Genomic DNA, 52121 nt, shown 5'->3' with positions numbered 1-52121 from the left:
GGGGAGAGGCGGTCGAGGGTCCGGCCGGAGTCCGGAGGAGTGCGGGTGGCGGTGACGGGGTGGGGATACTTGGTAGAGGGCGTCACGCCGCGTACGCCGGCCTCCACGAGCGTCACCCCGTCGCGCCCGGCCACGGCCAGCGTGGTGCCCGACGGGCTGAACGCCACGGCCGGCGCGGAGACGTCGGCGCCCGTGAGCGGCTCGACCTTCACGACCCCGACCCGCGCCCGCCGCGGCGCGACCTCCCACAGCTCCACCCGGCCGTCCAGCCCCGACAACGCCACCCTGGACCCGTCGGGCGAGATCGCCGCCTTCCGGTCGGCCACGTCGAACAGCACGCGCGTGCCCCGATACACCTTGGTCCGGTTGCCCCGCCCGATCGCGAAGACCGTCGTCCCGGCGGGCGCCCGCCCGGTGGCCACCTCGAACGGCCGCCCGTCCGCGTCCTCGGCGTACCGGCCGTCGCCACTCAGCGCCGCGCTGCCCGCCGGCAGCCGGTACGACGCCGGCCCCCGTCCGCCGACGACGTCCCAGACGGTGACCCCGCCGGTGTCCCATCTGACGAGCTCGTCACCGCGGAGCACGTGGCGGGCTCCCGGCTCGGCCCCGGGAGCGGTGAAGACGGCCAGCTCCGGCTGCACGAGCGAGGCCTGCAGCGCCGCTCGCGCCTCCGGCACCGGCGACAGCCGCCACGCGGCCACGCTCAGCCGCATCGCGGTCCGCGGGTCGGACGTCCGCAGCGACTCCGCCCTGGCGGCCACGGCCCGGGCGTCGGCCTCGATGACGCGTACGCGCAGGTCGTTCTGCCCCTGCACCGACACCACGGACATCGTCACCGCCGCCGCCAGCAGCGCACCCAGCGTCGCCATCGACGGCGCCAGCAGCTTCCTGCGCTGCTTGGACTGCGCCACGCTGTCGGCGATGAAGTCGCGTTCGAGCTGGTTGAGCCGCAGGTGGCGGCGCTTGGTGGCGGCCCAGCCGAGCGCCGTGTCGAGCTCGGCGCCGCGCAGCAGGTGGCCGCGCCCGCGGCGGTGCTCCGACCAGTGACGGGCGGCCTCGCGGATGCGGCGGTGCACCGGCAGGCCGTCGCGCTCGTCGGCGACCCAGCCGCGCAGCCGTGGCCAGGCGCGGTAGAGCGCGGCGCTGGCGGGCGCCACCCGGTCGTCGCTGACGGCCACCAGCTTGCCGACGGCGGTCTCGGCGGGCGGCACGCGCACGCTGCGGCGTACGACGAGGCCGGCCTCCATGAGCGGGGCCAGCACGTCACCCTCGTCGTGGGGGCTGTCGCCGTCGAGCAGGCGCAGCAGCAGCCCCGGCACCTCCTGCTGCTGGGCGGGCGTGAGCGACAGGTAGACCCGCTCGGCCGTCTCGCCCAGCGACGGCGGGCGTACGTGGCCTTCGGGCGGGCCCAGCTCGACGGCGCTCTCGACCAGCAGCTCGGACGCCGCCGGCCGCTCGGCCGGATCCTTGGCCAGCGCCCGCCCGACCAGCTCGCCCAGCGGCGCCGGCAGGCAGCTCAGATCGGGGTCGGCGGTGAGCAGCCGTCTCATCACGCCGCCCAGGCTTTCGCCGCGGAACGGGTCGCGCCCGGTGGCCGCGAACAGCACCACCGCGCCCCACGCGAACACGTCAGCCGCCGCCTCGGCCTCCTGCCCGGTCACCACCTCGGGCGCCAGGTACGTGTACGCCCCGCCGACCGTCTCCCCGGCCGGGAGCCCCAGCTCGATCACCTTGGGCCCGCCGGGGGCCAGCAGCACGTTGCCCGGGTTCAGCCCGCGATGCGCCAGCCCGGCCGCGTGCAACGCGTCCAGGGCGGACGCGAGCGCCCCGGCCAGCGCCACCAGCTCGTCACCGGTGTACGGGCCGTGCAGCTCGACGGCACGCCGCAGATCGGGGCCGTCGACGAACTCGCTGACGACGTACGGGACGCCGCCGTCGACGCCGACGGCGACCACCTCCGCCAGGTGCCGGCAGGGCACTCCGGAGAACTCCTGAGCGCTCGCCTCACCCCGAGGGACGGTGACGGCGAACCTGCGGCCCTCGTCGTCGTAGGCGTCGTAGACCACGCCGCTCCCGCCCGCGCCCAGCCTGGCGGCCAGCCAGAGGCCGCCAAGCCTTTCCGGGTCACCAGGCACCAAGCGCATCGTCACTGCAGCTTAGATGCACGACACCACCCAATGGTTGGCAAAAACGACGCCACAGGTCCCCCGCGCGCCTCGGGGGACCCCGGCGCCATGATCATTATGCCAGCCTTCCGGATCTTGCCTGCCAATCCGGCCGCAGGACGGCCATGAGCACGCAGTCGTGCCAGGCGCCGTCCCACAGCAGGGCGTCGCGTTCGACGCCCTCGGCGACGAATCCGGCCTTCTCGTAGACGTGCCGGGCGCGGTCGTTGAAGGCGTAGACGCTGAGCCTGATCCGGTGCAGCGGCGTGGTGCGGAAGGCGTGGGCGAGGACCAGCTCGATGGCCTCGCTGCCGTAGCCCTTGCCGAAGACCCGTGGGCCGATCAGGGCGATGCGCAGGTTGCACGACAGGTTGGCGGTGTCGACCTCGTTGAGCACGACCTCGCCGACGTACGCGCCGCCGGCCGTGATCGCGAGGTCTAGGCGGTTGGGCTGGCCGGCGCGGGTGGCGTACCACTGGCGGGCCAGGCCGGCGTCGACCCCGGCGTGCGAGCCGCTCAGCCTGCGCACCTCGGGGTCGGAGATCAGCTCGACCAGGCCCTCGGCGTGCTCGGGGCCGACCGGGACCAGGGTGACGCGCTCTCCCGTGAGCGTGGGCTTGTCGGCGAACATCCCCCGTGGTCTATCACGCCTGATCGGCGGCGGGCGAACCGAGGTCCCGCAGCACCGCGTCGCGCACCTGCTCGGGGCGGAGCTCGCCGACGTCGTAGACCGCGTCCGCCACCTCACGGAAGTACGGCTCGCGCCGGGCCCGCATCGCCGCCGGGCCGAAGTCGGGCCGGTGGTCGCTGGATCGCATCCGCTCGGCCAGCACCTCGTCGGCGGCGTCCAGCCAGACCACGAACGCCTGCTTCAGCGCCGTGCGCACCCGCGGATCCTCCACCGTGCTGGCCGCCGCCGCGATCACCTTCGGCTCGCCCCCAAGCTCGTGCAGCACGTGCTCGGCCTCGTACCGGTGCAATGCCTCGGCGCCCTCCCCGGCGGCGATCTGCGCGGCCGTCCCTCCGTGCCTGGCCTTCAGGTACGGGTCGCTGTCGCTCAACGGCAGGCCGAGCGCCTCGCCGATCAGCCGGCCCGCGGTCGTCTTGCCGGAGCCCATCAGTCCGATCACCACGACGGGTTTGTTTTTCGACATGTGGATAGGGGTGTCCTTCGTGTCAAGGAGGTAAATCTGATGACCATCGCCGGAAGCATCATCCTCATCATGCTCGGGGCGATCCTCACCTGGGCCGTCGAGTTCGACCTCGCCGGCCTCGACATCAACGTAGTCGGCGTGATCCTCATGCTCGGTGGCCTGGTCGGACTCGGGTTCGGCATCTACCGGATCAGCGTGACGCGCAGGGCGGTCGGCCCCATCGACGAGCCGGTGCACCGCCACGAGATCTACGAGGAGCCCGAGGCTCGCCGCACCACCGTGTACGAGGAGCGGAGGCACTACGACGAACCGCCGCTGTAGGAGGTGAAACGGAATGCCAGCAGTCGAAGAACTGCCTTCGACCATCAAGCGCTCGCCGAAGAAGGCGCAGAACACGTGGATCAAGGCGCACGACTCCGCGGTCAAGGAGTACGGAGAGGGGCGGCGCGCCCACATGACGGCCTTCGCGGCGCTCAAGCACTCCTTCGAGAAGGTGGGAGACCACTGGGAGCCGAAGTCCAAGAAGGGCCCCTCGGACAAGGGCGCGACGGACCGGTCGGGCCGGACCGCCGAGGGGGTCGACGCCAACGCCAGCAAGGAGCACCTGCAGGACGTGGCCGCCAAGCTGGGCGTCAAGGGCCGTTCGAAGATGAAGAAGCAGGAGCTGGTCGACGCCATCAAGAAGGCGAACCGCAAGGCCACGGCCAAGTCCCGCTGACCGGAGCCCCGGCCGTCAGGAGCCGGCGAGGGGGCGGCGGTGAACCACCGCCCGCCCCGCTCGCCGGCTCCTTCTTCGTGGGCGCACCACCGCTCGCCCCGCTCGCCGGCTCCTTCGTGGACGCGCCGCCCGGCCGGCCGGGTCGCCGGCTTCTTCGTGCTCGTCACAGCAGCCGCTTGACGGCCCCGGCGATGGCGTTGCGGTCGATGCCGGCGTCGGCGAGCTGCTCCCGCGGGGTCGCCGAGCCGGGCAGGTCGGTCACCGCCAGCTTCACCACCCGCGGACCGAGCTCGCTCACCGCGTCCATGACGGCGTCGCCCAGCCCGCCCTCGATCCGGTGGTCCTCGACCGTGATCAGGTTGCCGGTGGTGGTGGCCGCCTCAGCCAGCGCCGCCGTGTCCACGGGCTTGACCGAGTACAGGTCGATGACCCCGACCGGCACCCCGGACGCGCGCAGCTCGTCGGCCGCCGCCAGCGCCTCGTGCACGGTGACCCCGGCGGCCACGATCGTGGCCCGGTCAGCGGGGGACTGGCGCAGCACCCGTGAGCCGCCCACCGGGAACCGCTCGCCCGGCGGGTAGATGACCGGCGTGTCGCCGCGCGTGGTCCGCAGGTAGGAGATCCCCTCCAGGTCCGCCATCTCGGCCGTCAGCGCCGCCGTCTGGTTGGCGTCGCACGGGTAGAGCACGGTGCTGCCGTGCACGGCCCGCAGCATGGCCAGGTCCTCCAGCCCCATCTGGGACGGCCCGTCCTCGCCGATCGCGACGCCCGCGTGCGAGCCGACCAGCTTCACGGACGCCCGGCTCACCGCGGCCATCCGGATGAAGTCGTACGCCCGGGTGAGGAACGCCGCGAACGTCGCCGCGTACGGCTTCCACCCGCGCACCTGCAGCCCGACGGCGGCCGCCACGAGCTGCTGCTCGGCGATGAACATCTCGAAGAACCGCTCGGGGAACGCCTTGGCGAACGCCTCGGCCTTGGTGGAGTCGGCCACCTCGCCGTCCAGCGCCACGACGTCGCCACGGGCCGCGCCGAGCGCCTCCAGCGCCTGACCGTACGCCGTCCGGGTGGCGACCTCGTCGCCCATGTCGTACGCGGGCAGCTCCAGCTTCCCGTCCTCGAACCGGAACGGCGAGCCGTTCGCCTCCGGCGCCCGCACCTGGACGCGGACGTCGCGAACGCCGCCGAGCTCCTCGATGGCCTGGGCGGCGTCCTTGAGCGGCTTGCCGTGGGCGCCCTCGCGGTTGGCGACGTCCTGCACGCCCTCGCCCTTGCGGGTCTTGGCCAGGACGACGGTGGGCCGGCGGCGGGTGCCGCAAGCATCCTCCAGGGCGTAGTCGATCTGCGCGGGGTCGTGTCCGTCGACCTCGATCGTGTGCCACCCGAACGCGGCGAACCTGCGCGCGTAGGCGCCGGTGTCCCAGCCGTGGCGGGTGGGGCCGCGCTGGCCGAGCCGGTTGACGTCCACGATCGCCGTCAGGTTGTCCAGCCCCTCGGTGCCCGCGTGCTCGGCGGCCTCCCAGATGGAGCCCTCCGCCAGCTCGCTGTCGCCGCACAACACCCAGACCCGGTACGGCATGCGTTCCAGCCGTCCGGCCATGGCGAGGCCCACTCCCACGGGCAGGCCCTGGCCGAGCGAGCCGGTGGCGACGTCCACCCAGGGCAGCCGGGGCGTGGGGTGCCCCTCCAGCCGGCTGCCCCTGCGCCGGAACGACAGCAGCTCTTCGTCGGAGATCGCTCCCGCCGCCTTGTAGAGCGCGTACAGCAGGGGAGAGGCGTGTCCCTTGGAGAAGATCAGGTGGTCGTTGGCCGGGTTGCCCGGCTCGGTGAAGTCGTAGCGCAGGTGCCGGGCGAACAGCACGGCCATCAGGTCGGCCGCCGACATGGACGAGGTCGGATGGCCGGAGCCCGCCTCGTCCGCGGCCCGTACGGAGTCGACGCGCAGTTGCGCCGCCAGGTCGGCCAGGTACTGCAGATCGCGTTCGGGCATCATGGACCTCCTCGATACGGATTCCAGCCACGCCTACCCGCGCCCGGCGGGCTTAACGCGGCCGTCCCGATGCCCGAGGAGGCCCGAGGAGGCCGGAGGAGGCCCGAGGAGGCCCGAGCCGGTTTCAGGCGCGCCTGGCGCGCAGCGCGGCCAGAGCGGCCGCCGCCGCGCCCCCCGCCAGCGTCACGAGCACCGGGCGGCGGTTCTTGGACAGCCAGAACTGCACGCTGCGCCCGTGCGAGCGGTCGTCGAACGCGCCGTGGGCGCCGTAGTCGGCGGACTCGTCGGCCGGCTGCCACAGGTTGGCCACGCCGGTCGGCTCCTTCTCGTCGGTCTGCTGCGACTTCGTGCCGGTTCTCGCCAAGTACCGGTCCACCAGAGCGGGGGCCACGCGCTGGGCCAGGAGGGTGGCGGCCGTGCTGGCGCCCACCCAGTACTCCTTGCGCTCGGGGTGCTCGGCCGCGTGCACGATCGCGCGGGCCGCGACCTCCGGCTGGTAGATCGGGGGAACAGGCTGGGGGTGGCGGCGCAGCTTGGACAGCACCCACTCGAACTGGGGCGTGTTCACCGCGGGCAGTTGCACGAGGGTGATGTCGATGCCGCTGCGGTCGGCCAGCAGCTCCGTGCGGACCGACTCGGTGAAGCCCTTGATGGCGTGCTTGGCGCCGCAGTACGCCGACTGCAGGGGGATGCCCCGGTACGACAGGGCGGAGCCGGTCTGGACGATCGTGCCGGCGTTGCGCGGACGCATCAGGTCCAGGGCCACCTTGGTGCCCCAGACGTAGCCCAGGTAGGTCACCGCGGTCGTACGTTCATACTCATCGGCGGATATGTCGGAGAATTTCGCGAAAACTGATGAAAAAGCAGTGTTGATCCATACGGAAATCGGCCCCATCTCCGCCTCGATGCGCTCGGCCGCGCTCCGTACCTGGTCGTAGTCGGCCATGTCGGCCTCGTAGCTGAGGCCCGTGCCGCCCTCGGCCCCGACGTCCACCGCCGCGGCTCCGAGCCCGGCCGTGCCCCGGGCGATCAGGGCCACCTTGGCCCCGCGCGCGCCCAGCTCCCTGGCGACGGCACGCCCGACACCGCCGCTCGCGCCCGTCACCACCGCCACCCGCCCTCGAAGTGGTGCCATGCCGGGTCAGCCCGCCTCTCCGTCGCTCCGCCGTTTCTGCCGTCGTACCGCCAGGGTGATGTCGATCACCGTCAGGACGGCCAGCACGACCGCGATGCCGCTCAACACCACAGCCCCGGTGATCACACCGAGCACCGCGAACGCGAACAGGAACACCAGCAGGAAGGAGCCCACCCTGATGTGCACCACGTCGCGCGGGGTGGCGGGCACCATGGCGTGCCCTCGGGAATCCCGCTCCTCGTGCCACTTTCCGTTGTCATGCATGCCGCATCACCTGCCCGTGCCGTTTGCGGCCTAACGTCGTGGGTAGCCGCGCAACGTGCCCGAGCAAGCTGTCCGGAACGACGTCGACCTGCACCTCAGCGACCAGAGTGAGCCGGGCATCATCCGGCGTCGGCGGGGGCGCGGGTTCGGTTACGTCGGCCCCGACGGCCGGCCCGTGCGCGACCGCGAGACGCTGGAGCGCATCAGGTCCCTGGCCATCCCCCCGGCCTGGGCGGACGTCTGGATCTGCGCCTCGCCCCACGGCCATCTGCAGGCCGTCGGCACCGACTCCGCCGGGCGGCGCCAGTACCGCTACCACGACACCTGGCGTGAACAGCAGGACCGGGCGAAGTTCGACCGGGTGCTGGAGGTCGCCGAGCGGCTGCCCGCGTTCAGGAAGACCGTGGACGACCAGCTCAAGGGGCGCGGGCTGACCCGGCAGCGAGTCCTGGCCGCCGCCGCCCGGCTGCTCGACATCGGCTTCTTCCGCATCGGCGGTGAGAGCTACGACACCTACGGGCTGGCCACACTCAGGATGGATCACGTCACCTGCGCGAACGGCATCGTCGTCTGCTCCTACCAGGCCAAGGGCGACATCCCGCGCGAGGTCGAGGTGGCCGACCCGGGCGCGTGCAAGGTGCTGCGCTCGCTCAAGGCGCTGGGCGTGGACGGCGAGCTGCTGCGCTACCGGCACGCCGGCGGCTGGAACGACGTGCGCAGCGAGGACATCAACGAGTACCTGCGCGAGATCATCGGCTACGAGGTCACCGCGAAGGACTTCCGCACCTGGCACGCCACGGTGCTCGCGGCGGTCGGCCTCGCGGTGTCCCGGCCGGCGGGCCGGACGGGGCCGGGCGGCAGGAAACGGGCGATCACCCGGGTGATGCGGGAGGTCTCCGAATACCTGGGCAACACGCCGACCGTGGCGAGGGCGTCGTACGTGGATCCGCGCGTGGTGGAGGCGTACGACCGGGACCGGACGATCGCGGCGGCGCTGACCGAGCTGGGGGCGGACGCGGACTTCGGGCAGCTCGCCACGGCGGGTCCCGTCGAACGGGCGGTCATAGAACTGATACGCGGTATTTGAAGTCGTTTGAGCTGTTCGTCCCCGGGCATGCGGCGACTTGAGGAAGGAGGCGAGCCGATGGAAGCTCCGCAGTACGTCGCGGCCCGTGTCCAGCAGGCGCTGGCCGAGGACGGACGCACGCACGAGCTCGGAATTCGCGTCGACATCAGAGGCGACCAGCTGTTCCTGCGCGGCCAGGTCAGCGGGTCCGAGCAGCGCGAAAGGCTCGGCCAGGTCGCGCACGAGACCGCGCCCGAGCTCCACGTGCACAACGAGATCAACGTCGTCGAGGCCACCGAGCCGGGGGAGGATGAGCACCTTGACTGACCTGCGCATAGCGGCCGTGGGCGACATCCACCTGGGAGAGGACGTCAGAGGCCAGTACCGCAAGAAGCTCGTCGGCATCGAGGAGCGCGCGGACGTGTTCATGCTCGCGGGCGACCTGACCCGGCACGGCACTCTCGAGGAGGGCAAACTCGTGGCCGACGAGCTGCGCGGCCTGCCCATCCCCGTCGTCACGGTGCTCGGCAACCACGACTACCACTCCGACCTGGAGCACGAGATCGCCGACGAGCTGCGTGACGCGGGCGTCATCGTGCTCAACGACGACGGCGTGGTGATCCAGTGCGGCGAGCACAAGCTGGGCGTGGTCGGCGGCAAGGGCTTCGGCGGCGGCTTCGCGGGCAAGTGCGCCAGCGAGTTCGGCGAGCGCGAGATCAAGAACTTCGTCTCCCACACGCGCGGCATCGCCGAGTCCTGGAAGATGGCGCTCAAGGAGATGGAGGCCGACCAGCGCGTGGTGCTCTCCCACTACTCCCCGATCAAGGAGACGCTGGAGGGCGAGCCCCACGAGATCTACCCCTTCCTCGGCAGCTACCTGCTGGCCGAGGCGGTCGACACGGCGGGCGCCGACCTCATCCTGCACGGCCACGCGCACAAGGGCAGCGAGAAGGGCATGACGCCGGGCGGCATCAGGGTCCGCAACGTGGCCCTGCCGGTGCTCGGCAGGGCGTACGCGGTCTACTGCCTGACCTGCGCCGAGAGCCCCTCACACGACGAGCACCAGCACTAGAACACGCGCAGGGCGAGGACGCAGATGTCTGGTGCGCCACGGCCAGGGCGCGCTCCCTGCGCCGGCTGTCTGCAGAACACGATCCTGCCGATGCGGCGCGGCATCGTGCACCTGCCCGGGGTGACCGCCGCGGTGCGCTACCTGCCCGGCGAGGACCTCTGGCGGCTGGGCGGCGACTGGTTCAAGGTTGGCCAGATCCCCGACGGCAGGGTGCTCGTCGCCATCGGCGACGCCATGGGGCACGGGCTGACCGCGGCGAGCGTCATGCTCCAGACGCGCGCCGGCCTGGCCGGGCTGGCGTACACGGGCGCGCCGCCCAGCCGATGAGGTCGTTCAGCCAGGTGGCCAGGCGGCCTGGACGGTGATTTGATGCTCCTCCTCGGCCCGCTGGCGCTGCTTGTGCGCCTGGTCGTCCTCGGCCGTCTCGACCCCCAGCTCCCGCAGCAGGCAGTCGATCAGCGGGTCACGTCCTTGGCCAGGCAGCGCACCTTGACCGGCACGCCGTTCGCGTCGAGGATCGGCTCGCTGAACATGCTGAGATGCCGCACCCCGTGCCGGTGCAGGACGCGGTACTCCGTCTCGACCGCCTCACGGAACTCCAGCAGCGAGCGCAGCTGCTCCTCCACGACGGGCACGTCGTCCGGGATCACCGCCGTGGGCAGGTCCTCCAGCGCCATCGGGCCCTCGGAACGGTCGCGCCCGAACATCTCGTACATCTGGGGCGTCCACAGCGTGTGGTCCGAGGCCAGGTTCCACTCGGCCCAGCCGAACTCGGCCAGGCGCTGGGCGCGTTCCCAGCCCGAGACGAGTAGCTCCTCCTCGTCCAGCAGGCGCCAGGTGGCCAGGATGCCGTCCCCGATCTTGGCCACGCGCACGCTCAACGTGGCCGGCCAGAGCACGGAGTCCATGACCTCGACGTACTCCAGCGGCTCCCGGAAGAAGGGCTCGCCGGTCTCGTAGACGCGGACGCAGGCGTCCAGCAGGCCCGCGGCGCTTCCTGGGCTGATGGAGAGCAGGCGCCGCCCGGCCACGTCCGGCCCCTTCATGCCGGCGACGGTGGTGGCGCTCTCGTTGGCGGCGAGGATCCGGAAATCGACGATGCGGGCGGTGGCGTCGCGGACGGGGGTGAGATAGGCGACCGAGGCGTGGCCGGTGTCCAGGACGCCCTGCAGCCACCCGGGCGGCTCGGGTGGCTTCTCGGTCTTCTCCTGCGGGGGCTCCACGCCCCTGGCGACGTCGACCAGGTCGAGCCCGCTGTGCTGCGCCGTCCTGGCGAGCTCCTGCGCCGCCTCGCCGGGACGGATGTTCAGCCTGATCGCCAGCCTGGCGGTGGCCTCCGCGACGATGGCCTCGCCGCGCATGTGCTGCCGCAACCGTGCGAGCTGCTCGCGGATCCTCGCCGAGGCGGCGCCCGATTCGTAACGGCTGAGCGGCGCGTATTCGGTCACACGCCACTCATGCCCTTGATGGGGGAAATAAGAAGGTTAGACGCTGATATTTCAGCAAAAGTAGCAATGCCGCTGGGCCGTTCTCGGAGATCGGCCCAGCGACGGTGCCTGTCGTGTCGGACGATGAACCGGTGCCGCGACGCCTTTAGACATTGAAGATGCTGACACCACCGGGCCCCACCAGGAACCCGAGGACGATCAGCACGATCCCCCAGAGGATGTCGCGCCTGGCCAGGATGACGTAGATCCCGGCGATGACGAGAATGACGGCGATGATCCAGAGCAAAGTAGCCATGCGTCAACTACTGCCCGAGGCAACCGGTGCTTAACATGTTTTCCCCGGTACTAACGGGCAGTGGGGTTTTATGACGACATTCGGTTATTTCCTGTCGTGCGAGGAACATGGCCCGCAAGAACTGGTACGGCAGGCGAAAGCCGCCGAACGCGCCGGGTTCGAGGCCCTGTGGATCTCCGACCACTTCCACCCGTGGCTCGACGAGCAGGGACAGTCGCCATTCGTCTGGTCCGTGATCGGCGCCCTGGCCGAGGCCACGTCGCTGCCCATCGCCACGGCCGTGACGTGCCCGCTCGTCCGCACCCACCCCGCCGTCATCGCCCACGCCACCGCCACCACGGCCGCGCTCACCGGCGGCCGCTTCCGGCTCGGCGTCGGCACCGGCGAGGCGCTGAACGAGCACATCGTCGAGTCCCGCTGGCCGCCGCTCAGCGAACGGCTGGAGATGCTCGAAGAGGCCGTCGAGATCATGCGCAAGCTCTTCACGGGCAAGCTGGTGACGCACAGGGGCCGTCACTACTCCGTGGACACCGCCCGCCTCTACACGCTGCCGGACGAGCCCGCGCCCATCCTCATGTCGGGCCTGGGACAGAAGTCGACCGAGCTGGCCGGGCGCATCGCCGACGGCTACATCTCCACGGCCCCGAACGCCGACTCCGTACGCTCCTTCCGCGAGTCCGGCGGGGCGGGCAAGCCCACCCTCGGCGGGCTCAAGGCCTGCTACGCCGCCGACGAGGCGACGGCCCGCAAGACCGTGCACCGCCTGTGGCCCACGCAGGGCATCAAGGGGGAGGCCTCGCAAATCCTGCCGCTGCCGCGCCACTTCGCCCAGCTCGCGGAGTCGGTCACCGAGGAGGAGGCGGTGGCGGGCAGCCCGATCGGCCCCGACCCCGAGGTCCACGCCCAGGCCATCCGCCAGTACGTGGACGCCGGGTTCGACGAGGTATACGTCAACCAGATCGGGCCCGAGCAGGACGCGTTCTTCGACTTCTACGCCCGGGAGGTGCTGCCGCGGGTCCGCTAGCTCACTCGGCGGACTTCATCATCTTCGCGTAGGCGAGCTGCAACCAGTCGGAGACCGCCACCGCCGTCATCGTCGCGCCCACCAGCCGGGTCACGCGGGGGGCCAGCACGAGACCGGCGGCGTACCCGGTGGCCACCCACTGCGCCAGGCAGAACGGGCAGGCCAGCAGCTCGCCCAGCGCGCCGCGCGGCTCCTCCCGCACCTCGGAGGGGCCGCCCTGTCCCTCGTACCGGGTGAACGGGGCGCGCAGCGGGCTGGTGACGGGGTCCTTCGCCATCCGCCGCGAGACCTTGTGCGTGCAGGCGGCCATGAGCAGCAGGTCCATCACGCCGACGTGATCGGGCGCCCGCCGGCCCGCGACCAGCGCCGCGGCGGTGGCCACGGCGACCGTACCGCCGTACGCGGTGAGGATTCCGGTGTAGCTCTTGAGCGGCCGATCATGGCCGTTGGAGTACTCCTGTTCTGTCTTATCTAGAATTTCGGTCATAACTTGGGGCGCTACCCGGAAGCACCTGTTTCCAACGTCTACTTGACCATCGTTTGGGTAGCCCGTCCACATGAGCAGCCATGGGCACGCTGTCACGGACGCGATCCTGGACACCCTCAAGCGCGCCAGCTCCGGGCTGAAGGACGCCGGGGTGAAGTTCGCGCTGGCCGGTGGCTGCGCAGCCTATGCCCGGGGGGCCGCTCCCTCGCTGCACGACGTGGATTTCGTGGTCACCGAGCACGACGTGCCGGCCGCCTTGGAGGCGCTGCGCGCGCTCGGCTTCCAGACGGCCAAGCCGCCCGAGGACTGGCTGGTCAAGGCGTACGACGAGGGCCGGCTGGTGGACCTGATCTTCCGGGTGTCCGACCTGCCCATCACCGACGAGCTGCTCGACCGGGCCGAGCCGCTGAAGGCGTCGGCGGTGATCGTCCCCGTGCTGCAGGCCACCGACCTGGTGATCTCGTGGCTGCTGCCCCTGTCGGAGCACGCCTGCGACTACGGCGCGTTGCTGGCGCAGGTGCGCGCGCTGCGCGAGCAGGTCGACTGGCCGCGGGTGGCCGCGGTGACGGCCGACTCGCCGTACGCGACCACCTTCATCACGCTGCTGGAGCGGCTCGGCGTGCTCACCGGGCCCGTCGTGCCGTCCGGCGACCCCAAGTGGCCGTGACTCGTCAGCTGGGTCAGCCTCGCCGGGTGGCCGAGGACACCCGCTTGAGGATGCGGTCCCACTCTGTGCCGAACGGGTTGTCCTGCACGAGGTAGGTCCACGTCGCCGCCGGCCGCCGCAGATCGGGCTCCGGGGCCTCGAACGCCTCCAGCGAGCGCCGCTCCACCTCGGCCAGCAGCGATTTGTACTCCGCCACCGCCTCCCGCTGGAACTCGTCGACCGGGCTCATCCGGCCCAGCGCGCGCAGGTGGATGCCCTCGCGCAGGTCGGTCAGGAACGCCAGGTGCTCGGTCCAGCAGCGGTCGATCGCGTGCAGCACGATCTGGCGGGCCGTCTCGTCGCGTGTCTCCTCCGGCATCGCCGCCCACCGCTCGGGGTCGGCCGCCTCCAGCGCACGCGCGGCGGCGTCGCCGCGCAGCACCTTGTCGCGCCACTCGAGGATGAGCTCGCGCTGCTGCTCCAGCAGCCGGGTGTAGCGCCAGGTGTTGCGGTGGATCTCCAGGTTGACGCCCTCGGCCACGCGCTGGGCATGGCCGACGAGGTAGGCGCCGCGCCGGTGGCGTACGACGCCGTCGGGGTCGGCGGCGGGCGGCCGCTCGTCGGGGACGAACTGGGTGATCAGCGCGTCTTCCACGCTGACGAAGAACACCGAGCCGCCGGGGTCGCCCTGGCGGCCGGCCCGCCCGCGCAGCTGGTCGTCGAGGCGGCTGCTGGGGTGGCGGCCGGAGCCGATCACGTAGAGGCCGCCGAGCTCGGCCACGCCGTCGCCGAGGCGGATGTCGGTGCCGCGGCCGGCCATCTGGGTGGAGACCGTGATGGCGCCGCGCTCGCCGGCCCGGGAGATGATCGCGGCCTCTTCTGCGTCGTTCTTCGCGTTGAGCACGACCGGCTCCATGCCGCGCCGCTGCAGCAGCTTCGCGAGGTTCTCCGACTCGGCGACGTCGAGCGTGCCGATGAGGATCGGCCGGCCCGTCTCGTGGACCGCCTGGATCTCCTCCACCAGCGCCGCGTCCTTGTCGGGCACGGTCGGGTAGATGCGGTCGGGCTCGTCGGTCCGCACGCACGGCCGGTTGGGCGGGATCACCGCGACCTTGAGCCCGTAGAACTCGCCGAGCTGCTCGCTCACCGCCACCGCCGTGCCGGTCATGCCGCAGATCTGCGGATAGCGGCGGATCAGGCCCTGGATGGTGATGGAGTCGAGGATCTCGCCCTTCTCGCTCGGCGGCAGCGCCTCCTTCGCCTCCACCGCCGCCTGCAGGCCGTCGGGCCAGCGCTGCAGCAGGGCCACCCGGCCGCGCGAGGGGTTGATCAGCTGCACCTTGCCGTCGCGCACGATGTAGTCGACGTCGCGGGCCAGCAGGGCGTGGGCGTGCAGGGCGAGGTTGAGCTCGATCAGGGTGCCGGGCTCGTGCTCGTCGTAGAGCTCGACGCCGAGGAGGTTCTCGACGCTGTCGGCGCCCTTGGGGGTGAGGTAGACGTTGCGGGACTGCTCGTCGATCTCGTAGTGGTAGCCGCGGACGAGCTGCCTGACCAGCGCCGCCATCTCCGGAACCGCGTTGCCCGGGTCGGTCGAGCCGGCCATCACCAGCGGCACGCGGGCCTCGTCGACGAGCACCGAGTCGGCCTCGTCCACGAGCGCGACCTCGGGCGCCGGGACGATGATCTCCTCCGGGTCGGTGCGCAGCCGGTCGCGCAGCACGTCGAACCCGATCTCGCTGACCGGCCCGTACGTCACGCTCTTCGCGTACGCCTCGCGGCGCTCCTCGGGCGTGGAGTTCTGGTCGATCCAGCCCACGCTGACGCCGAGCGCCTCGTAGAACGGGGCCATCCACTCGGCGTCGCGCCGGGCCAGGTAGTCGTTGACCGAGATCACGTGGACCCGCTTGCCCTGCAGCGCGTAGCCGGCCGCCGCCATGGCCCCGGAGAGGGTCTTGCCCTCACCGGTGGCCATCTCGGCGACCTTGCCGTCGAGCAGGGCGAGCGTGCCCAGCAGCTGCACGTCGTAGGGGCGCAGCCCCAGGGTCCGGTCGGCGGCCTCGCGCGCGACCGCGCAGAACTCCGCCAGATCCGTCATGTCGGGCGCCGGCAGCTTGTCGAGCCCGCGCACGCGCTCGGCCCGGCCACCCGCCGCCTTGACGATCTTCTGGTACGGCGCCAGGGGGACGCCTCCCGGCCGGTCCAGGAGGTTCCGCACTATTCCCTTGATTGAGGCCACAGTCCCTCCAACGCACCTTTCGCTGCCACCGTTCCCTGCGATGCCTCGGCCGAGGCCCCCGTGTCGAGGGAACGAAGCGACGATACGGCGGGCGCCGCCGTACCGGACCTTAACTCATTCCGTCGTCCGCGCCGTCACATCATCCCGCGTCGGAGCGGGCGGCGAGCACCGCCACGGCGGCCAGCAGCAGCACGCAGCCGCCCCAGGCCACAGGCGTGAGCCGCTCGCCGAACAGCGCGACGCCGAGCACCGCCGCGCCCACCGCCTCCCCGAGCGAGATCACCGACGCCGTGGTGGCGCGCAGGGCGGTCAGCGCGCGGAAGAACAGCGCGTACGCCAGCGCGGTCGGCACCGCGCCCAGATAGGCCAGCAGCGCCAGCGACGTCCAGCTGACCTCGGGCAGAGCCCCTTCGGCGAGCGCGAACGGCGCCAGGCAGGCCGCCCCGACGACGAACCCGCCGACGGCCGCCGCGCCCGGGTCGTCGTCCTTGTGGCGGCGCGAGTACAGCGTCACCCCGGCGTACCCGGCGGCGGAGGCCAGGGCGTATCCCAGGCCGGCGAGCGAGGCCGTACGGGACTGCAGGGCCTGCTCACCGGTGAGGAGGAGCAGCCCCGCCAGGGCGACGGCCAGCGCGCCGAGCGCCACCCCGCCGAGCCGTTCGCGCAGCAGGTACCGGCTGCCGAGCGCGGTGAGGACCGGGGTGGCGCCCATCGTCACCACGGTGGCCAGCGCCACCCCGGAGTGGGCGATGGCCGCGAAGTAGGCCGTCTGGTAGACGGCCATCCCCAGCCCGACCAGCAGCGTACGGCCGCCGAACCGGCGCGGGAACGGAACGCAGACGAGCAGGAACGCGGCGGCGAGGAGGTAACGCCAGAGGGAGACGGCGATCGGGCCGAGGCCGGCGGTCTCGAAGAGCAGTGAGCCGGCGGCGCCGCCGGTGCCCCAGGCGGCGGCGGACACGGACATGTAGACGGCGCCCCGCCGGGCGGAGACATGGGTCATGACAGGGGTTCTCCGGAAGGAGTGGTCGGAATGGGCCCGGTGTGCGGGCAGCAACCACCCCCGGATCTGTCAGACCCGGAAATATCAGGAAAGGCCGCCCGCTAGTGGGCGGGCGGCGGGGAGCAGATCAGACGTCGCGGCACGGGAGACACCCTAGCGGCCGCACGCCGGCGGCCGCCTCGGGATTTCTCAGCCGACCGGAGCGGCGACTTTCCGCTTGTGGGCGGGCTGCCGTCCGGACAGCAGGCTTCTGAGCCGGGGCGCGAGCGGCCGCTCCACGAACCGGTGCACCAGATAGGCCGCGCCCAGCATGACCGCGATCACCGCGACCAGCAGCACGTACTTGGGGACCGTCTCGCCCAGCCGGACGAACAGGATGAACCCGATGTGCGCGTGCAGCAGGTACAGCGGGTACGTCAGCGCACCCGCCGTCACCAGCCACGGCCTGGCCAGCACGCGCGTCACCCGCAGCGCGATGAAGGTCATGACGAGGAAGATGATGACGACCACGGCGGTGATCACGACCGGCGAGTACGTCACGGAGTAACGCTCGCCGACCGCCTCCGCGTACCCGATGGCCCGGTAGACGGCGTTGCCCAGGCAGATCGGCACCAGGAGGGCGATCTGCGGGTTCAGTCCGAACCGGTAGAGCATGTACAGCGCCATCCCGGCGATGAAGTAGTGCGAGAACTCCGACTGCACCACCAGGTCCGCGATCGGCGGCAGCAGGCCAGCCTCGACCAGGAACGTCAGTCCGAGCCAGCACCACAGCGCGGCCATGATCCGGCCCCGCGTCATCCCGATGCAGGCGAGCGCGAAGACGATCAGGTAGAAGCGCATCTCGGCCCAGAGCGTCCAGTAGACGACGTCCACGTCCGCGATGTTGGGCACCGCCTGGAACATCGTCAGGTTCGCCAGTACCTGCGGTAACGACACCTCGAACAGGCCGTGCCCGAGCGCCACGGTGACGAGGGCGGTGAGCGCGATGCCCAGCCAGTAGGCGGGGTAGAGCCGCACGATCCGTGAGACCACGAACTGCCGCGGGGTCCTGCCCCACGCGCTCATCAGCACCACGAAGCCACTGATCAAGAAGAACAGGTCGACGCCGAGGTAGCCGTACTTGGCCCACGCGCTCTCGGCGGGGAAGGCCACGGTGGTCTTGCCACCCGACCATCCCGAGAACAGGTAGTGGAAGAGGACGACGGCCAGTGCCGCAAGCAGACGCAGCCCGTCGATTTCGTAGAGACGCTCAGTCCGGTTTCGCATGCTCTTTCCGGGTCCGCCGAGCGGACTGCATCAAGGTGACGGTGACCAGGTGTCCCGGTTTACAACGATTGACCAGGGTAGCGGAGTCTTTGCCCGAGCAAGACGGAACAGAGAGGAAGAGCCCAAATGGAGCTCTGGGATTACCGTCCTGACGTCTATGACCGCGGGCAGGCACTGGACCTCGTGGGCTACCACGTCCAGGCCACCGACGGGAAGATCGGATCCGTCGACGAGGCGACGTACGAGGTCGGCGAGAGCTACGTGATCGTCGACACCGGTCCGTGGATCTTCGGGAAGAAGGTCCTGCTCCCGGCCCGGCTGATCACGAACATCGATCCGCAGGAGCGGAACGTGTTCGTGTCGCGTACGAAGGCCGAGATCAAGGACGCGCCGGAGTTCGACGCGGCGCAGTTCAAGGAGACCGAGTACCGCACGCGGGTCGGCGACTACTACGGCCGCTTCCCCGGGTGATCCCGTCCGGCGAGGAGGGCCGCGCCCACATCGGGCGCGGCCCTTCCGCGTACGTGACAGTAGGTGTCAGGTAAGCCTGGGAGTCTGGGCCGCATGACGACGAAAGCACGCCTGCTGGCCTTCACCATCGACTGCGCCGACCCCAAGGGTCTGGCCGCCTTCTACCACGACGTGACCGGCATGGAGATCACGTACGCCGAGGACGAGTACGCCGCCATCACCGACGGCACCACCAGCATCTACTTCGGCCGCGTCCCCGACCGCGCGCCGGTCGAGTGGCCGAGCCCCGACAAGCAGTTCCACCTCGACTTCCGGGTGCCCGACGTGGAGCGGGCGGTGGCCGACTATCTCGCGCTGGGGGCGACCAGGCCCGAGTTCCAGCCGGGGGTCACCGAGGAGGGCACGCGGTGGGTCGTCCTGCGCGATCCGGAGGGTCACGTCTTCTGCGTCTGCCCGGAGACGTCGTAGCCCTTCCGGCGTCTGCCGGACGCCAAAGATGGGCCACGTGTCCGTGCAGGTCGCGACCAACTTAACCCGATTTATCAATCTAAAGGATGATTCAGGAACCTCAGTGACCTCATAAGCTGGGGCAATGCTCCTGGAAGGATCCCTGCACCTGCGCGGGCCGCGATGACCTGGGCCGGCATGCTGATCGCCCTCGTCGGGGCGCTGGGATACGCGCTCGGCGCGGCACTGCAACAGTACGAGGCCGTGGCCGAGGGCGCCTCGCTCAAGCTCGTCCGGCGCCCGCGCTGGTGGGTCGGCGGCGTCATCAGCTTCTCCGGCGCCTGCCTGCACGCCGTGGCGCTGAGCCTGGCCCCGCTGGTGGTCGTCCAGCCGATCAGCGTCGCCACGCTGGTGTTCGCCGTGCCGCTGGCCGCGTTCATGTACGGGCGCAGGCCGTACCGCGCGGAGATCCTCGGGTCCGTCGCCGTGGCCGTGGGCCTGCTCTGGCTCATGCTGCTGGTGCCCTCGCACAACGTCCCGCCCCACCTGGGCGACGGCGCGGCGCTCGCGTTCGTGGCCGTGATCGCCGTGATCGCGCTGGTCACGCAGCTCCTCGCCGGCCGCGTCCACGGCGCGGCCAAGGCCATGCTGCTGTCCGTGGGAGCGGGCGTCATGACCGCGAGCGTGTCCACGTTCGTCCGGGTGGTCGGCGGCGGGATGCAGGGCGACTGGGGGCGGCTGATCCACTGGTTCACCCTCGCCGTCCCCGTGCTGCTGGTCTGCGCGGTGGTGCTGCTGCAACGCTCGTACGCCGTGGGCTACTTCGGCATCGCCTACGCCGGCGTCCAAGTCATCGACCCCATCACCTCCGTGCTCGCCGGGGCGATCCTGCTCGGCGAGCCGCTGCCCACGAGCCCGTCCACCGCCGTGCCCGCCCTGCTGGCCGCCGCCCTGACCGTGGCCGGCACGATCACCCTGGGCCGTCTCGCCCCCGACCACGGCGCCCCCGACGCCCGGCCGGTCGCGCCGCCCATGGAGCGTACGGTCACGCTTCCACCGGTGGACGCCAGCGCAGCACCTCGTCCATCGACCGCAGCATCAGATCTGGCCTGACGCGGGCCGCCGTCGCGATGCCGGCATCGCGCAGCCACACGGCCAGCGGGTTACGCAGCTTGGACAGCCGGCACAGCGTCATCGACCGCTGGACGACCTTCATCGTCCGCTCCAGGCGGGCCGCGGTGTAGGCGGCCAGGTCGCCGTCCGCGTGGTGCGCCAGCACGACCGCGTCCTCGATCGCCTGGCACGCGCCCTGCCCGAGATTCGGCGCCATGGCGTGGGCGGCGTCGCCCACCAGCGCCACCCTGTCCCGGTGGTAGGCCGGCAGCGGCTCGGCGAAGGAGTAGATGTCGCCGCGGATGATCCGCGCCGGGTCGGCCGCCTGCAGCAGCGCCGGGATCGGATCGTGCCAGTCGCCGAACCGGCGCAGCAGCTCCTCCCGCTCGTCCTGAAGCACCGTCCCCGCGGGCAGCACGTCGGTCGCGTACACGTAGACGACGTCGCCGGCCAGCTGGTGGATGCCGAACACCGTGCCCCTGCCCCAGCTCTCCGACCTCGGGACGCTCAGCCCGCCGCGGGGGATGAGCGCGCGCCACGCGGTCACCCCCGAGTACGCCGGCCCCGGATGCCCGGGAAAGAGCGCCCTGCGGGTCGCCGAGTGGATGCCGTCGGCCGCCACGACGAGGTCGGCGTCGAGATCGCCCGCGTCGGTCCTGACCACGCCCCGCTCGGCGTCCACCCCCGTCACGGTGGTGCCGAGGCTCAGGCGGTCGCCGCCGAGCGCGCCGGCCAGCACCTCCAGCAGCGCGGCCCGGAGCAGGACCACCACCGAGTCGCCGTACTCGGCGTCGGCCTGCTCCTCGGTGGTCTGCACCAGCGAACGGCCGTCGGAGCGGCGCAGCGCCATGGGGCCGTCCGCCGTGGCGAGCTTGCGGATGTCGTCGCCGAGGCCCAGGACGTCGAGCGCCTTGAGCGCGTTGGCCGCGATCGCCAGCCCCGACCCGACCGGCTCGATGGCCTGGGCGCGCTCCAGCACGGTCACCTCCCACCCCTTGCGCCGCAGCGCCACCCCGGCGGCCAGCCCGCCGACACCTCCGCCAATCACCACGGCCCTGGCCATCGCGCCCCTCCTTCACTACGTCCGTAGTTCCACGATACTACGGCTGTAGTGCGGTCCGACTACCCCTGTAGTATCGGCTTCCGTGAAACGCTCAGACCTCGTCGCCGACACGGCCATCACCCTGCTGGCGGAGCGAGGCATGCGCGGCCTCACCCACCGGGCCGTCGACGAGGCCGCGGGGCTGCCGCCGGGCTCCACCTCCAACCTGGCCCGCACCCGCGCCGCCCTCCTGGAGCTCACCCTGTCACGGCTGAGCGAGCTGGAGACGGCGGCCCTGGCGGTGGCGTACGAGACGCAGGACCTGGCCACGCTGCCCGCCCGCATCGCCGAGGCGGTGCACATCCAGGTGCGGGACAGCAGGCGCACGCTCGCCCGCTACGAGCTGGCGCTGGAGGCGACCCGCCGCCCCGAGCTGCGCGAGATCTACGACCGCGCGGGCCGCCGCTTCCGCGACCCGGCCGTGGCCGTCCTGGCCGCCCTGGGTTCGCGTGACCCGGTGCGCCACGCCCGCCAGCTCGTCGTGTACGCCGAGGGGCTCATGTTCGACGCCGTCTGCGGCGCCGGCGCGGTGCCGACCCTGGAGGAGATCCGCGCCGCCCTCGACGATCTCCTCGCCGGCATGCTCGGCCCCCAGCGCCCGCCCGCGTAGCCGGGATCAGGCCGGCCCGGCGTGGCCCACCCACGTGGCTGGGGTCAGGCCGGCCCGGCGTGGACCGCTCACGTGGCCGGGTCAGGCCAGGGTGACGGGGCCGTTCTTCCCGCGGAGCAGGGCCGTCAGCCCTGGGTTCGGGCCCTCGTCCAGGTCGAGCTGGACGTCCAGGGCCGCCAGGTCCCGCCGCACCGCCTCGGGGTCGGGGTGGCCGGCGCGCAGTGACATCAGGTCGACCACCGCCAGCCCGCCGTCCGCCGGGTGCCGCGTCCCGCCCCAGTCGATCAGGAACGGCACCAGCCCGGAGTGCCCCGCCCGCTGCGGCGGCGTCAGCCGCCACCTCAGCAGCTCGCCCTCCGGCGTACGGCGCGACATCTCCTCCGGCTCGCCCGGATCGTAGCCGCGCTCCCGCGCGCGGGCCGTCACCGCGTCGATGTCCCGCACCGCCACCGCCCAGCCCGCCAGCTGCGGAGCCGCCAGACCGTCGATCCCGAACGGCCTCGCCCCGGCCGGCGCCGGCTGCCCGGGATCGGGCCCCACGATCTCCAGGTAACTCCGGCCGCCCAGCCCGATCAGCCGGTTGCGGGTCCCGAAGCCCGGGTGCCGCCCGCCCGGCGCGGCCCGCACCCCCAGCAGCCCCTCCAGCTCGGCCGAGGTCGCCTCCAGGTCGGGGGTGGCGTAGACGAGATGATCCAGGCTCATGTTCGCATTCTGCCCTGAGGTCAGCGGCCTTCCCGCAGCCGGGCGCGGTGCGCCGGCCACTCGTCGTCGAGAATGCCGAAGCAGACCGTGTCGCGCCAGGTGCCGTCCAGCCGCCTGCGGTGGCGGCGCAGCGTGCCCTCGTGCACGCCGCCGATGCGCCTGATGGCGTTCTGTGACCGGACGTTGCGCACATCCGTCTTGAGCAGCACGCGGTTGTAGCCGCAGGCGAAGGCGTGGTCGACGAGCAGCACCTTGCAGGCGGTGTTCACCGCCGTGCGCCACACCGCCCGGCCGTACCACGTCCAGCCGATCTCGACGCTCGCCTCGAACCCCGGCACGTCGCCGTACGTCGTCCAGCCCACCGCCCGGCCGCTTGCCTTGGACACGACCGCGAACGGCACGTGCCGGTCGTCGTCCATCAGGCCCCGCGCGATCTTCGCCAGCTCGGCCTCCGTGCCCGGCGCCGCGGCGGGCATCCAGCGCCAGACCTCCTCGTCCCCGCCCCCGGCGTCGAACAGGGCGGGAACGTGGTCGAGGGAGAGCGGCTCCAGACGTACGACGTCGTCCTGGAGCACCACGGGCGCGGGCAGCTTCTCGGTCATGACGGCCACCCTAGGGAGCCGCATGGTGTCCCGTTGATGGCCACCTGCCCCTTTTTGCGGGGAACCACCTGACTCCATGGTCGACACTCATACCGGCCGGTCGGTAGGCTCACCGCATGGACTTCGCCTTTGACAGCGTCACCGAGGACCTGCGCGAGCGACTGCTCCGCTTCATGGACGAATGCGTCTATCCCGCCGAGGCCGCCTTCGAGGAACAGGCCGCCACCAGCGGCTGGAGCCCGCCCCCGCTGCTCGACGACCTCAAGGACGAGGCCAGGAAGCGCGGCCTGTGGAACCTGTTCCTGCCCGGTGACCACGGCGCCGGACTCACCAACCTCCAGTACGCCCCGCTGGCCGAGATCATGGGCCGAAGCCCCTCCATCGCCCCCGTCGCCACCAACTGCGCCGCCCCCGACACCGGCAACATGGAGCTGCTGGCCATGTTCGGCAGCGAATGGCAGCGCAAGGAATGGCTGCAGCCGCTGCTCGACGGCGAGATCCGCTCGGCGTTCGCGATGACCGAGCCCGAGGTGGCCTCCTCCGACGCCACCAACATCGCGACCTCCATCGTCCGCGACGGCGACGAATACGTCATCAACGGCCGTAAGTGGTTCATCTCCGGGGCGATGAACCCCAACTGCAAGATCCTCATCGTCATGGGCAAGACCAACCCCGACGCCCCCAAACACCGCCGGCAGAGCATGATCCTGGTGCCCCGCGACACCCCAGGCGTGCAGATCAAGCGCGGCATGCACGTCTTCGGCTACACCGACGCCGACCACGGCGGCCATGCGGAGATCCTCTTCGAGGACGTCCGCGTGCCCGCGGAGAACCTCATCGGCGAGGAGGGCGGCGGCTTCGCCATCGCCCAGGCCCGCCTCGGCCCCGGCCGCATCCACCACTGCATGCGCCTGATCGGCATGGCCGAGCGCGCCCTGGAGCTGATGTGCAAGCGGGCCCTGGCCCGCACCACGTTCGGCCGCCCCGTCGCCGAGCAGGGCGTCGTCCAGGACTGGATCGCGGAGTCCCGCATCAAGATCGAGCAGGCCCGGTTGCTCGTCCTCAAGACCGCCTGGCTCATGGACACGGTGGGCAACCAGGGCGCCCACACCGAGATCCAGGCCATCAAGATCTCCACTCCCATCACCGTCGAGTGGATCCTGGACAAGGCCGTCCAGGTGCACGGCGCGGGCGGCGTCTCCCAGGACTTCCCCCTGGCGGGTCTCTGGGCCGGCGCCCGCTCCCTCCGCCTGGCCGACGGCCCCGACGAGGTGCACAAACGATCCCTGGCCTATCGCGAGATCAAGAGGTGGATGTGAACGAAGCGGAGATCAAGGAGCGGGTGGCGGCGTTTCTGGCGGAGCAGGATCCGGCCGGGGATCGGCTTGAGTTCCTGCGGGCGCGGTTCGACGCCGGGCTGGCCTGGGTGTGGTTCCCCGAGGGGTACGGCGGGCTCGGGGCGCCGCGGGAGCTGCAGCAGGTCGTGGAGCGGGAGCTGGCCGACACCCCGCGTCAGCTGCACGCCGGGATGCTGGCCATCGGGCTCGGGATGGCGGCGCCGACGATCCTGACGTTCGGCACGGAGGAGCAGAAGCGCCGGTTCCTGCGCCCGCTGTGGACCGGCGAGGAGGTCTGGTGCCAGCTGTTCAGCGAGCCCGGCGCGGGCTCCGACCTGGCGACGCTGGCGACCAGGGCGGTCAGGGACGGCGACGAGTGGGTCGTCGACGGGCAGAAGGTGTGGACGTCCGGCGCCCACCACTCCCGGTGGGCCATCCTGGTCGCCCGCACCGATCCGGACGTTCCCAAGCACCGCGGGCTGACGTACTTCATCTGTGACATGCAGGCGCCCGGCGTGGAGGTGCGGCCGCTGCGGCAGATCACCGGCGAGGCCGAGTTCAACGAGGTGTTCCTGACCGGCGTACGGCTCCCCGACGACCTGCGGCTGGGCGCTGTCGGCGACGGCTGGCGGGTCGCGCAGACCACGCTGATGAACGAGCGCGTCGCCATCGGCGGCGGCCCGGCGCGGCGCGGGGGTGGCATGGTCGCGCCCGTGGTCGAGGCGTGGCGGGAGCACCCCGAGCTGCGCACCCACGATCTGCACCAGCGGCTGCTGGAGCTGTGGGTGGAGACCGAGGTGACCCGTCTGTCGGGGGCGCGGCTGCGCGAGCAGCTGTCGGCCGGTCAGCCGGGCCCCGAGGGGTCGGGGATGAAGCTGTCGTTCGCCAGGCTGAACCAGGCGGTGACCGGGTTCGAGCTGGAGTTCCGGCGTGACCTGGGTTACGACGACTGGGCGTTCCGCCGTTCGGAGAGCGTCGACTTCTACGGTCGCGGCCCCGGCTACCGCTACCTGCGGGCGAAGGGCAACTCCATCGAGGGCGGCACGTCGGAGATCCTGCGCAACATCGTCGCCGAGCGCGTGCTCGGCCTGCCCTCAGAGCCCCGCGTCGACAAGGACGTGCCCTGGAAGGACCTGCCGCGATGACCCTTCTTTATTCGGAGATCGAGGAGGAGCTCAGGTCCTCCGTGCGCGACCTGCTCGCCGACCGCTGCCCGCCCGCCGCGGTGCTGAAGCGTGTGGAGTCCGACCCGTATCGTGGCGAGCTCCTCAACTCCGTATACGACCTGGATCTGTGGAAGACGCTGGCCGGGGAGATCGGCGTGGCGGGGCTGCTGGTGCCCGAGGAACTGGGCGGCGCCGGGGCCACGGCGAGCGAGGCGGCCGTGGTGCTGGAGGAGCTGGGGCGGGCGGTCGCGCCGGTGCCCTTCTTCACCAGCTCGGTGCTGGCCACGCGGGCGCTGCTGCCGACCCGTGACGCGCTGCTGGGCGAGCTGGCCGATGGTCGCAGGACCGCCGCGCTGGTCGTGTCGTTCACGGCCTCGCCGTACGCGCCGTCGCGTGGCGCGTCGGTGACCGTGGACGGTGGCCGGTTGTCGGGCACGGTCACCGGCGTGGCCGGTGCGGACGTGGCCGACGTGCTGCTGGTGCCGGTGGACGGCGATCTGTACGCGGTCGAGGGCGCGTCGGTGCGGGTCGCGCCCTCGCTCGACCTGACCAGGCCGATCGCGACGGTCACGTTCGACCGGACGCAGGCGCGCCGGGTGGGCGCCTGCGACGTGGCGGCGGTGCTGCGGTTCGGGGCGGGGCTGCTGGCGTCGGAGCAGCTGGGGGTGGCCGAGTGGTGCCTCGACACGACGCTGGCCTACGTCAAGGAGCGCCACCAGTTCGCCCGGCCGATCGGCTCGTTCCAGGCGATCAAGCATCGGCTGGCCGACCTCTGGCTCGACGTCGTACGGGCGAGGGCGGCCGCCAGGAACGCGGCTTCCGACCCGTCGTCGATCTCGGTGGCGGTGGCCCAGTCGTGGAACGCCGGCGTGGCGCTGCACGCGGCCGAGGAGGCGCTGCAGTTGCACGGCGGGATCGGGATGACGTGGGAGCATCCCGTGCATCTGTATCTCAAGCGCGCGAAGGCCACGGAGATCGCGCTGGGCACGCCCGGCGACCATCGGGAGGCGCTGGCCTCACTCGTTGACGTTCCCGGCCCCGAGTGAGGTGAGCAGCAGGTCGGCGAAGTGTCGGCCCACCTGGGCGCCGGTGAGCGGGCCGTCGGCGTGGAACCAGGTGCCCAGGTGGTGCACCGAGCCGAAGAAGTAGTCGACGACGAGGTCGGCCGGGACGCGGTCGCTGAAGATGCCGGCGCGCTGGCCCTCCACCACGAGGTCGCGGAAGCGTTCGTGGTAGCGGCGGCGGTCGGCGCGCACGCTCTTCTGCGTCTCGGGGGCGAGCAGGTGGATCGACCGGAAGAAGATCTTGGAGTCGTCGAGGTTGGCGGCCGTCGTCTCCACGACGTCGGCCGCGGCCCGGTGCAGGCGCTGCTTGAGGGTGCCGGGGCCGTCGGCGATGCGGGTCAGCCGTTCCATCTGCATGCGCAGGACGCGGGCGTAGATCTCGTGCAGCAGGTCGTCTTTGGAGTCGAAATAGTGGTACATGGCGCCCTTGGTGACGCCCGCGGACACCACGATCTCCTGCACCGAGGTGGCTTCGAACCCGCGCTGGGCGAACAGCCGGGTCGCTTCGGCGAGAATCCGCTGCCGTACCGGTTCGTCTTTCACATTGTCCCCCTTGTCACCGGCCTTAGCATACCGACTAGTCGGTTGATGCCCTTGCGGGTTCTAATTCCGTCACCTTAGGCTCGCCTTGGTTGGTGAGCGGGTATCACTTGACCGGCGAGGGATCTTCGGCGTGGCAGATCCCGCAATCTTCTACTCTCTCTCGGGGAGTTTGCGGTGCCCAGTGGCTCTATCTACGTGCAGCCCAACGAGAAGTACACAGGGTCTTCCCCGCAGTGGTGGTACGAGAAGTTCTGGCGTGAGGACGCCCCGAACCGGCGCAAGTACCGGTATGCCAAGGCCGCCGTGGGCTTCGTGGTCGGAGTCGCGTTAGGGCTGAGGTTCGATCTCACCGGCGGCTCGGCGCTGGTCGGCCTGGCGCTCGCGGTGATCGTGGCGGCGGCGGACTGGTATCTCGACTGGCGCTCGTTCCACGCGACCGCGGTGTGGCGGGGTGCGCGGCGCGGCGAGGCGATCACGGGTCGCATCCTGCGCCGGTCGCTCGGCCGCCTCGGCTACCGCGTCCTCGACGGGCGGGCGATCCGCGGCCAGGCGTCCATCGACCACCTGGTGATCGGCCCCGGCGGCGTCTGGATCGTCGACAACGAGTCGTGGAGTCCCGACACCGAGATCGCGTGTTACGCCGGCCGGCTGTTCCTGGGCGAGAAGTACGGCACCAGGACCGCCAAGCCACTGGTCGAGCAGGCCGAGGCGTTCTCCGAGCTGCTGTCGCGGCAGACCGGCGTCCCGGTGTCGATCACGCCCATGCTGGCCGTGCACTGCGGGGTGCTGCCCAGGCGCGGCGGGATCGTGCGGGCCGAGGGTCTGACGCTGCTGCGGCCCCGGTCGGCGGCCAAGCTGATCAAGGCCGCCGACCGTGACGCGCTCACCGCCGAGCAGATCGAGCTGCTCGCCCGCACCGCCGCGAGGGAGCTGCAGCGCGTCTGAGGCTCAGGCGAGGGTCTCGATGAACGCGCTCAGCTGGGCGACGTTGCGGCACTCGTACATCGGGACGACCGTGCCGTAGTCGCTCGCGACGGAGTCGCCGGTGTCCCACTGCTGGCGCGGCTCGGGATTGAGCCAGTACGCGTGCCGGCAGCCTTTCGCGAGCGACTTGAGCACGCCGAGGGCGGGCGGCTGGTAGTTGGAGCGCGCGTCGCCCAGGATCAGCAGCGAGGTCTTGGGGCCGATCGCGTCGCCGTAGCGTTCGGCGAAGCGCTCCAGCGCGTGCCCGTAGTTTGTCCGCCCGAAGCGCACCATGTCGGCCTCGTTCACCAGCCGGGTCATGGCCTCCACGACGTCGGCCCCCGGCTGGAAGAACCGGGTGATCTCGTCCACGGTGTCGACGAACCCGAACGCCCGCACCTTCGTGAACTGCTCGCGCAGCGCGTACGTGAGCAGCAGCGTGAAGTGGGCGAACGACGAGACCGAGTCGCTGGTGTCGCAGAGGATCACCAGCTCCGGCTTGTGCGGGCGCGGCGGCTTGAAGTGGGTGGTCAGCGGCACGCCGCCGCTCTGCAGCGAGGCGCGTACGGTCTTGCGGAAGTCGAGCCGCCCCCGCTTGCCCTTGCGGTGCTTGATCGTCAGGCGGGTGGCCAGCCGCCGGGCCAGCGGGTGCACCTCCTTGCGCAGCCGGGCCAGGTCGGCCTTGGTGACGCGGAGGAAGTCGATCTGGTCGAGCGGCGGGCGTACGGCCGAGCGGGCGATGCGCTCGATCCCGGAGTCCTCGGCGATGCGGCGGCGCACGTCGGTGGCGACGGCGTCCTCGAAGCGCCGCAGGTTGGTCTCGACCCGCTGGCGCACGTTCTTCTCGGCCAGCCCGCCGCGCTCGCGGCCCTGCAGGACCGCGCGCAGGATGGTGGCCATCAGCGTCTCGGGCGACAGGGCGCGCATGACGCTGTAGGAGAACCAGTTCTGCCGCCCGGGGCCCGCCTGCTGGCGGCCGAAGCGCTCCACCATGTCCTGGGCGAACTCGCGCAGCTCCTGGTCGCTGGACTCGGTCAGCAGCCCCGCCAGGTACGCGCGCAGCTCGCTCACGGACGCCGTACGCGGATCCAGGTCGCGGTCGGGGCGCGCGGCGGCCAGACCCGTCGTGGAGGCCGGGAACCACAGGTCGAACAGCACGTCGAAGCCCGGCCGGTAGGCCGGCTTCTTGACCAGCGTGGCCGCGTAGGCGGCCCGCAGCGACTCGCGGTCGGCCAGCTCGATCACGCGCAGGGCCTGCGCGGCGTCCAGGCCTTCGGCCAGCGACACGGGCACCCCGGCCTCGCGCAGCGCGTGCACGAAGCCGACGTGCCGGTCGACCAGCGAACCGGTCTCAGGCACTGGGGAGCCCCAGCTGCTTGATCGCCCGCTCCTGGTCGGAGGAGTGCTTGAGCACGACGCCGAGCGTGCCCGCCACCGTCGCCTCGTCGAGCTCCTCGCGCCCGAGCGCCAGCAGCGTGTTGGCCCAGTCGACGGTCTCGGCCACCGACGGGGCCTTCTTCAGCTCCAGCGAGCGCAGCGTGGCGACGGTGCGGGCGAGCTGCTCGGCGAGATCGGCGCGGATGGTCGGCACCTGGGCGAGCACGATGTCGCGCTCCCGCTCCGGCGTCGGGTACTCGATGTGCAGGTAGAGGCAGCGCCGCTTGAGCGCCTCCGACAGCTCGCGGGTGGCGTTGGAGGTCAGCACGACGAACGGGCGCCGCCTGGCGACGATGGTGCCGAGCTCGGGGATCGTCACCTGGAAGTCCGACAGCAGCTCCAGCAGCAGGCCCTCGACCTCGATGTCGGCCTTGTCCATCTCGTCGATGAGCAGCACGGTCGGGCCCTCAGCCCGGATGGCCTTGAGCAGGGGCCGCTCCAGCAGGAACTCCTCGCCGAAGATGTCGTCGTCGGCGCTGGTGGCCTGGATGCGCAGCAGCTGCTTCTTGTAGTTCCACTCGTACAGCGCCCTTGCCTCGTCGAGGCCCTCGTAGCACTGCAGGCGGATCAGGTCGGAGCCGGTGGCCTGCGCCACGGCCTTGGCGAGCTGGGTCTTGCCGACTCCCGCCGGCCCTTCCACCAGCAGCGGCTTGCCCAGCGCCGCGGCGATGAACACCGAGGTGGAGATGGCGTCGTCGGAGAGGTAGTCGACGGCGGCGAGCCGCTGTGTCACGTCGGCGGGGGAGTCGAACATCAATGCTCCTGTCGTTCGGGCCGAACTTTATTCTAGCGGGTGGTGTCCGACGGATTCCGATTCGACCAGGATGCGGATCACCGGTATATTCCTTCGTGCCAGCGCCGCTAGCTCAGTTGGTCAGAGCAGCTGACTCTTAATCAGCGGGTCCGGGGTTCGAGTCCCTGGCGGCGCACTCGATGTTCGACCAGGGCTTCCCCGCTCACGCGGGGGAGCCCTTAGTCGTCTCTACGACCGGCGCCACGCCACCCAGTCGCCGGCGAAGGTGCGGTTCGCCGTCACGACGTGCCAGCCCTTCGGCACGGCGGGCCAGCTCTGCTGCGGCGACCGGTCTTCGGCCCACGGCAGGATGACGAGCGTCACCTCCGGCGGCAACGGCCGGCGGCCGGACGGATCGATCGGCACCAGTCTCCGGCCGGCTTCGTGGGCGTGGCTGAGCCAGACCCGCCGGCTCAGCCCGGCGTAGCCCACGCCCACGCGATCGGCCGAAGTGAAGCCGGCTCTGCTCAGGGTGGTGGCGTCCGTGAGCTGCTCGTTCCCCGGCCGGACGATCTGCGTGGCCGCCGTCAGGCAGGCGGCCGCCTCGACCGCCATGATCCCGGCGGCGGCGATGAGCCTGAGTTTCCCGCCCAGCCTGACCAGCAGCGCCGCGAGCGCGAGCAGCAGGAGCGCCGCGTACGTCGCCGACCACAGCCGTAGGTTGCTCCGGTCCGCGACGAGGAAGCTGATCTCGGGGAAGTCGAAGGGCCCGAAATAGGCGGTCCAGAGGCGCTCGCCAGCGTAGAGCTGCGTCCCGGCGGCGGTGAGACAGGTCAGCAGCACCGCCCCGAGCACCGTCCTGAGCTGCAGGTCGGGGCGGGCTCGCAGGGCGAACGCCAGGGCGGTGATCATCAGCGGCGCCGCCATGCACGCCAGGTGGCGGCCGTAGGCGAAGTTGGCCACGGTCCCCTCGTCCGGGGTGGCGGCGGAGGTGGCCAGGGCGATGCCGGCCACGGTCACCAGGACGATCACGGCGAGCGCCCGCAGCGGCTCCGCCGTGCCGCGCCGGAAGGCGAGGGTGGCGAGCACGATCAGCCCCACGCCGCCCAGCCCCCAGGTGCCGACGGACAGGTACCAGAGCTTCCCGGCGCTCAGGCCGAACGTCCAGGCCAGCCCGTCGAGCGTCGTCAGCCGGGTGAGCAGGTGGTCGCCGAGGGGAAGCGCGCCGTGCGGATATTGGCGAGCGGCCGGCAGGCCGTTCATCACCCAGGCGGCGAACGCGCCGATGAGCAGCGTTCCTGTCGCGTACATCGGTATGCGTGAGCGTCGCACGGCGAACACGCAGAGAAATGCCGCCTGGACGACGGCGATGACGTAACCCCTCGGATGCATGGAAAGAGCGAGGACCGCAAGTCCACCGGCTGCCATTTCGTACGCGCGGCTGTTTCCGCGTGAAAGCATTTCGTGGATCGCGAAAAGCCAGGCCATAACGACGACCGGGAGCACCGCGTCGGTGAGCGCGAAACCCGCGTAATACACGACCAGGGGGAGCAGCGCGATGAGGTGTCCGGCGAGATAGGCCGGCCCGCTCGATATTCCCAGCCGGCGCAGCGAGGCGTGGGCCAGGATCAGCATGGCCGAACTGATCAGCGCGTTGATGCCCAGGGCGATGCGGTGACTCGTCGCCGGATCGTCGCTCAGCCAGAACGCGGGGGTGATGAACAGCGCATAAGCGCCCTGGTAGAAGGTGTGCCCGGACAGGTCTCCCGGTTCGCCGCCGGCGAAGAGGCGTGCGGCGAGGAGGTAGCCGGTTTCGTCGGGGATGAAGAGCGGGGCGGACGTGTGCGTGGAGAGCAGCAGGCGGAACGCCACCTGGGCGAGCCAGCCGGCGGCCAGCAGGCATCCCCAGCGATGCCTGCCGAATATCCCTGCATTCTTGAGCTCTCTTTCGTGCGGAAAACGCGTGTGAGAACGCAGGGTGGCGTTCGCGCTCATCGGACCCCCGTCTGCCGGCCGAGCGATCGGGCGATACCGTATATCGCGCCGTACGTGTCGTTGGTGAGCGGCGGTGCCGGCATTGTCCGGGCTTGGCGGGCTGATTGCCGTCTCTTGCCGGACTCCCGTGGCCGCCGCATCGGGTGGGGTCTGCAAACGGGCGTGCGTACGCACAACGGGTTATATGATCTTAGAATCCTGATTACCGTCCGGTGGCGCGTCATCCAAGATCATTTCGCTGGTCGGCACGCAGGCTGGCTTCATGGAAGTAGTCGCTCACGCGCTGGCGGCGCTGTTGACGTTCGCGCCCGCCACGCCGTTCTCCAGCGCCCTGTCCAGCTCCACGCAATGCGTGAATCAGAACAATGTCCTCGAAGGCCGGCAGACCGCGCTCTCCGCGGCCGTGCCCTGCGCACCACCACCGGTGCAGCCTGACCAGTCCACCCGGCCTGACCAGTCCACCGGGCCCGACCAGTCCACCCAGCCCGACCAGTACGACCAGTCCGGCAGTCGGCCCGGACCGACGGGGCCCGCGGGCCCTACCGGTCCTGAAGAAGACGCCACCGGTCGTGAAGACGCCACCGGTCCTGAAGACGCCACCGGTCCTGAACAAGACGCCACCGGGCTCGCGAGCCCGCAAGGCGTCGCAGGCGAGCAGGCGCCGGCAGATCGACCAGCCGTCCAGGAGCTCGCGGCTCCCGGCGGCACGGTAGCCCCGCCTCCCGGCGAGTCGACCTACACGGTCAGCTGCCCGGCGGGCGCGATGGGTATCGGGTACGCCATCGGCGGTGACGCCGCCGATCACGACAACATCACCGTGACCAGCGCAGCTCAGCTGGATTCGGGAAAGTGGCAGTTCACCGTCAACGTACCGGCCACGGGACCGGGGACCGCCACCTTCACCCCGTGGGTCAAGTGCGCGGAAGCCTGACCGGGGTGATGTGAAACCGGCGCACCCTGCCTGATCGGGGCCGGCCTCCATGAGGGAGGCCGGCCCTGACGCGTTCAGGTGGTGCGCAGCCGGGCCTCGTACACCGCGCGGGCGCGCTCGTGCAGCTCACGGTGCGCCGCCCGCTGCGCGCCGGACGCGAACTTGCCGTCCGACGTGAGCAGCTCGTCCAGCAGGTCCAGCCAGCGCAGGCACCATGCGACGTCTTCCCGCCTGGCCACGGGGCCGCCGACGTAGACGGGGCTCGTGTGCGCGTACACGCCCTGGGGATGGAGAGAGCGCGGATGCGGCCGGCCGCCCGCCACGGCGACCACGTACGTCGGCTCGCGCACCCTGAGCTCGGCCGTGAGTTCCCCCGGGCCGCCCTCCGCGAGGATCCCGTCGGCGGTCCTGATCTGCAGCCACTCCGCCTCGGGGCCGACGGCGCGCGCCGTGATCACGACGGTGTCGCCCTCGGCCGCCCGCACCGTGTCGCCCGGCCCGCCGCCGCCGACGTCGAGCTCCAGCCAGGGGGCGGTGGTGGCGAACGTACGGCCGTGCCGTACGGCTCGCGCGAAGGAGCGCGCGGTCAGCGGTCCTTCGACGCGGGCGAACACCCGCTCCCAGCCCGGTGGGCTCGACGCGGTGCCGCGCCGCGTGATCGACAGGACCGCGTCGGTGCCCGCGGTCACCGCGAGCCTGTTGCCCGCCCCGATGAGCCGGCGGTAGACCACGGCGGTGGCCTGGACGGAGGAGTGGTTCAGCACGTCCAGGCCGTCGATCAGGCCCAGCGCGGCGTCCACCACGATCTCCCTCGCCGAGCAGTTACGGCCCGCGGCGACGGCTCGCTCGGGCGGGTCGGTGTCGCTCAGGTCGGTGTGGAACGGATGGCCGTAACCGGTGATCCCGCCGAGTTCGCGCAGCTCCATCAGGGGTGTGCTGTTGGGGTGGCGGTCGGTGCCGTGGCCGAAACCGCTGTGGAAGTGCGTCGGCGTGCCGGTGAGGCCGAAGGCGGTGACGTGTCCGAGCAGGTCGTTGCGGTATTCGACGCCGACCCGGGCGACGTGGCGTCCGTCCGACCACGGCAGGTCCCGGCCTGCCCACTCTTCCAGCAGTTCCTTGTCGTAGACGCGCTCGCCCGCCACGTTGCCCGCGACCAGGTTCAGGACGTGCAGGTCCTCGCCGAGCTGGGCGGCGGCGGCGCGGTCGGGGGTGGCCGGGGCGTCGCCCATCCAGTTGAGGTGGACGTGCAGGTCGCCCCCGTACCAGCCGCGGGCGGCCGCGTCGTAGATCCGTTCGGGTGTCAGCTCGACCGTTTTCACCTCTCCGGGCGCGGGCGTGATCTCCACGGACGCCGTGCCGTACTCCATGCCGCGCGTCACCGACACCGTGAGACGCTCGGCCGGCACGACGAGCTCCACGTCGTCGCCGTGGAAGTACGGCCGCAGGTGCGCGTCGAGCGCGCGGACGGCGCCGGCCGGATACCATCCCTGCCCGTCCGCGCCGGTGACGCTCCACCGGCACGGGAACCCCGCGCGCAGGCGCAGCCGGGCGGCGGGCGCCCGCCGGGTGAGCGCGGAGAGGTCGATCGGCTTCTCGGCGATCACCGTGCTGGCGCTCGTGATCTCCACCAGCCTCGCGCCGCCCGCCGGGACCTCGTGGTCGACCCCGTCGACCGTGACGGTCACCGGCTCGGCCAGCGAGGAGTCCAGCAGCAGCGTCGTCTTGAGCGGTGTGCCGTCCAGCACGGCCAGGGTCCTGGCCGCCAGCCGGCTGCCGCCGGGGGTGAGGCGGAGCGCCGCCAGATTGTCCGGGACGTCGCCGCCCAGCGCGTCCCGCACCACGCGGTCCAGGTCGAGCTCGCCCATCCGCGCGTCCATGTCCCGGCGTGCGCCGCCGAGCTGGCGGAAACAGGCGGCCCAGTAGTCATGGCCGTTCATGAGGTAGGCGCTCGTGCCGACCTCTCCCACGTACGGGATCAGCTCCTCACCCCAGGTGACGCCATGCCGCTCCAGCAGACGGCGGTACTCCTCCACCGGTTCCTCCTGCCGCGCGCGGCTCACGCCTGGCCTGGCCGCCACGTGCCCTGGGCCACCTGCGGCACGAACCCGTCGAGACCGGTCATCGGGAAGCGCACCGTCTGGCCCGTCTCGGCCGACAGGTACGCGGCCATCATCAGCTCGGTCACCTCGACCCCGTGCTTCAGGCTCTCCCGGGGTTGCCGCCCGGCCAGGAAGTCCCCGGTCACCACCCGGTTCTCCGTCGTGTAGCCGTACGTCATGGCCTCGTCGGACACGACCGGCAGCAGCCCCTGCTCCGCGCCCTGCTTCTCGACCAGGTCCTCGCCCTCGGGGGAGCGGATCTCCCTGCTGAGGAACAGCTGCGCCTCCGTGCTCAGCGTGCTGGCGCTCATCGAGTACTCCGGCCCGAGCAGCTCGAACGTCAGCCGCAGCCCCGGCCCGACGTAGCTCCACGACGTGGTGGCCTCGATGACCGCCTCGTCGCCGTCGCCGTTGCGGAACGTGATGGTCGCGTGGGCGTAGTCCTCGGCCGGCCGCCGGGTGTAGTCGACGGCGTCGCCGAACCGCTCGGCCAGCTGCGCGGCGTGCCGCTTGCGCGACCACTTCAGCGAGGCGATCTGCGCGCTCACCGCCACCGGGGTGAGCCAGTCCGACTGGTTCGCGCCGGGCGGCGTCAGCAGGTAGCGCCCGGCCTCGATCGAGTGGCACATCATGTCGCTGAGCACGCCGCCGCCCTGCCGCGTGCCGTCCCAGAACCAGGCGGCGTGCGGGCCGCTGTGCTCCTCGGCGCAGCGGGCCAGGTACGGCGACCCGGCCGACGCGGCGCCCCGGGCCCAGACCAGCTCGTGGCCGCGGGTGACGGCGGGTGCGTACACCTGGTTCTCCAGGTACGCGTGCCGCAGCTCCGCGCGCTCGACCACCTCCAGCAGCCGGCGGGCCTCGGCGAGGGTGCGGCCGAGCGGCTTCTCGACGGCGACGCCCATGAGCGAGGCGCGCCCGGACATGACCTCCTCGGCGATCATCTCGATGACGGCCAGCCGCGCGTGGTTGGGCGCCACCACCCAGACGGCGTCGACCCGCGGGTCGCGGACCAGCTCACGCAGGTCGGTGTAGGCGCGCGCGTCACCGACCCGCAGCTCGCGGCAGCGGTCGGCCAGCGCCTGCGCGCTCTCGGCCCGCGGGCTCTGGACGGCGACGACGTCGGCGTCGCGGACGCCGGTCCACGAGGTGACGTGGAAGTTCGCCATGAATCCGGCGCCGACGATGCCGACGCCGAGCCGTTCGCTGTTCTCCATCGTTTCTCCAGGCCCCTAACTCCGAAGGCGTCGCTGCCGCCCGTAGAGCGACAGCAGGACGAGCAGGACGACGCCGTTGACGATGGTGCGCCAGGCGCCGCCGATGTCCAGCGTGGTGAGCAGACCCTGCAGGACGGTCAGCACGATCGCGCCGACCGCGGTGCCGGCGTAGCCGCCGATGCCGCCGGCCAGCAGCGTCCCGCCGATGACGACGGCCGCCACGGACGGCAGCATGTACTGGTCGGCGAGGTCGAGGAAGACCGACTCGGTGTAGCCGAGCAGCAGGATGCCGGCCAGCCCGGCGAACGTCGCGGACAGCACGTACGCCAGGATCAGCGTGCGGCCGGCCCGGACGCCGGTCAGCTCGGCGGCGGCGCGGTTGGCGCCGACGGCGTACAGGTTCCAGCCGAACGTGGTGCGGCGCAGCAGCCAGACGGCGAGCAGGCCGAGCAGCAGCCACAGGAACAGCAGCCCCGGCAGGTCGAACACGATCCGGCCGTTGACCAGCGACGTCAGCGCCGGTGCCGCCCGGCCGCTGGCCTGGCCGCCGGTGTAGGCGAGGATCAGCCCCTGCACCACGCCGATCATGCCGAGCGTCATGACGAACGGCGGGATCCGCAGCAGGGTGACGCCCAGCCCGTTCACCAGCCCGATCGCGGCGGCGACCAGCAGCGCCAGGGCGACGGCAGGCACGATGTTCGCGTCGTCGCCCGCCATCACCCGCGACCCGATGATGGCCGCGAACGTCGCCACCTTGCCCACCGACAGGTCGACGCCGCCGCCGCCCGCGATGATCACGATGGTCTGGCCGATCGCGATGACGCTGAGGAACGCCGCCACCCGCATGAGGTTGACCAGCTGGCCGTACCCGGCGAACCCGGGCGAGACGAGCTCGCCGGCGATCACCAGGACGACGGCGACCGCGCCGGCCAGCGCCACCGGCCCCGGCCGCCAGGCGAGGGCGCGACGCGGCGCCTCCACGGTCGGTGCGCTCATGCCGCCGGCCTCCTCTTCTGCAACGCCGGGATGCCGGCCAGGGCCAGCGCCAGGATGATCACGGCGCCGTTGACCAGCTGCCGGTACGTCGTCGGCACGTCGGCGAAGAACACGATGTTCGTGACCAGCGCGAGCACGATGGCACCGAGCATCGACCCGCCCGCGCCGCCGCGCCCGCCCGCCAGCGACGTCCCGCCGATCACCACCGCGGCCACCGACGCGAGCGTCAGCTCGTTGCCCACGAACGGGTCGCCGGACCCGGTGTTGGCCAGGACCGCCAGCGCCGCCAGCGCCGCGAACAGCCCGCCCAGAACGTACGCCGAGACCCGCGTCCTGGCGACCGGCACCAGCGAGGCGTAGGCGGCCTCGGGGTCACCGCCGACGGCGTAGACGTGCCGCAGCACGCGGTGCCGGCGCAGCGCCCACCACAGCAGCGCGAGCCCGAGGATCGCCAGCAGCGCGACCGGCAGCCCCAGCACGGCGGCACGGTAGGCCGTCGTCACTTCGAGCGGCACCGAGCCGCCCGGCGTCGGCAGCACCACCAGCGCCAGCCCCGAGAACACGAAGCTGGTCGCGAACGTCGCGACGATCGGCTGCAGCCGTACGAGTGCGACCACCAGCCCGTTCAGCGCGCCGCAGACCAGCCCGACGCCCAGGGCGGCGGCCACGGCCTGCGGGAGCCGGTCGAGCTGGCCGTCGACGACCCGGACGGCGACGACGCTCGCCAGCGTGACCTGCGCGCCGAGCGAGAGGTCGATGCCGCCGCTCAACACGACGATCGTCTGCCCGACGGCGATCGCGACCAGCGGCACGAACGTCGCGAAGTTCGACGTCAGCGCGTAACCGCTCCAGAAGTTCGGCTGCAACGCCGAGTTGACGATCACGGCGACGACCAACATCCCCACCGTCGCCGCCCCCGACAACTGCACCGCGGGCAACCGCACCCCGCGTAACGAGAACGTCCCGCTCACAGCACTCCTCCCACGGCGCCCCTCGGCCCGCGGCCCGTGCGACCACCGGCCGCTCGCCTACCGGCCGGCCCGTCGGCCGGTCGGGCTCCGGGCGGCCGGTCACCGCGCGGGCGGTGGCCGGGTGGCCGGGTCGAGAGGCTCACAGGGTTTCTCCCGGGGCGAGGCGCAGCGCGCTGGACACCAGCCGGTTCTCGGTGATCGACGCCGCGGTCAGCTCTTCCGCGACGGCGCCCTCGAACAGCACCAGCACGCGGTCGCTCAGTTCGGTCAGCTCGCGGTTGTCGCTGGAGTTGAGGATGACGACGGCCCCTTCGGCGGCGAGGCCGCGGACGATCGCGTAGATCTCCTCCTTCGCGGCGACGTCGACGCCCTTGGCGGGGTCGTCGAGCAGGACGACCCGCGGCTGGTCGAGCAGCCACTTGCCGATGACGACCTTCTGCTGGTTGCCGCCCGACAGCGTGGCCACCGGGTCGTTCAGCGAGCCGATCTTGATGCTCAGCCGCTCGACCATCGACCGGGCGGCGCGCCGCTCGGCCGCAGCGCTGAGCGCGAGCTTCAGCCGGGCCCTGCGGCGCATGCTGGCCAGCGAGAGGTTCTCCTGGATCGGCCGGGACGCGAACATGCCCTGCCGCGCCCGGTCCCCGGGCACCAGGGCGACCCCCGCGCGGGCGGCCCTGGCCGGCGAGGTCAGCGGCAGCGCCTTGCCGTCCAGCAGCGCGTCGCCGGCCGTGATCCGGGCGGCGCCGAACAGCGCGAGCAGCAGCTCGGACTGGCCCTGACCCTGCAGCCCGCCCAGCCCCAGCACCTCACCGGCGCGGACGGTGAAGCTGACGTCGCGCAGCCGGTCGGTGGTGAGCCCACGCACCACCAGAGCCACCGCCCCCGACTCCGCCGTACGGCCGGAAACCGGTGCTTCCACGTGGCGGGACGCCCCTTGCGGTGCGTCCGGCGTTTCCACCGGTGTCTGGGCGGGGGCGGCGACCATGAGCTGGACCAGGGCGTCTTCGGTGGTGGAGGACAGGTCGACGGTGGCGACGGTGCGGCCGTTGCGCAGGACGGTGGCGCGGTCGCAGAGGGCGAACACCTCGTCCAGCCGGTGGGAGGTGAACACCACCAGCACGCCCGCCGCGCGTAACTCCCTGACCACCTCGAACAGCACCTCGACCTGCTCCTTGTGCAGGGACGCGGTGGCCTCGTCCAGCACGAGGACGCGGGGCTCGCGGGCCAGCGCCTTGGCGACCTCGACGATCTGCTGTTCGCCGGGGCCGAGGGAGGCGGCCGGGCGGTCCAGCGGCAGGCGGCCGGAGAACGCGGCGGCGAACCGTTCCAGAGCCGTGGCGGCGCGGACGCGGGCGGCGCGGTGGTCGAGGAAGCCGAGGCGGCGCGCCGGCTCCAGCCCGAGCACCACGTTCTGCGTCACCGTCAGGTCGCCGACGACGCTCAGCTGCTGGTAGACGGCGGCGATGCCGAGCGCGTGCGCGTCGCGCGGGCCGCCGATGCGCGCCTCGGCGCCGTCGATCCGGATCTCGCCGGAGTCCGGGACGACGGTGCCGGCCAGTGTCTTGTCCAGGGTGCTCTTGCCGGAGCCGTTCGGGCCGAGCAGGGCGTGCACCTCGCCGCGCACGGCGGTGAGGCTCGCCCCGTCGAGCGCCTGGACGCCGCCGTACCGTTTGCGGACGCCGGTCATCTCCAGCAGCGCGCTCATTGGAAGAAGGCCGCGGCCTCGTCGCGGGTCAGCGAGCCGTCCAGGCTGTAGGCGTCGCTCTCGCCGCTGACCCTGCCCCAGTGCTCCTCGAAGTTGCCCTCGTCCACGGTGTAGGGGATCGGGACGTGGACGGTGTTGCCGCTCATGCGTCCGGAGGCGAACTGCCGGCCGTCGAGCACGTTGACGGCCATGTGCAGCGCGGAGACGGCGCCGCCGGGCGGGTTGACCACGCCGACGCTCTCGAAGCCGTCGGCGCGGGCCCCGTTCCACAGCCGCATGAAGCCGACCCGGGCCTCGCCGGAGATCTTGATCTGGTCCAGCCGGCCGGCCGCCTGCACGGCGCGGAACACGCCCTGCGCCATGCCGTCCTGCGTCCAGACGCCGTCGACGTCGGGATAGGTGGCCAGCAGGTTCGTCATGACCTGCTGCCCGGTGGCCTGGTCCCAGTTGCCGTCGGCGACGCTGAGCACGTTGACGCCCGCGTCGGTGAAGACCTTCTGGGCGGCCTCCCAGCGCATCTCGTTGGCCGGGTGGCCGGCGATGCCGTTGACGACCACGATGTCGCCGCCCCTGCCGACCTGCTCGGCCAGCCACTCGGCGGAGATGCGGGCCCACTCGGCCTGGTCGATGACGACGTTCGTGACGTCCTGGGAGGTGACCGCCTGGTCGATGGCGAACACCTCGATGCCCTGCTGGGACGCCTCGCGGAAGACGGCGTCGAGCGCGGTCTCGGAGTTGGGGTTCACGATGATCGCGTCGACGTCGCGGTTGATGAGGTTGCGGATCTGCTGGATCTGGCCGTTGACGTCGGTGTCGGCGCTCTCGACGACCAGCTCGTCCACGACGCCCTCGTTCTTGTACTCGGCGAACGCCGCCTGCACGCCCTCGACCATCTGGGTGCGCCACTCGCTGCCGACGAAGCCGTTGCTCAGCCCGATGGTGAACGGCCTGGAGGCGTCCTCGCCGCCGCCACCCCCGCCGGCACCGCCGTCGCCCGAGCTGCAGGCTGCCAGGAGCACCGCCATGGCGCCGGCCGCGGCACCCGCTCGCCACCTTCGACTCGGTCTCGGCATCGGGACCACACCCTTTCTCGGCGAACTTTTCATCCAGCGCGAGCAATAAGTGGCCCAATGGTGCCCCACGGCCGGGGGTGCCGTCTACCGTTGGCGGCGACCTTTCGACGCCCTTTTCTGGGCCGTTCCGGCTTTCCCGCCGGGGCGAGCGGTCGCGTCAGGGGGTGGCCTGGACGTAGGCGAAGTCGCTCACCAGGCGCGCGGCCAGCTCGGCGGCGCCGACGATCGCGGCGTCGTCACCCAGCGCGGACGCGGCCATCCGCGGCACGTGCGGGATCCGGCCGACCAGCCGGTCGCGCAGGCCGGGCGTGATGAGGTCGGCCGCGCCGCCCATCTCGCCGCCGACGAGGACCAACTCCGGGTCCAGCACCGTGCACAGGCTGGCGACGGCCAGCGCGACGTGGTCGAGCGTCTCCTCCAGCAGCGCCCGCGCCTCGGCGCTGCCGTTCCTGACCAGGTCGAACACGTCGGCGGCGGTGAGCGGCCGGTCGGTCGGCGCGGCGATGCCGCGCTCGCGGGCCTGCCGGGTCAGCCCGGCCGAGCCGACGCGGCTCTCCAGGTCGCCGAAGCCGGGGAAGAACCGGGTCAGCGACGAGCGCTCCATCAGCATGTAGCCGATCTCGCCGGCCGCCGCGCGCGAGCCGCGGTGCAGCCGGCCGCCGGTGACGATGCCGACGCCGATGCCGGTGCCCAGCACGACGGCGACCAGGTCCTGCACGCCCTGGCCGGCGCCCCGGCGGTGCTCGCCGACGGCCAGCAGGTTGGCGTCGTTCTCCACCACGACGGGCAGGCCGGTGCGGTCGTGCAGCAGCGAGCCGACCGGCACCTCGCGCCAGTCGAGCGCCGGCGCCCACGTCACGCGGCCCTCGGCGCCGTCGACGACGCCGGGGACGGCGACCCCGACGGCCTGGCTGGGCTGGCCCCGCTCGGCCGCGGCGGCGCCCAGCTCGGTGACGACGGAGAGCGCCTCCTCCAGGCGGATGGTCGCGCGGTCGGCGGCGTGCAGCACGCCGGGGACCATCGGGGGGCGCACGCGGTGCACGATGGTGCCGTCGAAGTCGACCAGCGCGCCCTCGGTGCGGGTGGCGCCCACGTGGACGACCGACACGAGGTGCGCCCTGCCGCTGTAGCGCAGCAGGATCGACGGCCGCCCGCCGGTGGACGGCTGGTGCCCGTCGGTCACGACCAGGCCCTTGCGCAGCAGCTGGCCGGCCAGCCGGTTCACGGTCGCGGCGCTGAGGCCCGTACGGGCGCCGATCTCCTGCCGCGACAGCGGCCCGTGCCGGCGCAGCACGTCGAGGATCACGGTCTGGTTCACCCGCGAGACGGTGCCGGCGTTGGCCGTCGATGAGGTCGGACCGGACATTGCTGCTCCCTGAAGTTTTCTATCAGGCTGATACTGTACTCGTCGCAGCCCCCTCGAACCGGATCCCGCTGAAGACTGGAGAGGCAGCCCGTGGTGATGCCAGGAACCGACCGTACCGGCCTGGCCGGACCGCTGCGCCGGGCGTTGGCCGAGGCCGGCTGGCTGCCGTCGGGCGACGCCGGCACGGCCGGCGGCGAGGCGGGCGCGGCGGGCGCGGCCGAGCCGGTGGTGGGGGTCGACCTGGGCGGGACGAAGCTGCACGCCGTGCTCTACGATCCCGCCGGGCACCGGCTGCTGGATCGCGTCGAACGTACGGATCCGCGCGGCGGCACGGCCGTGACCAGCCAGATCGCCCGGATGGTGGCGTCGCTGACGGCGGATGCGGTCGGTGGGAAGCGGTCGCCGCGGGTGGCCGTCGGCTGTCCCGGGGCTCCCGATCCGGCCAGCGGCGCGGTCGGGCACGCGCCCAACATCCCGGGCTGGGACCGGATGGACGTGCTCGCCGACCTCGAGAGCCGCCTCGGCGCCCGGCCCCTGGTGCACAACGACGCCAACCTGGCCGCCTGGGGTGAGCACGTCTGGCGGCCGGGCGGGGGTGACCTCGCGTTCGTCGCGGTCGGTACGGGGATCGGGCTCGGCCTGGTGCTCGACGGCCGGATGTACGCGGGCAGCCGCGGGCTGGCCGGCGAGGTGGCCGACCTGCCGTTCGGCGCGGACCCGTTCGACCCGGCCAACCTCGTGCACGGGCCGCTGGAGCAGCAGGTCAGCGGGCGTGGCGTCGAGCGTCGCTACCACGAGCTGGCCGGTCTGCGGCGTCCGGCGCCGGAGGTGTTCGCGGCCGCGGCGGGCGGCGACGGGGCGGCGGCGCAGGTGCTGGACGAGCTGGGCCGGATGCTGGCGCTGGCGCTGCGTGCGGTGCGGGCGGTCGTGGATCCGGCGACGTTCGTGCTGGGCGGGGGGATCGGGTCGCGGCCGGAGACGCTGGCCGCCACCCGGCGCTGGCTGAGCGTCACCGAGGGGAAGTCGCTGCAGGTCAGGGCAAGTACGTTCGGGCCTCGGGCGGCGGTCGCCGGAGCGCTCGCCGCCGCCGTCGCGGGCTGACTCATCGGAAAGTTTTTTATCACCACGATGAAAAAGTCTGGCGTCCAAAGGTTCCGATGACGATCGGTCCCAGGTACGTTCACAGAGATCAGTGATCTGTTACGGCGTTTCGCGTCGCCGTGAGCGGATCTCTCGTTCGGCATGCCCTCGACCCCGAAGGAGGGGCCATGGCCAGGACGGTGACAGGACGATCGGTGACGGCGGGAACGCTGGCGCTGGTGGCCGCACTGCTCGGAACGACATTGACTCCACCCGCCGCCGCGGGCACGTCAGGTGCCTCATCGCGCGCGGGTGGAGCGGCGGATGCCTGTCCGGGTGGGTGGTCCACCGAGGCGACGGTCTGGTTCGGGCCGCCGCGTATCGACACCGGCATTCCCAACCCCGGGCGGGACGACGGGTGCACGCTGCTCGACGTCGTCTGGCAGGAGGAGCCGTTCGCCACCCATGGTGAGTTCGTCTCCACCGTCGCCCGGGCCACGCGCGAGTTCCGCGACCTCGGCCTGCTCGACGAGCGCGAGGCGGCCACCATCCGATCGGCCGCGGCCCGCTCGGACGTCGGCGGCCCGGCCGACGACTCGGTGCCGAACACCTGCACCGACCGCGTGGCGCTGACGTTCGACGACGGCCCTTCCTTCTACCGCTCCCAGACCCTGGCGATCCTGCGTGAGAAGCAGGTCACCGCGACGTTCTTCGACGTGGGCATGCGCATCGACGCCAACCCGCGGCTTCCGGCGTTCGAGCGGCGCGAGGGGCACCTCGTGCTCAACCACACCTACGAGCACCCCAACCTCAACCAGGTCACCGTGCCGAGGCTCCAGACCGAGATGCGCACCACGGAGGAGGCACTGGACCGCGCCGGCGTCGAACGGCCGTTCGTCGGCATGCGGCCGCCGTTCCTCGCCGCGAACACCCAGGTCAGGGCCGAGCTGGAGCGGCTGGGGTTCACGGTCGTCAGCGGCGACATCGACGCGGCGGACTGGCTGCCGGACCGGCCGGCCGAGCAGTTACGGGCCGACGTGGCCGCGGGCATCGCCGACGGCCGGCGGAACATCTTCCTGCACGACGGCCCCATCGACACCGTCGCCGGGCCGGAGCTGATGGAGGCGCTGCCGCTGATCATCGACGACATCCGGTCGGCCGGGCTGTGCTTCGGCACGTTCGACAGCACCGGCGCGATCGTCGCCGACCGGTACGTCTCCAGTGGAGAGCCCATCCCGTCGGTCGTCAACGCGGTGCCGTATCTGCCGCTGCTGTTCGGCGGCGGTAACCCGCCGGAGCCGTACAGGATCATCACCCCGACGCCGATCACCCCGGCCGCGACGACCGCCGCCCCGGCCGCGCACGCCGCGAGCGCCGTGACAGCGGCGAACGCCGCGTTCACGACGGAAAGCCCCGTTTCCGGGAGCCCAGCAACCCTCGCCACGAACGCCGTCTCAGACGCCTGCCCGAACGGGTGGTCACCCGAGGAGACGGTCTGGTTCGGGCCGCCGCGTGTCGACACCGGCATTCCCAACCCGCAGGGCCCCGACGGCTGCACCCTGCTGGACCGGGTCTGGGAGCGGGAGCCGTTCGCCACCCATGGCGCCTTCGTGTCCGCCGCCCGCGCCGCCGCCGACACGTTCGCCGCGGCCGGGCTGCTCAACGGCAAGGACCGGGACCGCGTCGTCGCGGCCGCCGCCCGCACCCACGTCGGCGGCCCGCGCGACACGTCCGTCCCGAACACCTGTGACCGCCGGCTGGCCATCCAGTTCGACGACGGCCCGTCGCACTACCGCACCGAGACGCTCCGGATCCTCCGCGACAAGCAGGTGACCGGCGTCTTCATGGACACCGGCACCAGGGTCGAGGCGAACCCGCAGTTCGCCAGGTTCCAGCTGGCCGAGGGGCACGAACTGCTCAACCACACCCACAGCCACGCGAACCTCAGCCAGGTGCTGGCCGCTGAAGGCCCCGACGGCGTCCGCCGGGAGATCCTGGCCGCTGAGGCCGCGTTCGCCGCCGCGGGGGCGCCGATCTCGTTCAAGGGCATCCGCCCGCCGTTCGGCGCCGCGAACGCACAGGTCCTGCGGATCATCGCGGACATGGGCTACACCGCCTACATGACCCGCATCGGCACCGACGACTGGGTGCCGGAGCGCACAGCGCGGCAGATCAGCGACGCGCTCGTCGCGCAGCTGCACCCCGGCGCGATCATCTCGCTGCACGACGGCCCGTACGACACCCCGGCCGGCCCCGGCACGAACGGAGCGCTGGCGTTGCTCATCGACGCCGCCCGCGAGCTCGGCTACTGCTTCGGCACCGTGGACCGCCACGGCGACGTGGTGGCGGACCGCCTGATCCCGGCGAATCAGCCGATCCCGGTGGTCGAGAACCCGGTCCCGTACGCGCCGCTGGTCTTCCCGGGCGAGCCGCCGGAGCCGTACGTGATCCTCGACTGAGGGACGCCGGCCCCCGGACGCCGAGGGGCCGTGAGGCGACCGACCGCGTCAGCACGTCGTCGGCCGGCTGAACCGTAACTCCCGGCTCATGCGTTCGACGCGGCGCCGCGGGTTTTGTCGGCGCGGGCTGTTATCCATGGCTCGACACGTTGATCCACGGACACGGGAGCCCCATGACCACGGTCACCTTCAGGGACGAGAGCGCCACGGGCAGGCCGCTCGACGAGTTCACGCTGCCCGGGTTACCCGAGCGCATCTCGGCGCGGGAGCTCGTGCGGCTGCGGGTGCGGGAGGAGGTCGCGCGGTACAACGCCGCGCCGGCCGCGCGGTTCCGTGGGCTGGTGCGGCCTCTCGACGCGGAGGCGGAGCTGAACGGCTACCGCATGAAGGCCGTGCGGCGGATCGACTGGGAACGGCAGGCCGACCTGGCCGAGGCGGCGTTCCGGCGCAACGGCTTCCTGCTGCTGGTGGGCGACCGGCAGATCGGCGACCTGTCGGAGACGATCGACCTCACCGTCGATCCCGTCGTGTCGTTCGTCAAGCTCGTGCCGCTGGTCGGAGGGTGACGATGGGCGTCATCGAGAATTTCCCTGAGACGTACGACAGCCCCGTCCACAAGCTAGGCGTTCCTGCTGGCCGCCGACACCGGCATCACCGACCCGTCGATCACCCGGCAGCTCGTGTGACCCGGGCTCACTCGGCGGAGGCGCCCTCGGGCGCGGGGGTGGCCGGCTGCTCGCGCTTCGGGGCGATGTAGAGGGAGGGCGGGGCGGTGCTGATGACGGCGCGTTCGAAGTCGATGGCGGCGCTCCCCGTCGGCTGGACGCTGAAGAGCTGGCCCATCGACTGGGCGCTGGTCGCCAGCGTGCCGCCCGCGACCGCGAGGAACCCGTACAGGAACTGGGTCTTCTTGGCGATCATCGCGTTGGTCAGCATGGTCAGGCGCTGCAGCAGCACCTCGCCGGGCGCCCGCAGGTGGGGCGTCATCCTCATCGCCTGGCAGGCCACGACGTAGCCGACCACGGTCGCGGCCAGCACGCCGATCTCCATCCAGTAGACGGCGTAGGCGTCGCGCACCTGGTCGACCTGGCCCTCCATGGTGTAGCAGAGGCCGCTGAGCTTCTGCAGATCGCCGGAGAAGACCGACGCGGCGTCGAGGAACGCCTCCCGGTCGTCGGCGATCCAGCCGGACCGCGACAGGAAGACGGCGTTGCCGATGAGCCCGGGATACTCCACCTCCAGGGCCTTGGCCAGGGAGTTCCAGTTCGACTTGGCCTCGCCCATGCCCTGGACGTTCGCGAGCGCGGTCGTCGCGATGGTCAGGCCGACCATGATGCCGGGGGCCGACCTGGCGGCCATCTTGAGCTCGTCGAGGGCGGCCTTGGCGTGAAGCATGGCGTACGGCATCGGGTCATGTCCTCCTGTCGCCGGTCACTGGTAGACGACGGTGCTGGCGTCCTCGGCGGCCCGCCAGTTCTTCTTGACGGTCTCCAGGGCGTCGATCCACTTCTCGATGGTGTCGATCGCCTCGGTGGCGTGGGCGCGCACGTCGTCGCGGATCCCGTCGTACTTGCCGATCAGGACGACGCCCAGGGTGCCGAACCCCGGAAAGGGGACGTCAGTGCTGTCCACGGAGGTCTTGAGCCGTTCGAGGCCCGGGATGACGTACTCGCGGAGGTTGCGCTGGATGTCGGCGATGGTCTTGGAAGTGACGTGAATGTCCTGGCCCATGGCCCCTCCCCTTAGCCACCCGATGGCGAGCGGTGAAATTGATGTTTAACGTGAGATGAGGGTATCTCGTATATTTTCCGAGTCTAGAGTGAATGTTGAGGTGGATGATGTTGCTCGATCCCGGCTCCATCGGCCCGGACGACCTTGAACGCGTGGGCCGGGAGGCCGAGCAGACGCTGGCCCGGCTCGCGGACGTCCAGGAACGGCTCGCCGCCATCCGGGGCAGCGGCACGGCTGCCGACGGCCACGTCGTGGTGAGCGCCGACAGCTCGGGCCGCATCGACAAGATCCAGCTGAACCCCCGCGCGATGCGTCTGGCCAGCCAGGACCTGGCCGACGAGCTGCTGCGCGCGGTCAACGCCGCCCAGGACGACTGCGCGCGCCAGGCACGCGAGCTGCTGGCGGGCGCGGGAGTGGGCGAGGTCGTGGACGAGGCCGCCTTCGCCGCGATGGAACGCCGGCTGGAGGAGGCCCACACCTCGTTCGTCAAGGAGATGGAGAGGTACGGGCGGAGCTAGGAACGCGGGCGTGGCCTGCGGATGGCCAGGCCGGTGACGGCGGCGAGGGTGATCAGGAGGCCGGTGGCGAGCAGCACCCGGCCGTCGGGTCCCGCGGCGCCGCCGGCTCCCGTGGCGGCGCCGCCCGAGGGGGTTTCGGCGTCCTCGGTGCCCGTGTCCTCGGTGTCCTCGGTGTTCTGGGTGTCCTCAGGCTCCGGGGTCTCCGTGGCGTCGGTGTCCTCTGTGTCTTCCGTGTCTTCCGTGTCCTCGGTCTCCGGCGTCTCGGTGTCCGAGGCGTCCGGGGTCGGGGTGGTGCTGGGGGAACCATCGGCGCCGACGACGGTGAGCGGATACTCCGTCAGGGACTCCGTGTCCTTGATCTCGCACTCGATCAGCCGCTCCTGAGGGCTCGTGCCGAAGTTGACGGAGGCCGCGTGCACCGTGCCGGAATCCGGCGTGCCCGGTGTCGTCAGCAGGTCCACCGTCGTCTGCGGGAGCGGGATGGGCTCTCCGGCGGCGATCGTGCCGAGCGGGGCGACACCGGTGGCCGAGGTCAGGCCCTCGATGCCGCTGATTCCGGCATAGGCGTACATGGTGATCTCGCCCTCCAAGCCCGTGTCAGGGGCGATCAGCTCGGCGCCCGGGACGTAGGCGCCCTGCCAGCCGATCGTCATCTGCTCGTCCACGGGGGCCTGCTCGGGCACGGTGAGCTCGACGTCGATGCTGACATCCTGCGTCTCTCCGGTGGCGGTGATGGTGCACTCGTACGCCACGACACTGACGGCCCCGTGAGCCGCCGGAGCGGCGGCGCACAGAAAGATCGCGGCGGTGGCGAGGGGGAGGATGCGCACTGAGGCTCCTTGGGCTGGTGTGGCGCAAGACAAGACGGCGATCCGGGACAATCGGTTTGCATCCAGCTAAATGTCTACGAGGGGCGTCCATGAGTACAGGCGTTCGGCTCATCCGCAACGATCGGCTGGCCCCGGTGGAGTACGCGTACGCGGCCGCCACGGACGCGCCGCTGCGGTCGATCTGGGTCGCGGGCGCGTGCCCCCTGGACGCCTCCGGCAGGACCGTTGCCGTGGGCGACTACGCCGGTCAGACCGAGCAGGTGATGCGCAACCTCGTCACCGCGCTCGAAGGCGCCGGAGCCGCGCTGACCGACGTCGTCAAGACCACCGTGTACGTCGTCTCCGCCCGCCAGGCCGACCTGGTGGCCGCCTGGGAGGTCTACCGCGCCCACATGGGCGCCCACGACGTGCCGAGCACGCTGCTCGGCGTCACCGTCCTCGGATACACCGATCAGCTCGTCGAGGTCGAGGCGGTCGCGGTGCTCCCCGGCGAGCGCTGACCCGCGGCGCAGCCTGCGGGCAGCACGGACGGCCTGTCCGACCAGCGGAGTTCGCAGGCGGCGGTGACCGTTGGGTGCCGGTCGCGCAGCGGCTGCCCGGCCTCCAGCGTGCCGGCCACCGCTTCCAGCATCGCGACGTACGAGGGCCACCCCATGGGGCCGTCGTTGCGCGGGGGCTCACCCGGCGCGGCCTCGCCCACCAGCGCCGTACGGGGATCGACGGACAACTCCCGGCCGCTGCCGTCCTCGCCGATCGTCAGCGTGACGCGGGCGTCGGCATCGCCCGCCGGCACGGCCTCCTGGCAGGCGCCCCAGTGCCGCTGCTGGAGTGCGTCCAGGCTCAGCAGTCCGTACGCGTCCGGCAGCGGGAACCACGGGTCGCCGCCGTCGTGGCGCAGAAAGGACACGTACAGGTCGTCGGGCATGCGCCCCGGGCCGGGGCCGCCGAGGAAGTCGCACGACCCGTACGTGACGGAGGGCAGCGCGCACCCCGTGAGGAGCCCCGCCATGAGGACGGTGCCGGGCCGACGTAAGCCGATCATGAACGGCACCCTAGGGCATGCCTCCAGCGCGGACACCGGCGATCGCGGCGGTCCCTTCCGTCTGGGCCGGGTCGGGCGGTCCCTCCCGGGCGATGGCGGAGGGCCCGCTTCGGTGTGATGGGTTGATCGCGGTGGTTCCTGCAGGTGGGACGGGTTGGTCGCGGCGGTTCTTCCCGGTCCAGGGGTCGAGGCCGAACTAGGGTGCCGGTATGTCGTTCATCGTCACCACGGGCGCCACCGGGCGGCTCGGCTCGCGGGTGGCCGCGCGGCTCGCCGACGCCGGCGTCGAACAGCGGCTCGTCTCCCGCCACGCCGACCGCGCCGCCCCGCTGGAGGGCGCCACGTCGGTCAGCGCCGACTACGGCGACCCTGCGGCTGTGCGGCGGGCGCTCGACGGGGCTTCGACCGTGCTGTTCGTGTCGGCGAAGGAGGGGCCCGAACGGTTCGACCGGCGCCGCGCGTTCGTGGACGCGGCCCGCGACGCCGGGGTGACGCACCTGGTCTACGTCTCCTTCTACGGCGCCGCGCCGGACGCCACGTTCACGCTGGCGCGCGACCACTGGGCGACCGAGCAGTACATCCGTGACAGCGGCATCCCCTTCACGTTCCTGCGCGACAACCTGTACGCCGACTTCCTGCCCTACCTGGCGGGCGACGACGGTGTCATCCGCGGACCGGCCGGGCAGGGCCGGGTCTCCGTCGTGGCCCAGGACGACATCGCGGAGGCGGCCGCCGCCGTCCTGCTGCGGCCGGAGGAGCACGAGGGTGCGACGTACGACCTCACCGGGCCGCGCGCGGTGACGCTGGAGGAGGTCGCGACCGTGCTGACCCGGGCGACAGGGACCGTCTTCTCCTACCACGAGGAGACGGTCGAGGAGGCGTACGCGTCCCGAAGCGCCCTCGGCGCCCCCGCCTGGCAGGTGGAGGCGTGGGTGTCGACGTACCTGGCGATCGCGGCGGGGGAGCTCGAAGAGGTGGGCGACGGCGTCCCCGCCCTCACCGGCCACCCCGCCACGGGCCTGGAGGAGCTGTTCCCGCGCCGTACCGGCTAGACGGCGAACACCTGCGAGTCGTCCGCGAACGCCTTGAACTCCAGCGCGTTGCCCGCCGGGTCGAGCAGGAACATCGTCCACTGCTCACCGGGCTGCCCCTCGAACCTCAGGTACGGCTCGATGACGAAGGCTGTGCCGGCCTCGCGGAACCGGTCCGCCAGCTGGTGAAACTCGGGAATTGTCAGGATCAGGCCGAAATGCGGGACGGGCACGTCGTGGCCGTCCACCGGGTTGTGCACCCGCTCGGCCCGCGCGGGCGCCAGGTGGGTGACGAACTGGTGCCCGTGCAGGTTCCAGTCGATCCACCTGTCGGAGCTGCGGCCCTGGGCGCAGCCGATCAGCTCGCCGTAGAAGTGGCGCGCGGCGTCCAGATCGTCGACGGGGACGGCAAGGTGGAAGCGGGGGAGCGGCGACTCGGTCATGAGGGGGTCCTTCCCGATTATCCGAACAGGGGCACGGAACCCGCCAGAGGGTCCCAGATGAGTGTGCTCTCCTCATCCATGGATGAACCCCGCCCTCGGGCTCGGGTCGTAGAGTGACGGATCATGCCTCTGAGCGCGGATGCCGAGCTGGAACAGTCCACGGTGGTGGCCAACAACCAGATGAACCGTGAGCGGCGCCTGCGCGGATACGGTCGCGAGCTCGGCCTCGACATCCTGGGCGTGCTGCGGGCGGCGGCCACCCGGCCGGTTCGCTGGCTCGACCTGTGCTGCGGGGCGGCGTACGCCCTGGGCGAGGCGGCGAGCGTGCTGGGCGACGAGGCCGAGCTCGTCGGCGTGGACCTGGTCGACTTCTTCGCC

General features: G+C 71.8%; 55 protein-coding genes and 1 tRNA gene. 25 read left to right on the top strand and 31 right to left on the bottom strand.

Annotated elements, in window-relative coordinates; all coding sequences use genetic code 11:
• The 3 genes from E1286_RS15960 to E1286_RS15950 all read right to left on the bottom strand — a co-directional run.
• Window positions 1-2144: protein kinase family protein (locus tag E1286_RS15960; protein WP_132613194.1), on the bottom strand; the 2144-nt coding region annotated here is incomplete at its 3' end.
• 97 nt (window positions 2145-2241) lie between these two features.
• Complete coding sequence (locus E1286_RS15955) at window positions 2242-2796, bottom strand: GNAT family N-acetyltransferase (protein WP_132613193.1); 555 nt, start codon at window positions 2794-2796, stop codon at window positions 2242-2244.
• A gap of 13 nt (window positions 2797-2809) precedes the next feature.
• Window positions 2810-3319, bottom strand: coding sequence for a shikimate kinase (locus E1286_RS15950; RefSeq protein ID WP_246074896.1), 510 nt, complete (start codon window positions 3317-3319; stop codon window positions 2810-2812).
• Between the two features lie 39 nt (window positions 3320-3358).
• On the opposite strand from E1286_RS15950, the gene E1286_RS15945 reads away from it, so the two are divergent.
• The gene (locus tag E1286_RS15945; protein WP_111177880.1) at window positions 3359-3640 is read left to right on the top strand and encodes a hypothetical protein; all 282 of its coding nucleotides are present in this window, start codon (window positions 3359-3361) and stop codon (window positions 3638-3640) included.
• Between the two features lie 13 nt (window positions 3641-3653).
• Complete coding sequence (locus tag E1286_RS15940; protein ID WP_132613192.1) at window positions 3654-4037, top strand: ChaB family protein; 384 nt, start codon at window positions 3654-3656, stop codon at window positions 4035-4037.
• Window positions 4038-4200: 163 nt separating this feature from the next.
• Here the strand turns inward: E1286_RS15940 and E1286_RS15935 are convergent, their stop codons facing one another.
• The 3 genes from E1286_RS15935 to E1286_RS15925 form a co-directional block, all read right to left on the bottom strand.
• Complete coding sequence (locus tag E1286_RS15935) at window positions 4201-6027, bottom strand: transketolase (protein ID WP_132613190.1); 1827 nt, start codon at window positions 6025-6027, stop codon at window positions 4201-4203.
• A 124-nt stretch (window positions 6028-6151) separates the two neighbouring features.
• Window positions 6152-7162 carry an SDR family oxidoreductase gene (locus E1286_RS15930; protein ID WP_132613188.1) on the bottom strand — a complete coding sequence of 337 codons (1011 nt, stop codon included), beginning with the start codon at window positions 7160-7162 and terminating at the stop codon, window positions 6152-6154.
• Window positions 7163-7168: 6 nt separating this feature from the next.
• Window positions 7169-7426 carry a hypothetical protein gene (locus E1286_RS15925; RefSeq protein WP_132613186.1) on the bottom strand — a complete coding sequence of 86 codons (258 nt, stop codon included), beginning with the start codon at window positions 7424-7426 and terminating at the stop codon, window positions 7169-7171.
• 55 nt (window positions 7427-7481) lie between these two features.
• Here E1286_RS15925 and E1286_RS15920 point away from each other — a divergent pair, with 55 nt between their 5' ends.
• The 4 genes from E1286_RS15920 (at window position 7482) to E1286_RS15905 (ending at window position 9891) form a co-directional block, all read left to right on the top strand.
• Window positions 7482-8513 carry a DNA topoisomerase IB gene (locus E1286_RS15920; protein WP_246074895.1) on the top strand — a complete coding sequence of 344 codons (1032 nt, stop codon included), beginning with the start codon at window positions 7482-7484 and terminating at the stop codon, window positions 8511-8513.
• 57 nt (window positions 8514-8570) lie between these two features.
• On the top strand, window positions 8571-8819 hold the full coding sequence (locus E1286_RS15915; RefSeq protein WP_132613184.1) for a BON domain-containing protein: 249 nt from the start codon (window positions 8571-8573) through the stop codon (window positions 8817-8819).
• On the top strand, window positions 8803-9564 hold the full coding sequence (locus E1286_RS15910; protein ID WP_246074894.1) for a metallophosphoesterase family protein: 762 nt from the start codon (window positions 8803-8805) through the stop codon (window positions 9562-9564). The genes E1286_RS15915 and E1286_RS15910 overlap by 17 nt, the downstream gene beginning before the upstream one ends.
• A 90-nt stretch (window positions 9565-9654) precedes the next feature.
• Window positions 9655-9891 carry a SpoIIE family protein phosphatase gene (locus E1286_RS15905; RefSeq protein ID WP_165969753.1) on the top strand — a complete coding sequence of 79 codons (237 nt, stop codon included), beginning with the start codon at window positions 9655-9657 and terminating at the stop codon, window positions 9889-9891.
• A gap of 128 nt (window positions 9892-10019) precedes the next feature.
• Here the strand turns inward: E1286_RS15905 and E1286_RS15900 are convergent, their stop codons facing one another.
• Together E1286_RS15900 and E1286_RS47830 are read right to left on the bottom strand one after the other, a co-directional pair.
• Entirely contained in the window at window positions 10020-11012 is a 993-nt protein-coding gene (locus tag E1286_RS15900; protein WP_132613178.1) for a PAS domain-containing protein, read from the bottom strand.
• Window positions 11013-11157: 145 nt separating this feature from the next.
• Window positions 11158-11307, bottom strand: a complete 150-nt coding sequence (locus E1286_RS47830; protein WP_164903902.1) for a GPGG-motif small membrane protein — start codon at window positions 11305-11307, stop codon at window positions 11158-11160.
• Window positions 11308-11377: 70 nt separating this feature from the next.
• Between E1286_RS47830 and E1286_RS15895 the strand changes: the two genes are divergently transcribed.
• Window positions 11378-12331, top strand: coding sequence for a TIGR03557 family F420-dependent LLM class oxidoreductase (locus tag E1286_RS15895; protein ID WP_132613176.1), 954 nt, complete (start codon window positions 11378-11380; stop codon window positions 12329-12331).
• 1 nt (window position 12332) lies between these two features.
• On the opposite strand, the gene E1286_RS15890 is transcribed toward E1286_RS15895, so the two are convergent.
• On the bottom strand, window positions 12333-12818 hold the full coding sequence (locus E1286_RS15890; RefSeq protein ID WP_132613174.1) for a DUF1360 domain-containing protein: 486 nt from the start codon (window positions 12816-12818) through the stop codon (window positions 12333-12335).
• A 70-nt stretch (window positions 12819-12888) separates the two neighbouring features.
• Here E1286_RS15890 and E1286_RS15885 point away from each other — a divergent pair, with 70 nt between their 5' ends.
• Window positions 12889-13485, top strand: coding sequence for a nucleotidyltransferase (locus E1286_RS15885; RefSeq protein ID WP_132613172.1), 597 nt, complete (start codon window positions 12889-12891; stop codon window positions 13483-13485).
• Window positions 13486-13498: 13 nt separating this feature from the next.
• Here the strand turns inward: E1286_RS15885 and secA2 are convergent, their stop codons facing one another.
• From secA2 to E1286_RS15870, 3 genes are all read right to left on the bottom strand, one after another.
• The gene (gene secA2 / locus E1286_RS15880) at window positions 13499-15679 is read right to left on the bottom strand and encodes an accessory Sec system translocase SecA2 (RefSeq protein ID WP_246074893.1); all 2181 of its coding nucleotides are present in this window, start codon (window positions 15677-15679) and stop codon (window positions 13499-13501) included.
• 160 nt (window positions 15680-15839) lie between these two features.
• Window positions 15840-16703 carry a DMT family transporter gene (locus E1286_RS15875; protein WP_132613168.1) on the bottom strand — a complete coding sequence of 288 codons (864 nt, stop codon included), beginning with the start codon at window positions 16701-16703 and terminating at the stop codon, window positions 15840-15842.
• Between the two features lie 189 nt (window positions 16704-16892).
• On the bottom strand, window positions 16893-17969 hold the full coding sequence (locus E1286_RS15870) for an acyltransferase family protein (RefSeq protein WP_132613166.1): 1077 nt from the start codon (window positions 17967-17969) through the stop codon (window positions 16893-16895).
• Between the two features lie 126 nt (window positions 17970-18095).
• Between E1286_RS15870 and E1286_RS15865 the strand changes: the two genes are divergently transcribed.
• From E1286_RS15865 to E1286_RS15855, 3 genes are all read left to right on the top strand, one after another.
• Window positions 18096-18440 (top strand): PRC-barrel domain-containing protein, encoded by a 345-nt coding sequence (locus tag E1286_RS15865; RefSeq protein WP_132613164.1) that lies wholly within the window; start codon window positions 18096-18098, stop codon window positions 18438-18440.
• Between the two features lie 93 nt (window positions 18441-18533).
• Window positions 18534-18908 (top strand): VOC family protein, encoded by a 375-nt coding sequence (locus E1286_RS15860; protein ID WP_132613162.1) that lies wholly within the window; start codon window positions 18534-18536, stop codon window positions 18906-18908.
• 177 nt (window positions 18909-19085) lie between these two features.
• On the top strand, window positions 19086-20000 hold the full coding sequence (locus E1286_RS15855; protein ID WP_246074892.1) for a DMT family transporter: 915 nt from the start codon (window positions 19086-19088) through the stop codon (window positions 19998-20000).
• Here E1286_RS15855 and E1286_RS15850 read toward each other — a convergent pair.
• Window positions 19933-21063, bottom strand: a complete 1131-nt coding sequence (locus tag E1286_RS15850) for an FAD-dependent monooxygenase (protein WP_132613160.1) — start codon at window positions 21061-21063, stop codon at window positions 19933-19935. The genes E1286_RS15855 and E1286_RS15850 overlap by 68 nt on opposite strands.
• 82 nt (window positions 21064-21145) lie before the next feature.
• Here E1286_RS15850 and E1286_RS15845 point away from each other — a divergent pair, with 82 nt between their 5' ends.
• Entirely contained in the window at window positions 21146-21712 is a 567-nt protein-coding gene (locus tag E1286_RS15845) for a TetR/AcrR family transcriptional regulator (protein ID WP_246074891.1), read from the top strand.
• A gap of 81 nt (window positions 21713-21793) precedes the next feature.
• On the opposite strand, the gene E1286_RS15840 is transcribed toward E1286_RS15845, so the two are convergent.
• A complete protein-coding gene (locus tag E1286_RS15840) occupies window positions 21794-22414 on the bottom strand; it encodes a VOC family protein (RefSeq protein ID WP_132613158.1) in 621 nt (206 codons plus the stop codon).
• Between the two features lie 20 nt (window positions 22415-22434).
• The gene (locus E1286_RS15835; RefSeq protein ID WP_132613156.1) at window positions 22435-23016 is read right to left on the bottom strand and encodes a GNAT family N-acetyltransferase; all 582 of its coding nucleotides are present in this window, start codon (window positions 23014-23016) and stop codon (window positions 22435-22437) included.
• 116 nt (window positions 23017-23132) lie between these two features.
• Between E1286_RS15835 and E1286_RS15830 the strand changes: the two genes are divergently transcribed.
• Genes E1286_RS15830 through E1286_RS15820 form a run of 3 tightly spaced genes read left to right on the top strand, consistent with a single transcriptional unit; the run spans window position 23133 to window position 26565 of the window.
• Window positions 23133-24335 (top strand): acyl-CoA dehydrogenase family protein, encoded by a 1203-nt coding sequence (locus tag E1286_RS15830; protein ID WP_132613154.1) that lies wholly within the window; start codon window positions 23133-23135, stop codon window positions 24333-24335.
• A complete protein-coding gene (locus tag E1286_RS15825) occupies window positions 24332-25498 on the top strand; it encodes an acyl-CoA dehydrogenase family protein (RefSeq protein ID WP_132613152.1) in 1167 nt (388 codons plus the stop codon). Before E1286_RS15830 ends, E1286_RS15825 begins: the two co-directional genes overlap by 4 nt.
• Window positions 25495-26565, top strand: a complete 1071-nt coding sequence (locus E1286_RS15820; RefSeq protein WP_132613150.1) for an acyl-CoA dehydrogenase family protein — start codon at window positions 25495-25497, stop codon at window positions 26563-26565. Before E1286_RS15825 ends, E1286_RS15820 begins: the two co-directional genes overlap by 4 nt.
• Here the strand turns inward: E1286_RS15820 and E1286_RS15815 are convergent.
• Window positions 26536-27126 (bottom strand): TetR/AcrR family transcriptional regulator, encoded by a 591-nt coding sequence (locus tag E1286_RS15815; RefSeq protein ID WP_132613148.1) that lies wholly within the window; start codon window positions 27124-27126, stop codon window positions 26536-26538. The genes E1286_RS15820 and E1286_RS15815 overlap by 30 nt on opposite strands.
• 174 nt (window positions 27127-27300) lie before the next feature.
• Between E1286_RS15815 and E1286_RS15810 the strand changes: the two genes are divergently transcribed.
• Window positions 27301-28071: a nuclease-related domain-containing protein gene (locus E1286_RS15810; RefSeq protein ID WP_132613146.1), complete on the top strand. Its 771-nt coding sequence runs from the start codon at window positions 27301-27303 to the stop codon at window positions 28069-28071.
• 3 nt (window positions 28072-28074) lie between these two features.
• Here the strand turns inward: E1286_RS15810 and E1286_RS15805 are convergent, their stop codons facing one another.
• Window positions 28075-29448, bottom strand: coding sequence for a vWA domain-containing protein (locus tag E1286_RS15805; protein WP_132613144.1), 1374 nt, complete (start codon window positions 29446-29448; stop codon window positions 28075-28077).
• Window positions 29441-30280, bottom strand: coding sequence for an AAA family ATPase (locus E1286_RS15800; RefSeq protein WP_132613142.1), 840 nt, complete (start codon window positions 30278-30280; stop codon window positions 29441-29443). Before E1286_RS15800 ends, E1286_RS15805 begins: the two co-directional genes overlap by 8 nt.
• Before the next feature lie 101 nt (window positions 30281-30381).
• Between E1286_RS15800 and E1286_RS15795 the strand changes: the two genes are divergently transcribed.
• A tRNA-Lys gene (locus E1286_RS15795) sits at window positions 30382-30455 on the top strand.
• A gap of 53 nt (window positions 30456-30508) precedes the next feature.
• Here E1286_RS15795 and E1286_RS15790 read toward each other — a convergent pair.
• Complete coding sequence (locus E1286_RS15790) at window positions 30509-32254, bottom strand: hypothetical protein (RefSeq protein WP_132613140.1); 1746 nt, start codon at window positions 32252-32254, stop codon at window positions 30509-30511.
• Window positions 32255-32516: 262 nt separating this feature from the next.
• Between E1286_RS15790 and E1286_RS15785 the strand changes: the two genes are divergently transcribed.
• The gene (locus E1286_RS15785; protein WP_132613137.1) at window positions 32517-33185 is read left to right on the top strand and encodes an ICP22 family protein; all 669 of its coding nucleotides are present in this window, start codon (window positions 32517-32519) and stop codon (window positions 33183-33185) included.
• Window positions 33186-33259: 74 nt separating this feature from the next.
• On the opposite strand, the gene E1286_RS15780 is transcribed toward E1286_RS15785, so the two are convergent.
• From E1286_RS15780 to E1286_RS15750, 7 genes are all read right to left on the bottom strand, one after another.
• Window positions 33260-35218 carry a CehA/McbA family metallohydrolase gene (locus tag E1286_RS15780; protein WP_246074890.1) on the bottom strand — a complete coding sequence of 653 codons (1959 nt, stop codon included), beginning with the start codon at window positions 35216-35218 and terminating at the stop codon, window positions 33260-33262.
• A 23-nt stretch (window positions 35219-35241) separates the two neighbouring features.
• Complete coding sequence (locus tag E1286_RS15775) at window positions 35242-36498, bottom strand: Gfo/Idh/MocA family protein (RefSeq protein WP_132613135.1); 1257 nt, start codon at window positions 36496-36498, stop codon at window positions 35242-35244.
• A 15-nt stretch (window positions 36499-36513) separates the two neighbouring features.
• Window positions 36514-37494: an ABC transporter permease gene (locus E1286_RS15770; protein WP_132613133.1), complete on the bottom strand. Its 981-nt coding sequence runs from the start codon at window positions 37492-37494 to the stop codon at window positions 36514-36516.
• Window positions 37491-38465 carry an ABC transporter permease gene (locus E1286_RS15765; protein WP_246074889.1) on the bottom strand — a complete coding sequence of 325 codons (975 nt, stop codon included), beginning with the start codon at window positions 38463-38465 and terminating at the stop codon, window positions 37491-37493. Before E1286_RS15765 ends, E1286_RS15770 begins: the two co-directional genes overlap by 4 nt.
• Before the next feature lie 139 nt (window positions 38466-38604).
• Complete coding sequence (locus tag E1286_RS15760; protein ID WP_246074888.1) at window positions 38605-40170, bottom strand: sugar ABC transporter ATP-binding protein; 1566 nt, start codon at window positions 40168-40170, stop codon at window positions 38605-38607.
• Window positions 40167-41195, bottom strand: a complete 1029-nt coding sequence (locus E1286_RS15755; RefSeq protein ID WP_246074887.1) for an ABC transporter substrate-binding protein — start codon at window positions 41193-41195, stop codon at window positions 40167-40169. Before E1286_RS15755 ends, E1286_RS15760 begins: the two co-directional genes overlap by 4 nt.
• Window positions 41196-41400: 205 nt before the next feature.
• On the bottom strand, window positions 41401-42609 hold the full coding sequence (locus E1286_RS15750; protein WP_132613129.1) for an ROK family transcriptional regulator: 1209 nt from the start codon (window positions 42607-42609) through the stop codon (window positions 41401-41403).
• Between the two features lie 96 nt (window positions 42610-42705).
• Between E1286_RS15750 and E1286_RS15745 the strand changes: the two genes are divergently transcribed.
• The 3 genes from E1286_RS15745 to E1286_RS15735 all read left to right on the top strand — a co-directional run bounded on the left by E1286_RS15745 (window position 42706) and on the right by E1286_RS15735 (window position 46714).
• Entirely contained in the window at window positions 42706-43710 is a 1005-nt protein-coding gene (locus tag E1286_RS15745) for an ROK family protein (protein WP_132613127.1), read from the top strand.
• A gap of 167 nt (window positions 43711-43877) precedes the next feature.
• A complete protein-coding gene (locus E1286_RS15740) occupies window positions 43878-46148 on the top strand; it encodes a polysaccharide deacetylase family protein (protein WP_132613125.1) in 2271 nt (756 codons plus the stop codon).
• Window positions 46149-46321: 173 nt separating this feature from the next.
• Window positions 46322-46714: a hypothetical protein gene (locus E1286_RS15735; protein WP_132613123.1), complete on the top strand. Its 393-nt coding sequence runs from the start codon at window positions 46322-46324 to the stop codon at window positions 46712-46714.
• A gap of 127 nt (window positions 46715-46841) precedes the next feature.
• Here the strand turns inward: E1286_RS15735 and E1286_RS15730 are convergent, their stop codons facing one another.
• Complete coding sequence (locus tag E1286_RS15730) at window positions 46842-47555, bottom strand: hypothetical protein (protein ID WP_132613121.1); 714 nt, start codon at window positions 47553-47555, stop codon at window positions 46842-46844.
• Between the two features lie 24 nt (window positions 47556-47579).
• Window positions 47580-47879 carry a hypothetical protein gene (locus E1286_RS15725; protein WP_132613119.1) on the bottom strand — a complete coding sequence of 100 codons (300 nt, stop codon included), beginning with the start codon at window positions 47877-47879 and terminating at the stop codon, window positions 47580-47582.
• Window positions 47880-47983: 104 nt separating this feature from the next.
• Here E1286_RS15725 and E1286_RS15720 point away from each other — a divergent pair, with 104 nt between their 5' ends.
• Window positions 47984-48397 (top strand): YbaB/EbfC family nucleoid-associated protein, encoded by a 414-nt coding sequence (locus tag E1286_RS15720; protein WP_223189993.1) that lies wholly within the window; start codon window positions 47984-47986, stop codon window positions 48395-48397.
• Here E1286_RS15720 and E1286_RS15715 read toward each other — a convergent pair.
• Window positions 48394-49227: a hypothetical protein gene (locus E1286_RS15715; protein ID WP_132613115.1), complete on the bottom strand. Its 834-nt coding sequence runs from the start codon at window positions 49225-49227 to the stop codon at window positions 48394-48396. The genes E1286_RS15720 and E1286_RS15715 overlap by 4 nt on opposite strands.
• 89 nt (window positions 49228-49316) lie before the next feature.
• Between E1286_RS15715 and E1286_RS15710 the strand changes: the two genes are divergently transcribed.
• On the top strand, window positions 49317-49727 hold the full coding sequence (locus tag E1286_RS15710) for a RidA family protein (RefSeq protein ID WP_132613113.1): 411 nt from the start codon (window positions 49317-49319) through the stop codon (window positions 49725-49727).
• On the opposite strand, the gene E1286_RS15705 is transcribed toward E1286_RS15710, so the two are convergent.
• Window positions 49679-50269: an SMI1/KNR4 family protein gene (locus tag E1286_RS15705; protein WP_132613111.1), complete on the bottom strand. Its 591-nt coding sequence runs from the start codon at window positions 50267-50269 to the stop codon at window positions 49679-49681. The genes E1286_RS15710 and E1286_RS15705 overlap by 49 nt on opposite strands.
• A gap of 209 nt (window positions 50270-50478) precedes the next feature.
• Between E1286_RS15705 and E1286_RS15700 the strand changes: the two genes are divergently transcribed.
• On the top strand, window positions 50479-51321 hold the full coding sequence (locus tag E1286_RS15700; RefSeq protein WP_132613109.1) for an SDR family oxidoreductase: 843 nt from the start codon (window positions 50479-50481) through the stop codon (window positions 51319-51321).
• On the opposite strand, the gene E1286_RS15695 is transcribed toward E1286_RS15700, so the two are convergent.
• Entirely contained in the window at window positions 51318-51743 is a 426-nt protein-coding gene (locus tag E1286_RS15695; RefSeq protein WP_132613107.1) for a VOC family protein, read from the bottom strand. The two genes, E1286_RS15700 and E1286_RS15695, sit on opposite strands and share 4 nt — an antisense overlap.
• A gap of 123 nt (window positions 51744-51866) precedes the next feature.
• On the opposite strand from E1286_RS15695, the gene E1286_RS15690 reads away from it, so the two are divergent.
• Window positions 51867-52121, top strand: a 255-nt coding sequence (locus E1286_RS15690; RefSeq protein WP_425464759.1) for a hypothetical protein, incomplete at its 3' end; no start/stop codon positions are given.

The sequence above is a fragment of the Nonomuraea terrae genome, from assembly GCF_004348995.1.
Taxonomy (GTDB): Bacteria; Actinomycetota; Actinomycetes; order Streptosporangiales; family Streptosporangiaceae; genus Nonomuraea; species Nonomuraea terrae.
Note: the sequence above shows the minus strand (reverse complement) of the source record. Positions and strands in the feature narration are given on the sequence as shown.

Bases quoted from the DNA above. Each gene is read 5' to 3' on its own strand.
- E1286_RS15955 (WP_132613193.1), bottom strand. From the start codon at position 2,796: ATGTTCGCCGACAAGCCCACGCTCACGGGAGAGCGCGTCACCCTGGTC.
- E1286_RS15950 (WP_246074896.1), bottom strand. From the start codon at position 3,319: ATGTCGAAAAACAAACCCGTCGTGGTGATCGGACTGATGGGCTCCGGC.
- E1286_RS15945 (WP_111177880.1), top strand. From the start codon at position 3,359: ATGACCATCGCCGGAAGCATCATCCTCATCATGCTCGGGGCGATCCTC.
- E1286_RS15940 (WP_132613192.1), top strand. From the start codon at position 3,654: ATGCCAGCAGTCGAAGAACTGCCTTCGACCATCAAGCGCTCGCCGAAG.
- E1286_RS15935 (WP_132613190.1), bottom strand. From the start codon at position 6,027: ATGCCCGAACGCGATCTGCAGTACCTGGCCGACCTGGCGGCGCAACTG.
- E1286_RS15930 (WP_132613188.1), bottom strand. From the start codon at position 7,162: ATGGCACCACTTCGAGGGCGGGTGGCGGTGGTGACGGGCGCGAGCGGC.
- E1286_RS15925 (WP_132613186.1), bottom strand. From the start codon at position 7,426: ATGCATGACAACGGAAAGTGGCACGAGGAGCGGGATTCCCGAGGGCAC.
- E1286_RS15915 (WP_132613184.1), top strand. From the start codon at position 8,571: ATGGAAGCTCCGCAGTACGTCGCGGCCCGTGTCCAGCAGGCGCTGGCC.
- E1286_RS15910 (WP_246074894.1), top strand. From the start codon at position 8,803: ATGAGCACCTTGACTGACCTGCGCATAGCGGCCGTGGGCGACATCCAC.
- E1286_RS15905 (WP_165969753.1), top strand. From the start codon at position 9,655: ATGCGGCGCGGCATCGTGCACCTGCCCGGGGTGACCGCCGCGGTGCGC.
- E1286_RS47830 (WP_164903902.1), bottom strand. From the start codon at position 11,307: ATGGCTACTTTGCTCTGGATCATCGCCGTCATTCTCGTCATCGCCGGG.
- E1286_RS15895 (WP_132613176.1), top strand. From the start codon at position 11,378: ATGACGACATTCGGTTATTTCCTGTCGTGCGAGGAACATGGCCCGCAA.
- E1286_RS15890 (WP_132613174.1), bottom strand. From the start codon at position 12,818: ATGACCGAAATTCTAGATAAGACAGAACAGGAGTACTCCAACGGCCAT.
- E1286_RS15885 (WP_132613172.1), top strand. From the start codon at position 12,889: ATGAGCAGCCATGGGCACGCTGTCACGGACGCGATCCTGGACACCCTC.
- E1286_RS15875 (WP_132613168.1), bottom strand. From the start codon at position 16,703: ATGACCCATGTCTCCGCCCGGCGGGGCGCCGTCTACATGTCCGTGTCC.
- E1286_RS15870 (WP_132613166.1), bottom strand. From the start codon at position 17,969: ATGCGAAACCGGACTGAGCGTCTCTACGAAATCGACGGGCTGCGTCTG.
- E1286_RS15865 (WP_132613164.1), top strand. From the start codon at position 18,096: ATGGAGCTCTGGGATTACCGTCCTGACGTCTATGACCGCGGGCAGGCA.
- E1286_RS15860 (WP_132613162.1), top strand. From the start codon at position 18,534: ATGACGACGAAAGCACGCCTGCTGGCCTTCACCATCGACTGCGCCGAC.
- E1286_RS15855 (WP_246074892.1), top strand. From the start codon at position 19,086: ATGCTGATCGCCCTCGTCGGGGCGCTGGGATACGCGCTCGGCGCGGCA.
- E1286_RS15850 (WP_132613160.1), bottom strand. From the start codon at position 21,063: ATGGCCAGGGCCGTGGTGATTGGCGGAGGTGTCGGCGGGCTGGCCGCC.
- E1286_RS15840 (WP_132613158.1), bottom strand. From the start codon at position 22,414: ATGAGCCTGGATCATCTCGTCTACGCCACCCCCGACCTGGAGGCGACC.
- E1286_RS15835 (WP_132613156.1), bottom strand. From the start codon at position 23,016: ATGACCGAGAAGCTGCCCGCGCCCGTGGTGCTCCAGGACGACGTCGTA.
- E1286_RS15830 (WP_132613154.1), top strand. From the start codon at position 23,133: ATGGACTTCGCCTTTGACAGCGTCACCGAGGACCTGCGCGAGCGACTG.
- E1286_RS15820 (WP_132613150.1), top strand. From the start codon at position 25,495: ATGACCCTTCTTTATTCGGAGATCGAGGAGGAGCTCAGGTCCTCCGTG.
- E1286_RS15800 (WP_132613142.1), bottom strand. From the start codon at position 30,280: ATGTTCGACTCCCCCGCCGACGTGACACAGCGGCTCGCCGCCGTCGAC.
- E1286_RS15790 (WP_132613140.1), bottom strand. From the start codon at position 32,254: ATGAGCGCGAACGCCACCCTGCGTTCTCACACGCGTTTTCCGCACGAA.
- E1286_RS15785 (WP_132613137.1), top strand. From the start codon at position 32,517: ATGGAAGTAGTCGCTCACGCGCTGGCGGCGCTGTTGACGTTCGCGCCC.
- E1286_RS15775 (WP_132613135.1), bottom strand. From the start codon at position 36,498: ATGGAGAACAGCGAACGGCTCGGCGTCGGCATCGTCGGCGCCGGATTC.
- E1286_RS15770 (WP_132613133.1), bottom strand. From the start codon at position 37,494: ATGAGCGCACCGACCGTGGAGGCGCCGCGTCGCGCCCTCGCCTGGCGG.
- E1286_RS15760 (WP_246074888.1), bottom strand. From the start codon at position 40,170: ATGAGCGCGCTGCTGGAGATGACCGGCGTCCGCAAACGGTACGGCGGC.
- E1286_RS15755 (WP_246074887.1), bottom strand. From the start codon at position 41,195: ATGGCGGTGCTCCTGGCAGCCTGCAGCTCGGGCGACGGCGGTGCCGGC.
- E1286_RS15750 (WP_132613129.1), bottom strand. From the start codon at position 42,609: ATGTCCGGTCCGACCTCATCGACGGCCAACGCCGGCACCGTCTCGCGG.
- E1286_RS15745 (WP_132613127.1), top strand. From the start codon at position 42,706: ATGCCAGGAACCGACCGTACCGGCCTGGCCGGACCGCTGCGCCGGGCG.
- E1286_RS15740 (WP_132613125.1), top strand. From the start codon at position 43,878: ATGGCCAGGACGGTGACAGGACGATCGGTGACGGCGGGAACGCTGGCG.
- E1286_RS15735 (WP_132613123.1), top strand. From the start codon at position 46,322: ATGACCACGGTCACCTTCAGGGACGAGAGCGCCACGGGCAGGCCGCTC.
- E1286_RS15730 (WP_132613121.1), bottom strand. From the start codon at position 47,555: ATGCCGTACGCCATGCTTCACGCCAAGGCCGCCCTCGACGAGCTCAAG.
- E1286_RS15725 (WP_132613119.1), bottom strand. From the start codon at position 47,879: ATGGGCCAGGACATTCACGTCACTTCCAAGACCATCGCCGACATCCAG.
- E1286_RS15720 (WP_223189993.1), top strand. From the start codon at position 47,984: ATGATGTTGCTCGATCCCGGCTCCATCGGCCCGGACGACCTTGAACGC.
- E1286_RS15710 (WP_132613113.1), top strand. From the start codon at position 49,317: ATGAGTACAGGCGTTCGGCTCATCCGCAACGATCGGCTGGCCCCGGTG.
- E1286_RS15705 (WP_132613111.1), bottom strand. From the start codon at position 50,269: ATGATCGGCTTACGTCGGCCCGGCACCGTCCTCATGGCGGGGCTCCTC.
- E1286_RS15700 (WP_132613109.1), top strand. From the start codon at position 50,479: ATGTCGTTCATCGTCACCACGGGCGCCACCGGGCGGCTCGGCTCGCGG.
- E1286_RS15695 (WP_132613107.1), bottom strand. From the start codon at position 51,743: ATGACCGAGTCGCCGCTCCCCCGCTTCCACCTTGCCGTCCCCGTCGAC.